The sequence below is a fragment of the Sporosarcina quadrami genome (genome assembly GCF_014836615.1).
Classification (GTDB): domain Bacteria; phylum Bacillota; class Bacilli; order Bacillales_A; family Planococcaceae; genus Sporosarcina; species Sporosarcina quadrami.
Genome location: NZ_JACSQN010000010.1, coordinates 1 through 57,671, shown reverse-complemented (window position 1 = coordinate 57,671; position 57,671 = coordinate 1). Strand labels below are relative to the sequence as shown.

The following is a 57,671-nucleotide window of genomic DNA, read 5'->3' as shown; positions in this document are numbered from 1 at the left end:
ATGTATCGAAGAACGTCACAAGCACTTGATCCAATTCTTCATTGATAATCAATTCAATAAGATCGGGGCCTTGCTTCCCACAGCATTTTTTATACTTTTTTCCACTCCCGCATGTACAAGGATCATTTCTGCCAATCATCTGGATAAAACCCCCTATGGTCTTTGTAATAATCATAACAAACATGTCAGGATTATGTGTCATCCACCGTTTCAAAGTGATTAATAACTCTTGCAACTTGAACGATAAACAATCATTCAAAATAGAAATAAATAAACACCCGGAAGAATAGCTTCCCGGGTGTTACATTTTGAAATAAAATTCATTGCCAATCCACTACTGGATTTTTAGTCACACAATCTATATGAACGTTCGTTTTAATAGTTCCTCCAAATGTATGGTTGGAACCAAATGCTATATGAATCGTTCCATACGCTTTTTCATCTTCGAGAATATTGCCCGTTATTCGAGCTGCATGGTTTGTACCGATACCCAATTCACATAAATACCGACCATCCCCGTCACCTAGTAGTTCCAGCAATTTTTTCCCATCTTGCCCGCTTGCATCTATTAAACGACCTTTTTCAACCGTTAGTATAACAGGCGTCTTCAAGAGACCGATTCCTGAAACAGATCCATTAATCTCGATTATACCTTCTGATTCACCTTCCACCGGTGCAATATACGCTTCACCCGATGGCAGGTTCCCCGAAGCTGCCTGTCCACGAAACACACCTGTACTAGGCACACCATCACGCCCTTTTACCGGTATAATCAATTGATATCCTTCACCTGTTCGAATGCTAACTGTATCTGCATCTGTTAGCTTATCTGTCATTTCAAATGTCTCTTTTTCAACACGGCTATAATCTGCAGACATCGCACCATTCAGAAACATATCTTCTGTAATGCCAGGCATTGTGATCACGCTAATTCCGTGCGCGTTAGCATTCTTTCTTGCCACTGTATGAGTCAATGAATGCTTCGTTAAACAAAATACAAGACCGTAGCCCAACATTTCATTTGCTGTTTCCACAGGTGGTTCCTCACCCGACCTAGTTCGATCTTCCATGCAATGTGTATGTACTTGCCATCCATCCGTCTTCAGTGCACCGGCAAACTTCTTGCCTAATTTCTCAGTACTTCTATCCATCAATACCAACACACTGATGTCTTTATTCACTTCAAAATTATTCACCATTAACGCGGAAACTGTTTCCTGAAAGTCTTTCATTCTTCTACACCCTTTCTTTTCGAAGTAAACTCAAGGCAAATAACGCTTTCACCAAGCACCTTAAACCCCGATTCAAAAAAGCCCGGGTTCACCCGGGCCTATTCTTCAGACACATACTCAGATATGACACGTGCAACCAATGTACGGGGCAAAATGACAGGCAGTCCGCTGCTTTTTACCGCAGCCGACTTATGTTGCTCATTATACCCCATACAATCCAATACAATCATATCCGCTCCTTGTTCTTTAAGCGCAAACGCCGCACCTGCGATATCGCTTTCTTCGTAAGGTGATGCTACTTCTGTATACAAGTTCAACTCATTCAGTCTCCATTTCAACAGTAATTTCTCCCGTTGTTCTTCCAAAGGAATGATGAGTCCCAGTGTTCCTGAGGGCAAAATCGCACTCACCATATGATTTAAGACACGGTCCGGATAGACTATCGGTTTTGTTGTTTGCAATGTAGGAAAGTCCCCAGTGCATAACATAAGTACAATATCCGTCCTCTTTTCTAATTGCGTCAATTCATCTTGCAATAAAGGAAGAAGTTTACTCTTCCCTATATTCATCGACTCACCATTTCGTAGTCTTGAAATATAGACTGTATCAAAGTCTTCCGGTTCAACGGAATGGAGGCTTTCCGCCGTCAGACTATCCAGTCCCCCGCTTTCAATTATCTCCACATTTGAACCGACAATTGATTGAATAGAAGGTGTGACATCGGTTCGTGGAGACTGCCCGATGGTCAAGACACCTAAAACATTTGTTGTCAATTTTGTTCATTTCCTAATGTTTGCAAATGCTTCATGGAGCCATACAGCATTTCTAAACGGTTAAATTCATTTTCATCATAAAATTCGATTTGACCTCTTGTAAATTCTTTTGCAATTTCGATTGTGAAACGGACTGCTTGCGCTACGTCCACTTCATGGCTTGCACCAGTTCCGCTGCCTGGAACAGCCGTTTTAGCCGTGATTGCCACACCTACGACTGGTACATCAGTTGCTACTGCAGGTTGCAGTATACTATTAATGTGATAGACATCATTTCCGTAAGGGGTAATATCCTGCGTTGTAACCGCAAATGTAACAGGCAGTTCTCCTGTTGTCATTTCCATAATGCGAAGTAAGTCATCACAGAATTTCAGAACAAAACCGGATTTCACAGTCGGCGATAGTGCGATGCCGCGATGATTAAATACACGATTCCCTTTTGTCGTATCAATTGAAACGACTGCATCCATCTCGGGCACCACTTCATACTGATTCATCGTAAAAATATCTACAGGTGAACCCATGAAGTCAACTGGTTCGTGTGGCTGTGTAGGGGCAGTCGGACAAATATGGGTAGTGATAATGACATCACCTGGCAGACGATCTCCTTTTACTGACATATTCGCAAGTTTAACCGCAATTGCTACTGCCGCTGCTGCACCATCGCCATCTGAAACAAAGCCGATCCTATGGGGACGGGCACCGAGTCCACCTAAACGCCCTACAATTCCAAGTGTTCGAGCCTTGCCGCCGTTCAATTTGCCTTCTGTACCTTTAATCACTATTTTGACAAAGTCTGTAGATCCACTTTGTCCAGTAACCGTTTCATAAACTGCTTCACAATGTTCAAACCCCTCAAATAGCGCAACAATTTTTTCTCCATTAGCGTTAATATCATCCAAGACTTCCATAACATCCATTGTATATTTTAACGACATTTTTCATCATCCTTTTTAAATAATAGTTTTGTTTACAATCGGTTCAATTACACGCAACAATTTTTCATTGGACATCGTGGAGCTTAATTTCAAATACTCTTTTGGAACAGATATAACCGCAATTCTCATCTCTTCTTTCAACTCCGCACTAACAACTGGCATGCCCGTTTCCGCGTTGAAAGTCATGATTAGATCAGGGAATGTACCTTTTCTTTCTCCATTCATTTCCACAGTCATGTATTCATTCCAGAAGGTCATTTCCAGGTCATCGACTTTAACGAAACCTACATCAAAACCCTTCACGGCTTTCAACTCAAAGACGGTAATCGTCCCTGAATGAATGACACGACCTTTCAGATGAGAGGCGACCGCTTCGATTCGTTCCGGCCCCTCGGGAACTGAGAAAAACACTTCACCAAGTTCGATTGCTTGAGTAATACCCCCGACAGCAGCATGTTCTTTTATATATCCTATGGAAACAGGATTTCTACACACACCTACCATACCGCCTGCTTCAACAGATACAGATCGCACGACATTAGATGAAATATCGAGTGTGCTGGTTATGACTCCTTCTACTTGCCTAGAACCTTCCCCACCAGCAAATGCTTGCACAGACACGTATCCTTCGACTTCCGATAAATTCAGTGCCCCCATAGAACCTGTCGGATGGGCTCTGCCGTTACATGGTGCGTCTAAAAACGGAAGACCTGTTGCAGCCGCTTGAAGCCAACCATTGATTGTCGTGGCTGCCCCGTTTTCATTTGTCATAAGTGCCTTAATCGGCTCTTTAAATTCTTGTTGCACTCTTTCTACAGTTGAGACTAACTGTTTACTGCTGACATATACATCTCTCGCTGATGGTGCTCCAACAAGAGATACACAAGCAACGTAATCTTGATCCTCTAATTCATCCACCGTCATTAGTTGCGGCGAACCAATCATGAAGGCTTGTTCGGTTTTTTCCAAACCATCGGAAATCCAACCACCGCCGCCTCCTCCTAAAATACAGCCTCCATAAACGCCATGTATGGCATCATCTTTCGTCAGTTTACGTATTGTCATAAGTAGTCCTCCAATGCATTATTTAGCTTTCCAAAGTGAAGTGAAAAAGCTGTAGATTGCATCTCCTGCAATAAATCCAGCAGCCATCGTATACATAGCAGATTCAGCTTCCGGACCTTTGACTTTCAATACAATAAATCGAATAAGAATACCTGCTATGACAGCCCATCCTGCGATAGGGTTAATGATTAACAAACCTGTCGCAAATAAAATACCCATCTGTCTTTTTGGACCACCTATTAATTGGATGATCGCTCCAGGTATAGCCCATAGCAAAAGCAACATGCCGATATTTCCACTTAATCCGCTTTCAATCGTCGTTGCATATACACGATCTACAGGTGGAACAAGATCTTGTGCAAAAAAGGAATCATGGAAAAGTATGACCATGACAATTGCAACCCCAAAACCAATTAACGAACTTTTCAATTGTTGTCTTCTACCAAATATTTCAATGGCTTTCTTTTGATCGACACGCAAGATGGCACCCGATTTGAAATCATAACCCAAGTCAGCAAATGCCGGTCCGGTTGCAGCCGTAAATCCAGTTAATAAAGCTAATGCAATTGGTGGGAATCCTAACATCATACCGATTAGCAAAGAGATTAACGTAACGGCAAATGCAGGGAACCAACCTGAGTGCATCGCTGCAATTCCGACAATAATCTCACTGGCTAATGCGGCAAATGCGGCGAACACGACAAACAGTACCGTTTGCATCACTGACATATCACCGATGATTCCACCGACGACAGCCAAAATCATAGCTGCTACTAAGTACAACAAGAATCCAAGCCCGAACCCTTTTTTAATATCTTTATCTGAACGAGTATACTCATGTACTTCCTCACTTTGACGAACTGCGTCTTTCTCTTTCTCTTTCTTTGATTGCCAAAGTGTAATGACGAATTGCAATAGGGCTACAGAACCTGCCCCGATCATCATGCCATGCGGAATATAGAATTCATTTAAATCCACACCGAACATTGGAATGGAATATCCGCGAAGCAATAACCCAATCCCAAACATTGTCAATGCCCATATATTTCCGATGAACGCTACACCAAAAGCTGACATTGCAATACCGAAGTAGGAACCGATAACACCGATTCCAATACCTATACCTAAGAACTTCGCTTTCGATCCACCTTGGTCTCCCGCCTTTAATGCTTCCGCCGTTGCGATACCTGGGGGCCAAGCTTCATTTGCTCCAAATAATTTCGAGTCGAACACTTTGTATAATATAAACACATCGATAAACAAGGCCAATCCTGAACCGATCATCATCGGCATAATCAGTTCCGGCATCCCCATCACAAACGGTAGACCAATAGGAATAAGTAAACTGTTTGCCGCACCAAAAGTGGCTGCAGAAATAGATGTCTGAATTAAATTCTGATTTTCAATCGAACGATATTTATAAAACATCTTCATCGGTATTCTAGCGATTAGCATCGCGATCAACGCACCGATAATGGATGTATTCGGCGTGATACCCAATGATGTGATTAACTGCATTCCAATGATTGCACCAAATACGGAAATGATGATGGAAAAAATAATAAATGGAAAATCAAATGTCTTCGTATTCATCCTTTCCCCTCCTTTTTAAATTGCTTGTACACAGTTGCCTGCGCTTCGACTAAATCAATAATCGGTATATGGATCTCTTTAGATAAAAACTCTTTCAAACGAATTGTCGAAAATCCGGTACAAGCAAATAACAGGACATCTGCTCCAGATTGTATTGCTCGATTCGCTATAGCCAATAATTCGTTTTTGGCACTTCCAGAAAATAACTCCGTCGTTTTCCGCAAATCCTGGGAGTGATAATATGAATGAAAATACTCACCTAATTCTTCTTCAATATTCTGCGGAATATTTTCCGTGATACCCATTACTGCAACTTTCTTTCCTGCTTGGATAGCAGATTTTGCTCCGCAAGCGCCAGCACCCATTACATAGAAGTCTGCCATACGAGATAGTTCTTTCAATGCTGGATCCGCTGCACAGCTAATAGTGACCGCGTCAACACCTTCTTCACGAATAAGTTCTTGAGCAAGAGAAATGATTTTCGGGATAGCTACAGTTTCCGTCTTACTATCGTAAATCCCATTTGGCTGATCTTGAATACATCGTGTAACAGTGTGTATCTGATCGGTTTCCCACATGCGCTTGCCATGTTCCAATAATACTTCTTCATCTTCAGTTGTAAGCACTCGGATAATCCCCAACATTCCCATCACTCCTTTGTATGTATTGTAAATAGTTCATCTATTCAATGTAATGTTATAAGTGTGTAAACATCAACAGGATTCATTTCACATAATTTACACAATAAAAAAAAGACGTACGTAGACGTCTATCGAGCTAATGACTTTATTCGTATACAAAAGTTTAAAATGAATCGGATTTCCGAGTCATCAATATTCATTTGCAGTAGGTCTTGCACTTTTTGCAAACGGTATGTAAGCGTTCGTCTGTGGATGAATAGTTTTTCGGATGCCTTTGTCACATTTCCATTTTCGTTCAAGTATATTTCCAATGTGTCCAGTAATTCTTTATTTTGATCTAAAAACAACGGTTCAAGTATACTTTGGATATAATCCGTGACCAAATCCCGGGAAGTTAAGTCAATTAGGATTTCGTATATACCTAATTGATCGTATGTGTAGAAGCTCTCCTCTTTTCTAATAAGCCGCCCAATTTCCATCGTTTTATCTGCTAATCGAATACTGTCTTCTAGCATACGACTGTTTTTCATAACTGGTACCGCTGCTATAGTTAGCGGATGGATACTTTCTGCTGCAACTTTTTCAAGTGAGTGTATAGCAGCCATATCCGTATTTTTCATACAGGTTACTAGCGCATAGAAGTGACCATGTTTTTCAAAAAGTATGTATGAGCATTCAGGTACAACATTCATAATGGAAAGAATTTCTTTCAGAATAATATTTGAATGATCCATAACATAGTCTGCTGGTGCATAACTTTTCTCAAACCAATCTGCCTGGAAACGAATAACAAAATGATCTTTCTCATCATGCAACTTGTCTTCAGCTTGATTAAACTCTTCTAGAAGCTTGAGATGTTGAATACGTTTTTTCTGCAAGTATAGTTGTTCATTCATAAATAACTCTGCTATTTTATTCACAGCTTCATGTAGATGTTCTGACAGTGAATTGATTGTTCCTAATTTATCTGTATAGGGAATATGAAGTGTACCAAATACATGTTTATTTGAAATTAGCGGCATTATGATAATATCTCTAAAACCATCCACTTTAAGAACTGCGACTCGCTTTTGCATAAGAGATGTTCTCCATTCTACTGCGAGACTTTCATAATCCATATAATTCGGTTTTGAAAATAACGAATTGGATTTCCGCCAACCGTTCGGAAGAAACTTCCTAGTAGAATAGAGTAGCGTACTTTCTGCGTCTTCTAAATAGATGGTGCCGTTGACAATTTCGCTTAACTCTTCCATCGCTTCCGATAGCGAGGAAAACGATTTAGATTCAAAGTTCTTAAATGGATGATCGGCGTTTTCTCTTAATTGTTTCTCTTTATATAACCGTTCGTATAAAGGAGCTAGCACATTAATATAAGAAACATCTTTAGGGATTATGATAATTGGGAACTTCTCTTTATTTGCAATTGAAAGCATCCTATCTGGCAATGCTTCCACAAATCTACCAAGCTTTATGACAATTCCAGCTGCTTTTTTTTCAATCAACGTCTGAACAATTTCGGTTTGCTTTTCTTCGTCATTCATAATTGAATAGAACGTTGTCATCACTAGTATTCCTGACGTTACCCAGCTGACCACTTCAGGCACTTCCATTACTTCAATAGAGGTAATTTTACGGGTCACACCGTCAGACCCAGCAACAATTGTACTTTTTGTCAAATCACCAATCGTCAGTGCATCTTGAATATTCATTTATATCCCTCCCTAAGTTCATAGTATACAATAACTTACGAATTATACGGTTTGGAAATACTTAGCATTTTTGATAGCGGACCTCTCATTATGATAGAGCAAAAAACACCCGGAAGAATTGGCTCCCGAGTGCTCCACTTTTAAACTATAGTATCAAATAAGCAATCGGTGTAACAATGATTAATGTCAAGATTACACGTTGCAACCAGATGATAATCAGTTGCGGAATGCTGATCGGAATTTCTGTCGATACGATACACGGCACGACTGCCGAGAAGAAGATGATCGACGAGACGGAAACGACAGCAATGACGAACTTGACGACTAATGCTGATTCGACAACTAATAATGCCGGCAAGAACATTTCCGCTATACCAAGTGCCGAAGCTTTTGCGACGAGCATTGGTTCCGGTAGTTGCAATGCCCATGTGAATGGGTAGAAGATGTAACCAAGCCAGTCGAACACTGGCGTGAATTCCGCTAAGACGAGGCCGAGTAACCCGATAGATAGAATGGAAGGCAAAATCGCCATTGCCATCATCAATCCATCACGCACGTTTGTTAAGATATTTTGCGCAAATGTCGGTGCTTTTGAGACAGTGTCCATCGCTTCATTCCACGCAGTCACAATGCGTTTCCCATCCGGCTTCACTTCCGGTTGAGGTGTCGATCCTTCGTAATATTCGTCCTTGAATGAACGTAATGGCCAAATGTGGACTGTTATCGCTGTAACGATGAATGTCACGACCAACGTCACCCAGAAATACGTATTCCACATGCTCATCAAGTCCAGCGTTTTAGCTACTACGACCATGAATGTCGCTGAAACCGTTGAAAATCCAGTCGCAATGATGGCAGCTTCTTTCGCTGTGTACTTCCCTTCCTTATACACGCGGTTTGTAATTAATAACCCAAGTGAATAGGAGCCGACAAACGAAGCAACTGCATCGATTGCTGAGCGTCCAGGTGTTTTCCAGACAGGACGCATAATTGGTTGTAGTAATACACCGATAAATTCCAATAATCCATAACTGACGAGCAATGCTAAGAACACCGCACCAATCGGTACTAATAGGCCAACCGGAATGACTAGTTTATTGAGGAGAAACGGTCCCATACTTGGTTCAAACAGCCATGCAGGTCCAACATTGAAAACAAGCATTATGCCTACGACAAGACCAATGACTTTAAAGAAAGAGAACACCATATTGACAGTCGACTTTTTCCACGTTCCTGAAACGAACGGATAAATCGAGCCCGCTAGTATGACAAGCAATGCATAATACGGCAATGCTCCCCCGGCATACGTTTGGATGAACGTGACGATATGGTCAAGCATGATCGAGCTCTTTTCATTAAATGTTACGGGTACGAAAAACATAAATGCACCTATTGCACTGAAAACGAAAAACTTCCACATACCCGGATTTGAACGAGTCTTTACCTTTTCTCCCACTTGTTCCATACATCTTCCCCCTTCTGAATCTTCCATTAATTAACCCTTTAAAAATACCGCGAATGAAATCTGAACTTCATTCACGGCCATTTCTTACCCTACAACGAGTAATCCCTTTTTCCACACCTTGTCGACATGGTTCACGCCGAACAAATACTGCAGTTCCTGGTAGTTACCGATGTCCCACATGACGACATCGCCTTGCTTACCAACTACGAGTGATCCGACTTTCGCTTCCATTCCAATTGCACACGCTGCATTCATCGTCGCAGCGACGAGGGCTTCAGCAGGTGTCAATCGCATGGAAATACAAGCTAAGTTCATGACGAGCGGCATAGACGTTGTCGGTGATGACCCTGGATTACAGTCTGTCGAAATCGCGACCGCAACACCTTCATCTACCATCTTCCGCCCTTGTGCTGCATCCTCACGAAGGAACAAAGCCGTTGCCGGCAATAAACAAGCGATCACGCCCGCTTCCGCCATTAACTTAATCCCTTCATCAGACGCTTTCAATAAATGCTCAGCTGAAATGGCACCGACTTTAGCCGCAAGTTCCGCACCGCCATACGATTCAATTTCATCCGCATGGATTTTCGGAGTCAACCCGAGTTTCTTTCCAGCTTCTAAAATCCGTTCAGACTGTTCAGGTGTGAAGACGCCAACTTCACAAAATACATCGTTGAAAACAGCTAGCTTCTCTTCAGCTACGACCGGCAGCATATCATTGATGATACTATCAATGTATTCATCTTCTTTGCCTTTATATTCTAACGGGACAGCATGCGCTCCCATGAACGTCGAAACGAGGTCAATCGGATGGTTTTCATTCAACCGTTTTGCTGCACGTAATTGTTTTAATTCCGTTTCCCAATTTAAACCGTAGCCACTTTTTCCTTCAACGGTAGTTACACCGTGCTTCAAGAAAGAATCGAGCCTACGTGATGATTGCTCCACCAGTTCATCTTCCGTCGCTTCACGCGTCATCCGGCTCGTCGCATGAATACCGCCACCCGCATTCATAATATCCATATACGTAGCACCTTCAAGCCGCATTTCAAATTCACGTTCGCGGCTGCCTCCGTACACGACATGGGTATGCGGATCGACGAGACCTGGCGTGACTAAACGTCCTGTCGCATCGATAATATCTGCTTCCTCCGCACGGTCGCCGAATTGCTTTTTCAATTCTTCCGTCGTACCGATTGCTTTGACGATACCGTCTTCAATCCACATACTTCCATCTTCAATAATGCCTAAGTCCGACATCTCTTCACGTTTACGCGGCGCATCCTTGCCCGCAATTGTCGCTAATTGTGCTGCATGTTGTATCCAAACCGGTTTCAAGAATGGTCACCTTCCATCATCGGGATGTTAACCCCTTTTTCTTTTGCTGTTTGAATGGCCAAATCATATCCTGCATCTGCGTGTCGAGCAATGCCCATACCTGGGTCAGTCGTCAATACGCGTTCGAGGCGGGCTTCCGCTTCCTTCGTACCATCGGCAACGATGACCATACCAGCATGTTGTGAATACCCCATGCCAACTCCGCCGCCATGATGGACAGACACCCAAGTTGCTCCACCGACTGCGTTAATCATTGCGTTCAAGATCGGCCAATCTGAAACGACATCCGAGCCATCTTTCATCGCTTCTGTTTCGCGGTTTGGCGATGCTACGGAACCTGAATCGAGATGATCCCGTCCAATGACGATCGGCGCACTTAATTCACCACTTGCGACCATATCATTGATGATCTTACCGAAACGTGCGCGCTCCCCGTACCCGAGCCAGCAAATCCGAGCCGGCAATCCTTGGAACTGAATCTTCTCCTGCGCCATCTTGATCCAATTACATAAATGCGTATTGTAGCTGAATTCACGCAAAATCACTTCATCTGTTTTACGAATATCTTCTGGATCTCCTGATAGCGCCACCCAGCGGAAAGGCCCTTTACCTTCACAAAACTGCGGACGAATATACGCCGGAACGAATCCAGGGAAATCGAATGCCCGCTCGACACCTTCGTCTTTTGCGACTTGGCGAATATTGTTCCCATAATCGAATGTGATCGCGCCTTTGTCCATCATGTCAATCATCGCTGCAACATGTGTCGCCATAGAAGCTTTTGAACGCTTCACATATTCTTCCGGATTGGAATCGCGAAGTTCGTCTGCCTGTTCGAGCGACATCCCTGAAGGTATATAGCCGTTTAACGGGTCATGTGCGGATGTCTGATCCGTCAAGACATCCGGATTGAAGCCGCGTGCAATCATTTCAGGCAGAATATCCGCCGCATTCCCAAGTAATCCGATTGATAAAGCCTTTCCTTCTGCTTTCGCTTCTTCAGCCAGGCGGATTGCTTCATCCAAAGAATCCGTTTTAACATCCGTATAACGCGTCTCGATACGGCGATCGATACGTGTTTCATCCACTTCTATGCCGATACAGACACCGCCCGCCATCGTTACCGATAACGGCTGCGCGCCACCCATGCCTCCAAGACCAGCCGTTAATGTAATCGTCCCTTTCAATGAACCACCGAAATGTTGCTTTCCAAGTTCCGCAAATGTCTCATACGTCCCTTGCACAATTCCTTGCGATCCAATATAAATCCAGCTACCTGCAGTCATCTGTCCGTACATCATCAAGCCCTTCTTATCAAGCTCGTGGAATGTATCCCAGTTTGCATAAGCAGGTACAATATTGGAGTTCGCGATCAATACACGCGGTGCATCCGTATGGGATTTAAATATCGCAACCGGCTTCCCTGATTGAACTAATAACGTTTCATCATTCTCAAGCTCTTTTAAAGAACGAACGATAGCATCAAAACTCTCCCAGTTACGAGCTGCCTTACCGATCCCACCGTAAACAACGAGCTTGTCAGGATGCTCCGCAACATCTGGATGTAAATTGTTCATCAACATGCGAAGTGCAGCCTCCTGTTGCCAACCCTTCGTGTGCAATTCCGTACCTGTATAGTGAATAACCTTATCTGCTGTATCCGCTTTCATTTTCAATCAACCTCCCTTTCGTTACTATCATTCTATAGGGAAAGTTCAGTTAATGTTTTATAGAATAATTGCTTTATTATACTTTATCTCATTCTTTAGTTGGTTTTTACACCTTATTAACCGACTATATATAAATCACTAAATACGTAATGAAATTTTGTTGCATTGTGAGAGTACCTCTCATTCCCGCCTTTTAAACAATGCCAACGTCACTGTATATCCACCCACCACATACACCAAGATCCAGAGCGCATCCACCCAATAGCCGTTCGCGATCACATAAGGCGTTTCATCAGTGAAGTGGCGCATAACCTGGTGAATTGGCGGAAACAGCAGCAATATCCACTGAAAGAAATGCGCCATTTCCACAATCCCTTCCTTCGCCAACGAAACAACGATGACAAGCATGGAAGAGAGCCACGCAAATCGTTTGGACTCAAGCTTTGTGATTGAGAAGAAAGAACCGATCAACATGCCAAATACCGCAGCCACCAAATGTCCCAAAACAGCAACAATGAATTGTACAGACTGAATCGGCTCTTTAAACATGGAGAATATCAGCGGATACAAGATGGCGATCGCCCCAAGCACAAGTGCTGCAAGGAAACAGACGGCCCATTTCCCTAACAAATACGCATGTTTGCTCTTTAATTGAACGAACAACAAGTTTTTCTCTGTCGCTGTCTCCAATGAAAACACATTCATCGCCACCCACGTCATGACCAGATACAACGACACGCTCGTAATCACGTAGCTACTCATAATCGGTACGCCGCTATATGTATAGAAAATGACGATCCAGGCGACAAACATGGTAACAGGCGGGATGAATGTCAACGATCGCAAATAGCTTTTCAATTGGTAATGAATAAATCCTGCACGGATCATCATTTATTCCTCACTTCCAATATGGAACAGCCCATGCCGAGCAGTTTTCGGAGCATGTCATCACTGCTGTCTTGTTCCACCGTAATAACCGCCGTTCTGCCATTCATTTCAATCTGGCCAGCGGGAATGAACATCATCTTCTCACCGGCTGGGATCATTATATGAATCTCCTTTTGCCGCTTCCTGCGCACCGATTGACCAACAGTCGACACTTCTCCCGTCTCGATTTGCAGCACGTGGGTCGCAAGCTCAGTAATCGGCCCATCCTCATGCGCCGTAAAAATGATAGCCACCGTTCCACAAAATGACTGTAGCAGTCGGATAATCGCTTCCTGTGATTCCTGATCCAGCCCTGTAAGCGGCTCATCTAACAGAAGGAGGTCCGGCTCCATCAGCAGCGCTTGAATGATTCCCACCTTCTGCTTGGTCCCTTTCGAACACGCAGCGATTGGCTTATTTTCAAATGGACTTAAGCCGAACAGATCCATATATTCCATGATTCGCGCTTCACAATCCTTCACCGTTCCATGGAAGGAAGCCGTCAACAGCAGATACTCTTTCACCTTGAAGCGAATGTCCTCCGGAAAATGCTCCGGAACATATCCGATATACTTCGTTTGCCGACGGACCTCTCCAGCCGTAGGTTCATAAATTCCCGCCAACATCTTTAGCAAGGTGCTTTTCCCTGTGCCATTACCACCTCGTACAAATAAAATCGTATCCCGCGTACACGAAAAAGAAATATGCTCAAAGATCTGGCGACCCCCTATTACCTTCCCTACATCCGTAACTTCCACAACCACTTTCAATTCTATGCCCCCTCGAACTTGCTTTACTGCTACATGCTAGAAACGAACATTAGGCATCCCGTTTCCGGTAAAAAACAATAGCTATCGCCATAAAGATCAGTGTCCATCCCACAGCAATACCTGTCCCTTGCATCGGGGTAAGAACCTTTACTTCATTAGAAAAAGTTTCCATATACATATAAGCTCCTGCCGCATCAGGGAAATAATTATGAACACGAGGCAGAAAATCACTCATTAATGGACTCACAATGAAATAATAGCCTAGCAGCACCACCAAAGCAGGAGTGGTACGTCTTAGTAAAGCTCCTACAGCAGCACTAAGAAGGGTCGTTACGGTCAGATAGCCTGCCGCCCCTACTACTGTCTGTATCATGGTGTTTATTCCAATCCCTGCTACTGTATCTTGCATCATCAGAACAGTATATAGGACACCTGAAGCAGTAATTACCAACGCCGCAGGAAATGTGAAAACAGCCAATGCCAAATGCTTCGAGATTAATTGCAAGCCGCGCCAAGGTATTGTCGTTAACGTAGTTTGAACCTGTCCACCCGTATACTCCGAACAAGTAGCTAAGATACCAAGAATAATGAACCCTGCCTGAAGATATATCATTGAAGCAAGTCCTATGTTCAATACACTTTTCGTATCTGCTGCCCCTTGTAGACTAGCAGAAGTAAAAGCTGCGGTTAAAACTAAATTAATAATGAATGTAGCTACAAAAGTGCGCCATATCAATGGCATTGTAATTAATTTATCCAGTTCAGCGCTAAGAATTCGTGTTGTTTTTCTACTAGAAGAGACACTCATGATGCAACGTCCCTCCTATGAAATACAATTACTGCAATAATGAAAAGAACGGCTACCCAAGCAAACATGATTAAACCGCCTGTGAATGGGGTGTGAAATCCGTCGCTCATAAACATATTCGAGCCAGCTATATCCGGTAAGTAAAACGCTAACTTTGTAACCTTAGAAAGTAGGTAAGAGACTGCAACAACAGATGAATTTATAATGAGAACAGTAAGTGGAATAATGCCATTCTTTGTTAGAATCGTAATTCCAAATGCTAAAAGAGCAGTAAATGTCCAGTAACAAACTACGCCGATAAGTTTAGGCGCTTCAAAGGCAGGAGCGTATTCACCAAGAATAAGATTTGTTGCTGACACAGTCGTTAGAATAGCAACAATGGAAAGTAGTATGCCGATCACTGTTACAGCACTTGCTTTTGCCAGCAAAAAGTGGAAACGGGATGAAACAACGGTTAAACTTGTTGTAATCTGATTCCCTCCACCAGATTCACTGCTCTCTGTCAAATACTCACTGCTGACAGCAAGTACCCCAAGAATAATGATACCTTGCACACCAAGAGCTAATCCTATATAGCCAACTTCCGATAGTCGTGTGCTAACTCCAGCTATAATCTCCTCTTTTTGTGCTGTACTGTCCAAGGCAGCAATGACCGCAGGGACAAATGCTCCAATAAGAAAGGCAAGCCAAATCCCCGGCAGGGAGAACAATTTAGATAGTTCCGCGTTAAATGCTCTCATACACCATCACCGTTGTTTTTAGAAGTCAGGGCAAAAAAGGCTTCCTCCAGCGTGGAATGATTACCTATTACTTCTTCCAATGTTCCATCTGCAACGACTTTTCCATGATTAATAATCACCACATCATCAACAGTCTCTGCAAGCTCTCCCATTAGATGACTGGATAGTAACACCGTTTTTCCAGACTCAGCACGTTCGCGTAAAAATGTCCGAATCCAACGAATTCCTTCTGGGTCGAGCCCGTTTACAGGTTCATCTAACACCAATATTTCCGGATCACCAAGTAGTGCTGCTGCCATTCCAAGTCTTTTCCCCATACCAAGGGAATAAGTTCCGACTCTTTTCCCAGCTACATTCGTAAGCCCTACTATTTCCAGAACTTCCTCGACACGTGAGTGAGACAATCCTGCGGCACGAGCAATCCAACGTAAGTGTGCCCGTCCTGTTCGCATACGATGAGCTCCAAATCCATCAAGTGCAGCGCCTACTGTCGCCAGAGGATTCTGTAATTCTGCGAATGGCACTCCATCAATTAGTGCACTCCCTGATGTGGCACGATCTAATCCAAGTAGGATGCGAAGTGTAGAACTTTTACCTGCCCCATTGGGACCTAAAAAACCAGTTACTCTTCCTGGTCTAGCTTTAAAACTGACACCTGATAAGATTTCTTGATTTCCGCGATGTTTGACTACGTTATTAATTGTGAGCAACCATAACACTTCCTTTCTGCTATGGCTCTCATTATAAAGAAGCAAAGTAACACCGCGGTTATCATGTAGTTTAATTCTAGGTAAACTTTAGGTTAAGCTCTTCCAATAACTACGCTTGTACCATTTTCATTTGATGCATAGTCAGCTTTCAGCCTCATTTTTTTCAACATATAATTTGAAGCCGATAAACCGATTTCCGCTCCACTCTCATAGGAAGAGTGATCCATACCTGGACCTCTGTCCGCAACAATGATCTGTTCTTTTTCTACATCAACCACAATGTTTGCATATTTCCCCTCTGCTGCATGGCGAAGGATATTCTGAAATAAATTGTCCAGAACCCGTGTCAGCCATTTAGGATCTGCTTCCCAATAAAACGTCTGCTCGGTTGGTAAATCAATATCGAACTGAATTTCTTTCTCTTCAAATACAGGATACCACGCAGCAACAGATGCTCTTACTAACCGTCCAATATCTGTTGAAATGGGTTGAAAAGGATCTTTCCCTGATGTAAGTATTGTATAGGAAAGTAAATCATCCATAAGATCTCCGACTCTTGTAATCGTATGGTCCATCTCTGTTAATGAGTTTTGTCCTTCTAGACTCATTGATTCTTTATTTAATCTGGTGGCATGTCCTCTCAAAATGGTAAGCGGCGTTCGTAAGTCGTGAGATAAATTCGCAATGAGTCGATGGCGTAATAATTCCTCTTCATATTCACGCTTGCGACTGTCTTCAAGCTGCTGAATCATCCAATTAAAAGAACTTCCTAACTGGTCTATTTCATCCACACGATCCATTGGAACAGATATTGGTTTAGGAAATGAGTTAGTAGTAGCTGAAAAAGACATGACTTCCTGTAAGCGGGTGAGACGTTTGCGTAATCTCAAGAAGAAAAGCCAAGAGATGACAAAAAATGCGACAATTATAAAACCTAACAAAAGTAGTATGAAATAAAATTGATGTAAAATAAGATTTTCTTCATTAATACCCGAAAATCCAACGGGCATAAGAAGAGAAATAAACACAATTGGAGGAAAAAAGATAAAGAGAAAATGTCCTATTAGAAAATGACGAAATAATGATCTAGTCTTTTTCATAGTTTCACCCGATAGCCTATTCCCTTCAACGTTTCAATAATTTCCAAGGAATCTGGTTTACGTTCCAACTTTTGACGCAGTCGACTGATATGCACCATTAATGTTTTATCACCAGTTATATAAGTTTCTTCCCAAATCGCCTCATAAATTTGTTCTTTCGGCAAGACGCGATTAGGGTGCCGCAAGAAATACATTAAAATTTGATGTTGCTTCCTCGTCAATATAATTTCTTCTCCAGTGTGTTTGTCGTATATCATTTGTGCTTCTAGATCTACTTCAATATGATTTCCTAATGAAATGCGTTCGGAATATGTACCACTACTTCGGCGTATTAACACTTCTAATCTTGCAACTAATTCATCTGTATGGAAGGGTTTAGTTAAATAGTCATCAGCAAATTGTAAACCATCCACTTTATCATTTATCGATGTCCGAGCAGATAAGAGCAAAATAGGTACAGCAGGAGCTGCCTTTTTTAATCTTTTGCCAACAGTAAATCCATCTAAACCGGGTAGCATAATATCCAAGATAACTATTTCATGCTGATTTACAACTTCTTCGGCACCTTCACCAGAAAGCAGCCACTTAACTGAAAATCCTCGCTGTTCTAATTCCTCTTTGACCCAACTCCCTATTTTCTCATTATCTTCTATATACAACACGCTTCTTTTCAATTGACATACCTCACTCTAAATTTCAAAATTATCTTGCATTATACCATAGGACTCTAATTGCAAAGCTACGTTGTAAGAGTTGAATAATAGGATGGCACTTTTATATTTCCATCTTGGTAATTTATTACCTCTTATACAGTCTCATTTGATTCGATATTGATAAGGCGTAATTCCTGTCTCCTCTTTAAATCGCTTACTGAAATAGGTAGCATGACTGAACCCGGTCGATTGGGATACATCGGCAATAGCCAAGTCAGTCTCTTTCAATAGCCGTTTTGCCTCAGCAATGCGGATTTCAAGCAACGCATCGCTGAAGGACTTCCCTGCTTCACTCGCATACTTTCGGCTTAATGTACTTTTATGGATTTTTAATTCGTCTGCACATGCCGCCAAGTTCCAGGAAGTATCCCAGTAATTAGCATTCATGCGCTCTTGCACTTTTTCGACCAAGTTCCCTTCCCTTTGCATTTTACCTTCGGACGTTTGAAGTAATTCTGCAATGAACGCAATGAAAGACTGGATAATATCGTACATGACCGCTTCACGGATGACCGTTTGAAAGAGTGAATGATACGCTTGCTCGATTGCTTGCGATTTCATTGCTTTCGTTGTCATATACCTTCGAACTTGTGCAAGGATGCTCGTCAATCGGACACGTACCATTTCGGGATCAGGAAACGGGGATTCAACTGTCAGAAAGTCCTGTTCCATCCACTGACGAATATTCGCCATTTGCCGTTTTTCAAGCATTTCTATCCATTTTCGTTGCTCGAGCGGCGACAAAAATGGATCCATCTCCCGCCAATGAAGTTCTTCCTGTTCAATCGATAAAATGTCGTACCCATCATAGAAAATCCTTTCATGCAGACGGCGCATCTTTTTATAAAGCACGCGGTAATTTGTACGACTTTCATCTGCATGCAAATAGATTGTCAGCAGCGCATCCGATTGTAATTTCCATTGCGAATAAAAGATTGTATATGCTTCTTGAAGAGTGTCTAGCTCTTTCAATTTATGGACGACGAGGACAAAATCCGAAAATGGGAAGATATCATAAACAGTCGGAAAATCATGCATGTCCAGTTCGCGGACGAGATGGTCGAGTTCGTCGATACGCGATGGCGCGATTAAACTTACTAGCACTGGTGTTTGAACTTCGGTTTCGCCGATGAGCAGGTTTTCATATGTCACCATGTCGGTACGTTGTTGAACGGGTCTAGTAAGTTGCGCCGATTCGTTCCGCCAACGGAAACGAATTTGTTGGACTTGTCGAATGAGTCTATCAGGTTGGAAAGGCCGGAATAGAATGTCTTCCGCTTTTAAGGATAGAGCTTTGTAAACGGTTTGGAATGTCCTTTCGGATGAGATGCCAAGCCAGACGGCGTGTAGTGGCAGTTCGAATTCAGCGTTCAGCAACTGCATGTCGATGATGTAGAGGTATGCGTCGGTGGGTGGATTCGTAGGGTCGGCAATTTCCACTTGTACATCCGTCCATTGTGAGGTGAGGAGCCATTTGAGTCCTTGTGCTTCGAGCGGGTCTTTAATAAGCAATACTATTTTCATAAAATCGCCTTCCTCTAAATCGGTTGTTGGAATAATCATAATCTAGCGATATACTGTTGGCAAGGAGTCTACTTTAGAAAGGATGAGCTGTGTGAGTGAATCAATATGGACAGGCAGGATAGATGATGCAGTGGATCGTACAGCTTTCCGCTACCATCAAGTCGTGGAAATGATGGATGTATGCGAAGCGAAGGATTCGTGCGCAATTGTTGGATTTGAATGTGAGGAAGGGGTTCGGCGTAATAAAGGGCGGTTAGGTGCAGCACAGGCTCCCGATGCATTACGGGGAGAGCTTGCGAAGTTGCCATGGCGTTTTTATGAAAGTGGGCGGCTTGTCGATGTCGGCAATATTGCCTGTGTCGGTGAAGACTTGGAAACTGCGCAACAACAATTAGGCGATGCAGTAAGTACGTTGTTATCGAACGGATCGACGCCGGTCATTTTAGGTGGCGGACATGAGACATTGTACGGGCATTATCTAGGGGTGCGGGAGTTTCTTGGTACAGATGTCTCTCTAGGGATTGTTAATATCGATGCCCATTTCGATTTGCGTCCATATGATGAGCAGACTTCCTCTGGTACGATGTTCAGACAGATTTTAGAACAAGATATGAATGCGGGGTATTTCGTCGCCGGTATCCAGCGGTATGGCAATACACAGGAGCTGTTTGATCGGGCGGATGCACTTGGTGTTGAGTATGTGCATGAAGATGAAATGATCACTGGAAAGCTTGGGGAATTGATGAATTCACTGGATGCATTTATGGACAAGCATGACGCGGTTCTACTTACATTATGTACAGACGTCGTAAACGCAGCGTTTGCGCCAGGTGTGAGTGCCCCCTCTCCATTCGGATTGGAACCGACGACTGTGCGTGAAATTATACGTAAAGTTGCTACACATGAGAAGACGCATTCATTTGATATTTGTGAAGTGAATCCTTCATTGGATGAAAATGGTCGTACTGTGAAGCTCGGCGCTCATTTTGTGAATGAAGCGATTGCTGGGTTTATGAGGAAGTTATGAGGAAATGATAAAGCCCGCAAGTTGGATTAACCGGGGCATTTTCTTGAATTAAGGAGAGAAGTATGAAAGATAAAATTCTTATTCTGGTAAATGCTATTATGATATTTGCTGTTTGGTTGTTTGCATCTATCTTTCTGTCGGGAACAGATGATTGGTGGTCCTTATACACTTTAAATATGGATGAATTATCTCCTTTTAATGTGGAGGTGTCTTGGCTAAAAATATTTATTTTTGGATGCATTTCTCTAATAACTTCTTTTATTCTTGTTAAGCTAAACCCTAATGGAAACAAAAAACATTAATTTCTCTTTTCTACAAAAAAGGGTGATTATTGCATATTTTTTGCTTCAATCGGTCTAATTCAAGAGAAATTATATGAGATTGTGGGGGAGGTATTGCATCTTGGGTTTTGTCCTAATATTTTTAACTATATGGATTTGTAGCTTTGCGATAGGTAGGATTTTTAGTCGTTTTTCCAAAACATACTGGAAAAATGATTTAGTTATTTCTTTTGCACAGTCCTTAATTATCACAACAATTTTAGTTTTTATTATGTAGATATCTTGGTTGAGTCAATTCAACTAATGAGTGTAGTTTTTTTGGTGCTACGCTCTTAGTTGATTGGAGTGGAAGCCGTCGACTCCAGGAGGATTAACGAAAGCCATTACGTTGAATGGCTTTTGCGAGACAAGCGCTATCTTTTCGAGCATCCTAAACTTTAATATAGATGACTTTAGCAAACAAAAACAAGTTATTAGATGCCAGTTAATTACACTAATCAAGTACCCTCTTTGTTTAAAAGAACTGTAAGTACTGCAACAATAGTACAACTGCTAGAATAATGATACCGACAAACTTATACTCTTTCCACATGAAAAAGAGATTAATAATCCCAGTAAATATAAATAAACCAGCTCCAATATATTGTAGAGCACTTAAATCCATTACGTCGTTTAAAAAGAGAAGGAAACAAGCAATAGCAAAAAGTGAAAGTACAATTCTACTTTTTTTCTTTGTATAAAAATTATTTTCTTCACGTTCTAATTTTTTAGATCGGAAGTATTCAATACATTCTCCTACAATTATTACTATAAAAAGTATAATGTAGAGAGTATTTGAGTCGAAATTCATATCTCACGCTCCTATAAACAGTAAAAAACGCATTAAAAGTTGCAATGCGATTTATGTACTTTTTTGTGCAGCTACTCTATAACGGGCTTCTTTTACAGCTGTAATCTATAATTATAGCACTCTCTAATAAATAGTCTAAACTTTCCTCTAACTCACTTTCAAACTCAATATTGTTAGCGATTTGCTCTTCTTTTGATAAATACTTTATCTTTAGCAAATGCTGTGGTGCTAGAAGCTGTAGTAAATACCTTTAGAACCGCTTGAACATTGTATGAAGAGTGCTGATATCTCAGCCGTTCTCCCACTCAGTTTCTCGTACTTTTACAGGGTCATCTAATTCTCAATTTACACGTTTAATTTCGATAGTATGGTATAAGTCCCTTTTTATAAAGGAATGCCACGATATTCAAGAAATGAGCAGGTACTTTCTTGAAAAAGAAACTTTTGCAGTAAAATTGACGATGGGCTTTCTTAAGATTACACCATTGCTTGCAGTCTTTCATTTGTCTATAACGTGCAACATCAATGAGTTTTATCTCGTCATGAGAAGTGATAAAAATATTTCGCAAGTGAATATCAGAAGGATTTAATCCTACATCTGAAGCCAATGATAACGCATAATCAATTTCTTTAAGATGATCTGCTGTAATGATTCTTCCTTGTGACATACATTCAAAAAGTGTATAACCTTCAATGTAATCTATGACAATATAATTCGGCCCTGATTCATAAATAGATGGGAAATAATGAATACCTTGAAGTGATTTATAAATTTCAGCTTCTTCTTTAGCATTGTACGTATAATCAGGATAGAACACTTTAATTACTTTATTTGATGACTTCATTCTGAAAACAAATGCACTTCTACCTGTTCCTACAAGTTTTAAAGATTTGTCGAAACTAATAAGGCGATTCTTCTTGTTAATAATGACTGACTTTGCAAGTTCTAAGTAAATACTCAAAAGCTAACCTCCAATAACTTTTAAAAAATAAAAAAGAGATGTTATAACCGATTTTGGTCATAACGTCTCTAATAAAAAAAGACCTCACCAAATAAATGGTAAGGTCTCGCAAACAACGATTGTTGCCAGTAAAACCGAGGATTCAAATCCTGTATTGACGACTTTAACTGTATTAGCTACTCCCCTTAGCGGAAGTTGAATATATTTTTTTGTAGATTTACTATAAATTTAAATTACTTAAATGTCAATCCTTCTTCATCAGCAAGAATGTATGCTAACCTCGATTCTTAATTTCAACCGTTAGACCAATTTTCGCGTTAATAGATGAAATGTAATTATTGTTTTTTATACAGATTCCTTAAGTGAAAGTTACTATTTAGCACTTAGTTGTAAGTTTGCGCAGCAAGTAATACGCGCTTGCTATCAGTAAAACACCATATTAAAAACGCTCATTTCTGAGCGTTTTTTACGTTAATTGCTCACTAAACTGAGCCAAATCCTCATAGCTAGTAATATCTCTTTGAAATAAAGGCACATAGAGGATTTCCTGTCGATTGAATGACTGCTTGATCATCTCTACATACTTCCGCTCATGCGCTTTTCGTTCATTCCAAAACTCGCCCTCCACGTGTTCAGGGAGTACTTTATTAACGACGATGGACTTCACTTCAAGCGAATGGCGGTTCAATAATTGTATGGCTTTTTCTGTTTCCAAGATGGGCAGCCGTTCCGGGTTTAAGACGAAAATAAAACCTGTCGTTTGTTCGTCCATTAATAGTTCGCGTACACGGGTAAAACGTTGCTGCCTATGCGCCAACACTTCATAAATCGGGTCTTCCACTGGCTCCCCGTCATTAAGCAGACGCGAATAATTAACATTCGTTTTTTTTCGTTTTTCCAATAAACCATGTATCCACACACCCATCAATTCAGGAAGTGACAACAAGCGGATCGTATGGCCAGTTGGTGCTGTATCGAATACGATTTTATCGTAAAAAGCGCGTTCTTCGAGAATGATGGTGATAAGCTTATCAAACAGTGCTGCTTCATCCGCCCCTGGGGACGCTTTTGCCGTATCCAGTTGACGATGCACTTCTTCCATCATACTGGAGTGTACGACTCCTTTAATATTGTCTTTCACGCCTGCAATATACCGTTCCGTCTCAAGCTGCGGATCAATTTCAAGCGCAACTAACTGCTCCGCAACCTCAACTGGTTTGCCGCCAATCGGTCGACCGAATATATCCCCTACATTATGGGCGGGATCTGTCGAGACTAATAGTGTCCGGTATCCCGATGCGGATAGGCGGTGGGCAATGGCTGCAGCCGTTGTAGACTTGCCCACTCCGCCCTTCCCGCCAACAAAAATGATCTGTTTCGTCAATACGTCCATCGTTTCCCCTCATTTCAGCAACAGCGGATGCCATGCATCGGAGATTTCTCCATGCCCATCCGCAAATGCCAGTCGTGGAATTTTTCGATCATATACGGATAGAGTTCTAATGTATAATAGTACGCCGGGTTCGGTATGCCAATCATCTCGGAATAAAGAAGGAGGAAAAAGAGGTCCTCCTCGTCCCGTAACTCAGCAGCAATTTCCCTTCGATGCGGTAAACTTATGACTTCCTCATAGTACGTGATCAGTTTCTTCAGGGAATCGATCATAGAAATCCCTCCAACGATTAATCGTCCAAGTCCGATGATAGCTTCGGATCATTTTTGCCCGACAAGGCGGAGAATGCCGTCAAGATGATCCAGATTGCAAACACGAAGATGATCGCTCCAAATATGAAGAGTAGCCAATTGGAATTGGACCCAAACCACGACCACTCAAATACGACTTGCTTGAACATGGCAAGTAATGTCATGAAGAGCAGGAAAATCATTGGAATAATCGCCACTAAGTAATTCCGACCTAACCGTTTCAGCCACACTGCAATGAGCAATAAGCTGATACCTGCCAATAACTGATTTGCCGTTCCGAATAACGGCCATAGTAAATAGCCGCCTGACCCGAATCCATTTGGACCTTGTGGAAGAAGTACAAGCGCGGAACTGGATAGAACCGCAACCGATGTCGCCACATGCTTTTTCGCAAGCTTCGGCATGTTGTATTCCATTCCGAGTTCAGCAATGATATAACGCATAAGCCGTACAGATGTATCCAATGTCGTTGCTGCAAAACTGATGACGATAATGGAAACGATTGTCGTTGCAACATCAGCGGGAATGGCCAGGCCCGTAGCCAATTGGCTGGCCCCTTGCACAAACACAGTAAGTCCCGACCCATTCGCCGCACCAAAACTGCTGTAAGTCGCGAGGAACGCGTCTTTATTCGGGAAAAAGGTGATGACTGCAATGATGGAGACAAGCGCTAAAATCCCTTCACCGACTGCTCCAAGATAGCCGACGAAGCGTGCGTCTGTTTCTTTATTCAACTGCTTGGATGAAGTCCCCGACGAAACGAGTCCGTGGAAACCTGATATGGCACCACAAGCGATGGTTATGAATAAAAGCGGAAACCACGAGACATCCGAAGTGGCATTTGTCATTGGCGCCGTAATTGTAGGGTTTGTGAATAACAAGCCCAAATACAGAATACCAAGTCCAACGACTAACTGATGGGAGTTAATGAAGTCACGCGGCTGCAGCAAACGCCAAACCGGCAACGTAGAAGCGAAATAGACATACACCATTAAAATCATGATCCAGATGAAGAATGCAGTCGAAACGGATCCTAGACCGAACAGTCCCGCCCCTTCCGCCCCGCCCATGTATTTAACAAGATCAATTTGCAGAAATCCTACTTTACTCGATACGACCGCTGTAAAATACATGACAGCCAAAGCAATGAGCGAAGGAACAAGCATCTTCTTTTGGCGTTTATAAACGGCAGTCCCAATCCAAATTGCGAGTGGAATTTGGATGAAGACCGGTATAACGCTCGCCGGGAATTTAATGAACAAATTGGAAATGACCCATGCAAATACAGCGTTTACCATTAAAACAAGTATGAGGATGATGAACAAGAACAAGATCTTTGCCCGCTGACCGATTAATTTATTCGCGAGCGTCCCCACTGACTGTCCTTTATTACGTACGGATAGCACTAACGTACCGAAGTCATGGACACCTGCAGCGAAAACGGTACCTAGCACGACCCATAACAATGCAGGCAGCCAGCCCCAATAGACCGCGATTGCCGGACCGAGTATCGGCGCAGCCCCCGCAACCGATGTAAAATGATGCCCCCACAGTACAAACTTGTTCGTCGGGACAAAGTCGACGCCATCTTTGTATCGATGTGCAGGCGTCACGTAATTCGGGTCGAGTTTAAAAATCTTCTCAGCAACAAACTTTGAATAATACCGATAACCAAGCGCAAAAACAACCATCCCCGCCAATGCAACGATAATTGCACTCACTTTCCCTTTCCTCCATTCCGTTTCTATTTACACTCCGTACGGATTTGTCCTCCAGGCTAATCCGATTGAAGGTATTCCCGTTTTTCGTGCTACTACAATCTATTAAAAGGGACAACTACATATGACTTCCTATTAAAGATTGCGCGGAATTCTGTGATTTGCCCGTATATCGATCGGATAATTGTGTATATCAATCGAATAGCGAGTTATATCGATTGAATAATTGTGTATATCGATCGAATAGCAAAATATATCACCACTTCATGACCTTCGTACTACCCACAACGTAAATTTCCACACCAAAAAAGTGCTCCGCCGGCCGCGAAGCACTTCATTCATCCACCTATATAACTCATATTGATCTTCTTCCGGTTTTTCACCGTCTGTTCAGTCCGCTCATCTGAATAGCGATCCGCACGGCGTTCCCACACACCGGTAATTGCCGCAAGCAACTCTTCATCCGTCAAGCCACTGCGAATCAGTTCACGCAAGTCGAATCCTTCTGATGCGAACAGGCATGTATACAGCTTGCCGTCTGAGGAAAGACGCGCTCTCGTGCACGACGAACAGAAAGATTCAGAGACGGAGGTGATGAAACCAACTTCAGCATCCGTTCCTACATACCGGTAACGCTTCGCCACTTCACCGAAATACTCCTCTTCAGAAGTTTGCATCTCGTATTCAGCCGCAAGCCGTTCATAGATTTCCTTCTTCGTCACGACACTTTCAAAACTCCAACCGTTGTCATTGCCCACATCCATGAATTCGATGTACCGCAATGTAATATCACGCTCTTTGAAATACGCCGCCATCGGAAGGATCTCGCTTTCATTGACACCTTTTTTCACGACCATATTCACTTTAATCGTAAAGCCAATCTCTTTGGCACGGTCTATATTCTTCAAAATCAAATCCGGTTTAATGCCGCGACCGTTCATCTCACCAAATATGTCCGGATCGAGCGCATCCAAACTCATATTCAGACGACGCAAACCTGCATCGTATAACGCTTGAGCATATTGTCCAAGCAGCACGCCATTCGTCGTTAATCCTATATCTTCTATTCCATCGATTTTTGTCAGCTTATCAATTAAATCTGGAAGGCCTCTACGCATAAGTGGCTCTCCACCCGTCAGGCGCAGCTTCTTCACGCCGAGTGATGCGAATAGGCGCGCAAACCGTTCCATCTCTTCGAATGAGAGCAACTCACTTTTCGGCAAGAATACATAATCATCCCCGAAAATTTCCTTCGGCATACAATACGTACATCTGAAATTACAACGATCCGTCACGGAAATCCGCAAATCACGTATCGGACGGCCTAATTTATCTAAAATCGGATCCATCTTCCTCAACTCCTTTTAAGATGTCCGGAGTATTCACATTCATCAAGACGTGTTGTGGATTTTCACTTAACGTGATGCCTTCAACCCATTTCACACCAAGCTTTTCTTGCACGTTCATCACTCTCCGCTGTCCGCTTTCAAGTGCCGATCGCAATTCCACTTTCGCCATACCCGACCAAACGGAAACGAGCGGATGCAGTTTCTCTTCCAGTACGACAGCCGTTACGGCCGATTCATGGCGTTCGACCAATCGCCCAATCACTTCACTCGTCATGAACGGCATATCACATGGTAAAACGATATACCGATCAGCTTCCATCGCGTTCATTCCGGATAAAATTCCCGCAAGAGGTCCTTCTCCGGCGACTTCTGCAAGATCTGTCACGACTTGCAATGAATCATTAAACCGTTCGACCAATTCCGATCGAGTTACAATGACCGTTTCATCACAATGCGGTGCCAATGCTTGCATGGCCAACTCGTAAAAATGAACACCTTCCCACTTCGCAAACGCCTTCGGTGAACCATAACGGCTCGATAATCCACCGGCAAGCACGATGCCGATCGTCTTCATCAGCCACCACTCACAGGCGGGATGAAAGCACACACATCACCTGAATAGATCGTATCGTCTATCAACGCATACTCCTCGTTCACCGCAACTTGAATCGTATCAGCTCCGAATCCGGGATACGTCGATTCCGCCCAGTCCAGCAGTTCAGAAACTGTCATGGAATCGCGATCGAGCGTCTCCTGTCCTTTACCCGTCAACTCCCGCAACCGCGCGAAATAATTCACTTGGATCATTATTGTCCAACCCCCTTTTCAGGATACTTCTTCTGTGCACCGATCCATTCTTCCCCGTCTTCCCAAATCTCTTTCTTCCAGATCGGGACGACTTCCTTAATGCGGTCGATCGCATATTCATTCGCTTCGTAAGCCGCTTTTCGATGAGGGGATGAAACCGCGATGACGACAGCGATATCCTTCACTTGCAACTCGCCGATCCGATGCGCAATCGCCACGCGTATGCCAGGCCATTTCGCTTCCATTTCAGCACCAATTTCCGCAAGTTTTTTTTCAGCCATTGGAATATACGCTTCGTACGCTAAATATAACGTCTTCACACCATGCGTCCACTCCCGAACGTTGCCGGTGAAAATCGTAACCGCACCTGCTGCAGGATGCAGGACATAATCCGAATATTGCTGGATATCTATTGGTGTTTCAACAATTTCATACTGTTTCATCGCCATTCCCCTCCTCAACCCATTCATTGAACCATTTATCGATTTCATCATGATCTTCCCGATGGTTTATCCGGTGACACTCAACCTCATAACCTGTACTTCCGATGACCAGCTGCCGACCTTGCAGAAGACTAAGCGTCTGCCAATCTTCTTTGTCTCGGACAAGTATCACTTTATGTCCCTGTTCCTCTTTATACCCTTCAATGAGCAGAATATCCGGATTCCCCGTTGCTGCCATCTCTTTCAGTTGCATGAAATCAGGTTCTTCATTCCAGATGAACTGAACCGCTCCACCACCTGCAACAACTGTCGCATCAGCACCATTATCCAAAAACTGCATCGTATCCGTTCCACTATCGCTCATATCCGGTTTACCGCCATGGCCATGGTGCTTCAGGACAGCGACCTTCAACCCTTTTTCTTTCAATAAACGAATCCATCTCGTAATCAGCGTCGTCTTGCCGCTATTTTTATAGCCAACGACATGGAGCGTCTTCACAATGTCCACTCACTGACGCCAAGTTCGCTGCCGAGCAACAGGATATCGACTTCGTCACTTGTTGCGAAGCCTCTTGTACCACTTGGCAATACGATAATACAATTGCCGCGCGCAATGGATGATACGGCACTGGATTTATTAAAACCTGCAGGCACTGCAACGACTCCTTGTTCCGTGAACCCCCATGAAGCCCGCACGAAACGTGTAAACGGATTCGGCTTCTTGAAATCTTCTCCGAGCGTCGCTTTCATCCTCGGCATATAAGGATTTGTTCCTCCCATCATCCCAACAATCGCTGGTCTTGTAAACAATTCGAACCCCGTGAAGCAGGCGGACGGATTGCCGGATAGTCCGAACAACAGCTTCCCATCAAGCGCCGCAACCGTCGTCACACTGCCCGGGCGCATCGCCACTTTGTTGAACAAAACCTTTGCACCGAGCCGCTCATAGATGGCCGGCAAGTAATCGTAATCACCGACCGAGACCCCGCCTGTCGTAATGAGGAAATCCGTTTCAGCAAGCGCCTGTTCCACGACGAATGCGCACGTATCAAGCTCATCCGCTGCCATCCCGTACGATTTATAGGATATACCCATTCTATCAAGTTGCGCGCGAATCATCGGTCCATTTGAATTACGGATTTTACCAGGTTCAAGTTCGTCGGCTACGTCCAGCAATTCCGTTCCTGTCGACAGAATGCCGACGACGGGTTTAATGGCGACTTCCACGTACGCATAGCCAAATGTTGCAAGCAATGCGATTGTTCCGGGGTGGATGAGTGTTCCTGCTTCAATAAGCTGTTCGCCTTTTTTACAGTCCTCACCTTTGAATGAAATGTTTTCTCCCACTTCAAACGGTTTGCGCAACGTAAATCCATTGCCACTTTCCACTGTCTGTTCAAACATGACGACGGCATCCGCATTTTCTGGGATTTGCGCGCCGGTCATAATGCGATATGCTTCCTTTTCACCGATCGGTCGATCTCCGATGTGACCAGCTCCGATTTCTCCGATAACATGGAACGGCAGGCGGTTGTTGCCTGATGCACCCTCGGAATCGAGCGCACGGATGGCGAATCCGTCGTATGGCGATCGGTCAAAAGGAGGTACATCGTGTTTGGCGATAATTGGTTCAGCCAACACTCTTCCATACGCGTTTTCAAGCGGTACAATCTCCGTACCAAGTTTTGTCACGTGCTCCATGACGAGACGCACAGCTTCAGCAACTTGAATCGGCTTTCTTATTTCAACCATGGGAACCCTCTCCTATCTTCTGATATACTGAGATTAGTAGTAATTTTTACTGAAAGGAATGATAGCAATGTCTGAACTGACGCATTTTAATGAACAAGGACGCGCCAAGATGGTCGATGTCTCCGATAAATCTGTTACAACGAGGACAGCCATCGCCATTTCTTCCATCGTTGTAAATGAACAGATCCATTCGCAAATTACCGAAGGGACGAATAAAAAAGGTGATGTCTTCGCCGTAGCGCAAGTGGCTGCAATTATGGCGGCTAAAAACACATCTTCCCTCATCCCGATGTGTCACCCGATTGCCCTCACAGGAGTAGATGTACATTTCAAATGGCAAATCGATGAAACAATGAACCACTATGAAGTGCATATTGAAGCGGAAGTGAAAACAAAAGGCGTCACAGGTGTCGAAATGGAAGCGTTGACTGCCGCCTCTGCTGCCGCATTGACGATTTACGATATGTGCAAAGCCGCCGGGAAAGAAATGGTCATCGGACCGACAATGCTACTAAAGAAGACAGGCGGCAAAAATGGTGATTTCAAGCGTTCCCTGTAAAAACAGGGTCGCTTTTTTATTTCGTTATTTCGTGAATGATATGATGCAATTCAGGGATGATCAGCTTATCCATCGCCAGTTCGACCGCCTTCGATGACCCAGGCAATGCGAATACGGCCTTCTCGCCAATAATGCCCGCAGTTGCACGGCTTAACAGTGCTTTCGAGCCGACGTCCTCCGTATAACTGAGGAACCTGAACAGTTCTCCGAATCCGTCCAACTTTTTATTGAACAATGGTGCCACCGTCTCGATGGTCTGATCACGTTTGCTAATGCCTGATCCACCTGTGATGATGATGGCCTGGATATCGTCATGCCTCATATAATCCGCCAAGAATGTCATGATTTCTGCAGGATCATCCGTACAAACCTGGTATTCACCGATTCTGTGTCCGGCACTTTCCGCCATCCGGATAATGGTTGCACCACTTTTATCGGATGCCTTATTTCTCGTATCACTTACTGTCAACACACCGATGATAACCGGTGTTGTAGTATCCATTTCTGTTAAATGCGTCATGTCATACATCCCCCTTTATCCAAAAAAGTGATGATATAGCTTCCGTCCTTCATTCCTATCTCGTAATCCGTGAATAAGTAGACGTCCGTTTTGGAAGAGCACACAGCGATAACCGCTGGCATGGAATTCCACAAAGAAAGGGGTCATTTTATAATCCGATCCTAGCCGTTCCGCGAGATGCTTACCATCTGCAAGTGTAAGCGGACGAGTGCTATCAGGAATGATTTGGACAGTGTCCCTTCCGCATAATACGGCATAGTCCGTCCCTTCTGATCGGTCGATGGAAGGATATGTAGGTGTTTCTCCGCACGTTGCACATGCATCTTTTTGCAGACGCGAAATCCCCGCTTCCACTTGTAAATTATTCCATACATCGAAATGGAGCAATTTAGTCATCATCGCTTCATGGTTACCGGTCAACCATTTCAACGCTTCTGCTGTCTGTCTCGCCGCTACAATCTGTACGGCTGGCGCTATAATGCCCGTAGTATCGCATGTTTCATTCACCGCTGGAAGAACTGGCAGCAGGCAACGAAAGCAAGCCGTTTGTCCGGGGATGAAAGGAAATACCGTCCCGGAACTGCCAACACACGCTCCGTAAATCCATGGAATATCCTTATTCCAGGCAACGTCATTGATGAGGAGTCTCGTCTCAAAGTTATCCGTCGCATCCATGATCAAATCTGCAGTTTCCGCCATTTCTAACAATAATGGTCCGTCAATATGGTCGAGTACTGTATGAATCTCACAGTCAGAACGAATTTCCTTCAACCGTCGCTCCGCCGCCACAACTTTCGGCGTACCTTCTAGCGCGTCCTGCTCCGTAAACAATTGCTGCCGCTGTAAATTGGACATCTCGACATAATCCCGGTCGGCAATCGTCAGTTTCCCGACGCCTGCCCGGACGAGCGTTTCGGAAATGGGAGAGCCTAATGCACCGCAGCCGACGACAACAATATGGGCATCTTTCAATCTCGCCTGTCCTTCGTCACCGATTGGCTTGAACAGCGTCTGGCGGGAGTATCTATTGTCCATTTCTGCTACAACTCCTTATTGTCAATGAAGCGAGGGCTTCCGATCATTACGATCGGCTGCCCTCTTTGGTTGGTGGTGTAATATCACTGAAAGTCCCGACGTAACGTTCGACATCTCCAGCTTGATTTTGCACGGCATTGATGGTCAGCAGTTCTAAATACTCTGTACCGTCTTTGCGCTTGTTCCATACTTCACCTTGCCAAGAGCCCTTATCACCAATGATGCTCCACATTGTCGTATAAAATTGTTTTGTCTGTCTGCCCGAACTGAGGACGTTCGGATTGCTGCCAATCACTTCTTCTTCAGTATACCCTGTCAGTTGTGTAAATGCAGGGTTGACAGACAGAATCGTGCCCTCTGGATTAGTAACAAGAATACCTTGACCCGTAGAATCGAACACTTCTTTTGCAAGTGACAGACGATCCATATAATACAGCCAGATGACGAGTACGAGACTGACAAGAGCAACTTGTGAAAACGCCATGAAACCGATTGAATACGATCCAGTCATAGAATGGATTGTCGCTAATAATAGCGGCGGGAAGAATCCTCCGAGACCACCCATCATGGATACGATTCCGTTTGCAATACCCGCTTGTTTATTGAAATAGAATGGTACAAGTTTGAAGATGACCCCGTTCCCGATTCCCGCCATGGATGCGATGAGGATACTGCCGACTGTATACAGCCCGATCCCTGGAGAAAACGCCAGGATGATTGCCGCTGCAGTCAGCCCTGCAAAACAACCCATGAGTAAGAATAATGGTTGGAATTTATCCGCAAGCCATCCACCGACTGGGCGCAACAATGTAGCGACAACGATGAATCCAGCCGTACGCATTCCTGCATCAACTTTCTCTAACTCGAAATAGGTTACGAGGAAGTTTGGTAGAAATACGGTGAACGCCACGAACGAACCGAATGTGATGAAATAGAACAATGAGAAGAACCATAGTTTTTCATTTTTGTAGACGCCTTTAATCTGTTCAACGATCGGTGTTTTGCTTTTCACTTCCTGCTTATCACCGAAGATGAAGTTCAACGCTGCAAAAACAAGCAATAGGACCAAGTAGAGTTTTACAGTCATGGACCAGCCAATTTGAGTGGCAATAACAGGTGCAGCAAATGTCGATATTGCAGTTCCGATATTACCCATCCCGTAAATACCATTGACTAGGCCATGCTTTTCTTTCGGATAATACTTCGGAAGCGATGTAACACCGACCGAGAAGACCGCTCCACCAATACCGAGGAACGTTCCTCCGATGATCAATCCGGTGAACGTAGACGTTTCACTTATGTAGAACACCGGAATCAGTAGCAAGATGAAGCTGATCATGAAGATAATACGTGCTCCAAATACGTTTGCATAATAGCCGAGTGGAATCCGTAAAATCGAGCCCAATACGACAGGGACAGCAGTGACGATTGCCAGTTTCTCCGGCGGGATTGCGATATCTTCCGAGATGAATGGCAACAAGGATGATATGAGAACCCATACCATGAAACCGACGACAAGGTTTGCCGTCTGTAACGGCAATTGTACTTTTTTAATCATTTAAATCAGCCCATTTCTGAAAGTAGTAAGTGCATTTCAAGCTGCTTTCAACTTATCAAATGATGGATGTATGGAGTTCTTCAGCCAATTGGTCTTGCTCGGTGATGCGTAATGTATTAATCACCATCGGGAATACAATCGATTGTTCTTTTACGAAATGAATTGTGATCACTTCGAATGCTTCACCCGCATCCTTCACTACATCTGTCATTTGCTGTAATGATAAATCACGCATATCGCCCAGCGTATGATGCAGGAAATGGCCGATGTATGCGTCAATTTCTTCATGCTCTTCCTCGAGTGCCACTATTGGCCCTTGCTCATCACCGATGTATTTGGACAACATCGGAAACAGAATTTCCTCTTCTTTCTCAGTGTGATTCTTAAACGGTTCGATGAAATCCACGATCATTTTACGTAATGTCTTGATCGCTTCTCTCGCCTCTTCCTCCGTATAAATCTCTCGTTCAAATCCAAGTACAATCGTGTGCCATCCGTCCATCAGATAAGACAAATAGTTATGTTCATTTTCTAAAATCCGTAACGCAGGTAAATCGTTTTTGAAAGTATTTGCAGTCGTCAAATTGACACCTCCTGTCAAAAGTTCAAAAATTTCTTGCGTAAAGCATATTCGACAAGCTCAGGCCTGTTTTTCAAATTCAGCTTTTCCATTATTTTAGACTTATGCGCTTCGACAGTCTTTACCGAAATATAAAGCATTTCAGCAATTTCCTTATTGCCATATCCTTTAGCGACAAGCGGTAAAATTTCAATCTCGCGTCGAGATAATATCTTATAAGGATCCGTCTCCATCTCATCAAAGTCTTTTTTGACGAACTGGCGTACAAGTGATGTTGCCATGGAAGGATGGATATATGTACCGCCATCATAAATCGTTCGAATGGCCGTCAGTAATTCTTCATCAGGAGAGTTTTTCAGTACGTAACCTGATGCCCCATTTTTCAACACATGGAACAAATATTCTTCGTCATCATACATCGTCAAAATGACAACTTTCGTCTCAGGGAAATCTTCTTTTATCTTCCCTGTTGCAATCAATCCGCTTTCGCCTGGCGGCATGCTCAAATCCATCAGCAGTATGTCTGGACGGTGTTTTGCAACCATTTCATACGCTTCTAGACCGTCCGCGGCAGTGGCTACGACGTCCATGTCTGCTTGGTAGTTCAAGATGTGCATGAAACCACTTCGAACGACCGCATGATCATCTGCAATTATGATTTTCACAACAACTCTCCTCCTTCACTGACAGGCACATCCAGCAGCACAACAGTCCCTTTTCCAATGTCGGAACGGATTGTTAACTGGCCTTCAACTAGCTCCGTACGCTCTCTCATGCCGTAAACGCCGAGCCCTGTGCCTTGAGGAGTAGTATCCAATTCAAAACCTTTTCCTTCATCCGCAACGATCAAACGAAGAGTGCCCTCTTCTTCGAATAGACGAACGATTACTTCATCAACTCCTGCATATTTCAGTGAATTGAATATAGCTTCCTGACAAATCCGATAAACCACTGTTTCAATCTCTCCACCATACCGTTTCGATTGAAGTTCAGGATGGAAGATGACGACAAAGCCGTAGTTTTTTTCCAACCATTTGAAATGCGTACGGAACGCCGCCTCCAGACCAAGATCGTCCAAAGTTGCAGGCCGCAATTCCACGGATAGATGGCGGATGTCATCGAGCAGACGCATCAATGTGCCTTCCGTTTGTTCCACCTTTTTCAGTACATCTTTTTCCACATTCATATATTTAAGTACACGCAAATCCACTAAAGAACTTAGCATCTCTTGAGCGACACCGTCATGAAGTTCACGTGAAATCCGTTTCCGTTCATTTTCCTGTGCCTTGATGACTTGTTTCATCATCTGTTTCTCGTTCAGCTCTTCCTGTGTCTTGTATTGCACAGTCAAATCGCGAAGCATGAACGCTCTTATGCCCACTTCTGCGTCGATTGTTTGTATGCTTCCTGAATAAGGGATGATGCCCCGACCTGCAGTTTCAAAATACACTTGAAATGAACCAACATTCTTTTCAGGGTCCGACATATAACACGAAACGCATGTCTGCATTTCTTCTGAACTAGTAAACCCTTTACACGTCAGACAAATCGCATCGGTTCTTCCTTGCATCATTTGCTCGTAGACATCTTTACTGACAATCTCTTCAGCCGCCTTGTTCATAGATAGGACTTTTCCGTCTCGGTCGAAGAAGAAGATTGCTTCACCCGAATTGCTATATAATTTCATAAGCAATTCGGTAAGCTGCATATCATTCATCCGATTCATCGGTTACCATCTCCTTATTGTAGAATGGCCCGAAACGGGGTCCTATCTGTTGTTTGAACTCTTCGAACTGCAACGGCGTCAATCCTGACTTTTTACGGTAACCCACTAACAATACACCTTTCACACGGTTATATTTATACAGTGGGATGGCTCCGAAACTTTTCAATCCTTCTGCTATGACGATCGGATAATTGAAATGGTCTGGTCCCATTAGTTCCGATTCCGCATCGCCCACGTACATCGGTTTTCCTGTTTTAAATACAAGACCGGCGACACCTTTGCCGGACTGGAGTTTAATCCGACGATACCTTTCACTGCGATTCCCCGTGACAAATGTCCACTTCAATTCAAATCGTCTTTCGGGTGATTGCACAAGCGCAATCGCAACGTAATCGAAACCAAAGAATTCTTTCAACTGTTCAATCTCGTTCTGAAAATCAAACGTAATCCGCTCTATCATATCTATTTCTCCCTACATGTTCTGTTATTGTTTATGCTTTTTCACAGGTGACCTTCTATACAGAATATAGCTCCTGCCGGCATAATTCAATGGAACGCTCCATACATGCACAAGGCGAGTGAATGGCCACATTGCGAAAATGAGGAAACCAGCCAAAATATGCAGCTTGAATGTCATTGGTACTGCTGCCATATAACCTGCTTCAGGCCTGAAAATGAGAAGAGATCTGAACCACACTGAAATGGAATCCCGATAGTCAAACCCTGGTGTCACATTATTCGTTACAAGAGAAGCATAAACGCCGATAAAAACGATGAACAATAACAACGTGTTAACAATCAAGTCGGATGTAGAGGACAATTTTCTAACATTTCTTTTCGTGAAACGGCGAGAAGTCAAAATGAGCATGCCTGCAAATGTGACAACTCCGAAAAATCCTCCACCCCAAACTGCACCCATATGATACATATGATCACTTACACCCAATGCGCGGGTCCATTCCTTTGGTATTCCAAGACCTGAAATATGGCCAAGAATAACCGGGATGATCCCTACATGGAATAACAGACTACCGATCATTAATTGCTTCTTTTCAATAAATTCACTGGATTTTGCAGTCCAGCCAAATTGGTCATGTCGGTAACGGAAAATATGGCCAACAACGAATACAGCCATGCAGACGTATGGAAAAATGACCCATAGGAATTGGTTAGTCATTTGCAGGAACCTCCCGTTGAATACAAGACTTGAATACTTCCCTCATCCCTTTGATGAGATGGAAATAAGGGCTATCATACTTCTCAAGTGCCTTCATAAGATGGTAGGATCCATCTTCCAGCACCGCAAGCAACATCGACAAACTCTGTTGAGCCCTAGGATCCCCTTTCCATTCCGCAACATAGATGAATTCACACATTAAAGGAAGATAATCAGACAACTCATTATCGGGCATAATAAGCCCGAACATTTCATAAAGCACTTTCAGTTTCGCGAGCATTTGACCGCGTTCACGCGACTCTTCATATTTTACGTATGTCATGAAAAGTGTTGAATCTTTCTGGAAATCGAACGTATTCGTATACAGCTCCTGTATTTCATCGAGGCTGTATGTATGCATCAGATCCCAATAGCGTTTGACATCCTTATAAGCTGGATCGGAAGAGTCGATTGACTCTTCCAATACCAAAGGGTGAAACGTTTCCTTCTCAGGATAGGACAGCTGGTTCGCGAAAAATCCGAAGACACTTTTTTCAGCGTACAGTTGATCCAAGTTAATCACGCCAGATCCCCCCATAGAAGTTTTCTTCATAGATTTGCTTGCCAGTCTTTTCCGGAGTGGCTGTCACGCCACATCCATCACAATCCCCGTTTGAATCATACATAGAGAAGTTGTATGGATCTTTTGCAGGTGCATCACCGTAGTTTCCTCCCATCTGCTCATTGTATCCAGCAGAACCTTGGGAACGGTAAACGTTCATCGTTCCTTCTTTATGAGAAGTTGGAATGACAAAACGATCTTCATATTTTGCAATTGCAAGCAGTCGGTACATCTGTTTCGTCTGATGCGCCGTCAATCCGACGCGCTCTAGCTTACTTTCATCGAATTCCTTTCCGGAAGAAATTGCACGCATATAAGAACGCATCATCGCCATTCGCTGTAGCCCACCTTTCACGGTTTCCGTATCACCCGCTGTAAGCATGTTGGCCAAATATTGAATTGGAATACGCATCTCTTCAATTGCCGGGAAAATCATATCCGGGTTCTTGATAGAGTCTCTGCCTTCAAAATAGTTCATGATCGGGCTTAGTGGTGGCACATACCAGACCATCGGCAATGTGCGATATTCAGGGTGTAACGGGAAAGCTAATTTGTACTCGATTGCCAATTTATAAACAGGCGAGTTTTTCGCCGCTTCCAACCATTCTTCTGAAATACCATCTTTCAAAGCCTGTTCTATAACTTCAGGATCATACGGATCCAAGAACAAATCACATTGTGCTTTGTAGAGATCTTTCGGGTCTGGCGTCGATGCCGCTTCAAGAACACGATCAGCATCATATAATAAAACACCTAAATAACGGATTCTTCCTGTACATGTTTCTGAACAGACTGTTGGCAATCCAGCTTCAACACGCGGGAAACAGAATGTACATTTTTCCGCTTTATTCGTTTTCCAGTTGAAATACACTTTCTTGTAAGGACAACCAGTCATGCAATAACGCCAACCGCGACAAGCTTCTTGGTCAACGAGCACGATACCGTCTTCTTCACGTTTATAAATTGCGCCTGCCGGACACGATGCGACACAGCTCGGGTTCAAACAATGTTCGCAAAGTCTCGGCAAGTACATCATGAATGCTTGTTCGAAATTAAATTTGATTTCATCCTCAATTTTCTCGATGTTCGGGTCTTTCGGTCCTGTAATATGAGCTCCCGCTAACTGATCCTCCCAGTTCGGGCCCCACTCCAAGTCCATATAATCTCCTGAAATGACTGACTTGGCACGGGCTACAGGTGTATGCTCTCTTTCTGGTGCATTCGTCAATTTTTCATAGTCATATGTCCAAGGCTCGTAGAAGTCTTTCATTTCAGGCATATCTGGGTTATAGAAAATTTTCCCTAATGCAATCTTAGATAGTTTTGAACCTGATTTCAGTTCAAGTTTACCGTTACGTAAATGCCAACCGCCTTTATACAGTTCCTGATCTTCCCAACGTTTCGGATACCCGATACCAGGTTTTGTTTCCACGTTGTTAAACCACATATATTCCGCACCTTCACGGTTTGTCCATGTCGTCTTACATGTCACACTACATGTGTGACAACCGATACATTTATCCAAATTCATGACCATTGCAACTTGCGCTTTAATTTTCAAGCCAGTTGACCTCCTTCATCTTGCGGACCGCTACATATTCGTCCCGCTGGTTTCCGATCGGTCCATAATAGTTGAATCCATAACTTAACTGAGCATATCCTCCAACCATTTGTGTCGGTTTCATATGAATACGTGTCGGTGCGTTATGACTTCCTCCACGCTGTTCCGTTATTTCAGAACCCGGTACTTGTATATGCTTATCCTGAGCGTGATACATGAACATTGTCCCTTGCGGCATTCTGTGACTGACAACTGCACGCGCTGTCACGACACCATTACGGTTGTACACTTCAAGCCATGCATTGTCATCGATATCATGTTCTGCTGCATCAAGATCTGAAATCCATACCGTCGGACCACCGCGGAACAATGTCAACATATGTTGATTGTCCTGGTACGTTGAGTGAATGTTCCATTTGCCATGCGGCGTCAAATAGCGCAGTACAAGTGCATCCTCTCCACCAACAACCGGTTTGTCTTTAGGTCCAAGTACCATAGGCGGCAATGTCGGCTTATAAACTGGCAATGATTCACCGAAATCTAGGAAAAGCTCGTGATCGATGTAGAAGTGCTGCCTTCCAGTCAATGTTCGGAACGGAACTAGCCGTTCGATATTCGTTGTAAATGGTGAATATCTGCGGCCCATCTTATTTGAACCACTGAACACAGGTGTCGGAATAACTTCCCTTGGTTGTGCTGTAATACTTGCGAATGTGAACCGCTCTGCTGCACGATCCGCGGAGATGTCCTTCAGTTCAACGCCCGTATCCTTTTCAGCAGCTTCAAACGCGCGTTGTGATACACGACCGTTTGTTGCAGAAGATAATGTCAGCATTGCTTCAGCCGCATTTTTTGCGGTATAAAGCTTTGGTAATCCATCTTTGATCGTCTGATCGAAATAAACCCCGTTAATGCCTTTCATCATTTCATACTCCTCAGCTACGGAGAATGAAACGCCGTGCGCACCCACTTTTCCAGTTGCAAGCAAAGGTCCAAGTGTAATATATTTATCATAGACTTTCGTGAAATCCCGTTCGACAATCGTCATACCTGGCATCGTCTTCCCAGGAATCGCTTCGATTTCACCCTTCTTCCAATCAACAACTTCGCCATACGGCTGGGCAATTTCCTGTATAGAATCATGACCAAGAGGCGTTGTCACCAAGTCCTTATAGACACCTGGCAAATGCTTTTCAGCCATCTCAGAGAATGTCTCCGCTAATGTCCGGAAGATGTTCCAGTCCGATTTGGACTCCCATAATGGGTCTACTGCAGGGTTGAAAGGGTGAACGAATGGATGCATATCTGTAGAAGAAAGATCCACTTTTTCGTACCAAGTTGCTGCTGGCAATACGATATCCGCATACAACGGTGTTGCAGTCATACGGAAGTCAAGCGCAACGAGTAAATCCAACTTCCCTTCCACTTCATCCCGCCAAACAATCTCTTCAGGTTTCATATCCTCGTTCGGTTGCGCTAATAGACCCGATGATGCGCCGAACAGATGCTTCATGAAATACTCTTGCCCTTTCGCAGAACTCGACACGAGATTTGAACGCCAGACGAACAGTGATCTCGGGAAGTTTTCCGGTGCATCCGGGTCTTCGATAGCAAAATTCAACTTACCTGTTTTCAACTGATCGACTGTGTAATCGACAATTTCCTGTGTCGTCGTATGGCCTGCTTGCGCCGCTTGTTCCGTCAATTTCAAACTGTTCATGTTGAATTGCGGATACGATGGCAACCATCCAAGTCTCGCAGCTAAGACGTTATAGTCAGCTGGGTGTTCATAACGCGTTTTATTCCCAAGTGGAGAAGTTAGTGAGCCTGTGCCTGCTTCTTCGTATTTCCATTGATCTGTTGCGAAATAGAAGAACGATGTGCCGTTTTGCAAGCGTGGAGGTGCTTGCCAATCTCTTGCGAAGGCAATTGTGCTCCATCCTTCGATTGGTCGGCATTTTTCTTGTCCGACGTAATGCGCCCAGCCACCACCGTTTTTCCCTTGAGAAGCGGTCAACGTGACGAGATTCAAAATCGCTCGGTAAATCGTATCACTGTTAAACCAGTGGTTAATGCCTGCACCCATGATAATCATGGAGCGGCCACCCGTATCGATGGAGTTCTGCGCAAATTCGCGTGCAATCTGTGTCACCAGTTCCGGTTTGACGGTCGTGATTTTCTCTTGCCAAGCAGGTGTATAAAGTGACTCAGCATCGTCATAGCCTTTTGCATCCCATTTACTGTTTGAACGATTGACACCGTATTGGCTCATCATGACGTCATAAACCGTTGTGACAAGTTTTTCCGTACCATCTGCCAATGTAATTTTTTTCGCAGGAATCGCACGTGTAAATGTTCCATTCGCTTTGTTGTCAAAGAACGGGAACTGGATTTCCATCCATTCTGCACCGTGGTCGACGACTGTCATAGCCGGCTTAACTTTAGTGCCATCTTCGTTTTCAAGGATCAGATTCCAATCCGCTTCAGTTTCCCAGCGCTGCCCCATCGTTCCATTTGGCACGATAATTTCATTTGTCGCTTCGTCGATGATAACCGGCTTCCATTCAGCATGTTCGCTTGCTTGACCTAAGTCACTTGCACGCAAGAACCTGCCCGCTTTGAGGGAATCACCATGTTGCTCGAGTGCCAGTAAGAATGGCATATCTGTAAATTGCTTCGCATAGTCGATAAACATCGGTTCTTTGCGCTGTTCGTAGAACTCTTCCAAAATGACATGTGTCATCGCCTGTGCTAGTGCAGCATCTGAACCAGGATGTGGGGCTATCCAGTCATCCGCATGCACGACACTTTCCGCATAATCGGGCGCGACGGATACTGTTTTCGTACCTTTATAACGAACTTCTGTCATGAAGTGAGCATCCGGCGTTCGTGTCAATGGCACATTCGAGCCCCACATGATAATATAGCCGGCGTTGAACCAGTCGCTCGATTCAGGAACGTCTGTCTGTTCACCCCAAATTTGCGGTGAGGATGGCGGAAGATCCGCATACCAGTCATAGAAACTGAGCATTTCTCCACCAAGCAATGAAAGGAAACGCGCTCCTGATGCATAGCTGACCATAGACATAGCCGGGATCGGGGTAAACCCTGCAATGCGGTCCGGTCCAAACTTCTGAATCGTATAAATCAATTGTGCAGCGATCAAAATCTTAGCGTCTCTCCAATGAATTCGGACATGACCACCTTTACCGCGCGCTTTCTTATAGTCGTTCGATTTTACAGGATCCTCCACAATACTAGTCCAAGCTTTAATAGGATCTTTGTGTTCTAACAGGGCTTGACTCCACATGCGCCACAATTTCCCTCGTATGTATGGATATTTAACCCGTAACGGGCTATATTCATACCATGAAAATGATGCTCCACGAGGGCATCCCCTTGGTTCGAACTCAGGCATCTCAGGTCCGCAAGATGGATAGTCAATCTGCTGATTCTCCCATGTGATGATGCCGTTTTTAACAAATACTTTCCAGCTACATGAACCCGTACAGTTGACACCATGCGTCGTACGGACGACCTTATCATGTGACCAACGTTGACGGTACATGTTTTCCCAGTCTCTGCTCTTTTCTTCAAGAACCGACCAATTTCCAGAATAACGTTCGACAGGCTTGAAATACTTCATGCTAAATTTGTTCATAGACATTGAATTTATTCACTCCTTTATGAGAGTTACGTACAAATTAAGGCGGTAGCCATAAATATACTAACCTTGTACCCTATATACTAGAGATTAATCAGAATAATTCCATAAGGGATTTCCCTATATCGGATTATGTAGTCCCTTATATAGAAAAAAGTCACCACTGTGGCGACTTTTTTCTAATTCTAGTTAGATCGCTTGTCGAATCCGATCGAATAGAATATTATTTTCTAGATGAACATGTTCAAATGTCTCTTTTTCAAGTTGCTCCAGTCTTGCATAAACAAGACGATACGTACCACAAGCTCCTTCCGGTGGTGTAAAGTTATTAGTGATTTCCCTAAGTTCATGTAACAGCCGTCCTGCATTGTCATGTTCCGTCTCAAGTTCAAATACATGAGGCTTCAACGTCTCTTTCAATCCCGGTGTCGGGTCCGCCAGGAATTGAAGGATCATAGGAAACACATTTGTATCTTCATCATTCGTATGATCAAGCAATTCCGCACGCAATGTTTTGAAAATCTCTTGTACGCGCAATAAATGAGGATGATTCTCGCCATGAACTCGCGCCACTTTTGTAATATAAGGTGCAAGCAATGGCAACTCCTCGCGCAAACCGGCATGGTATTTCTCTTGGATGTAAGCTATCAACGTCTTTTCGCCGAATTCCGAAGGCTCCAGACTTTCCCTCGATTCACGCTTCTCCTCTATTGAATGGATATCTTTCAACACTTCTTTTACATCCAGACTGCGCTGTTCCGCAGCTTCCTTCAATGAAACCTTCCCTCCACAACAATAATCGATACGAAGATTCCTGAACAAATCCGCACTTTGCGGTAATGCCGTGACGATATCAGAGACTTGTGTGTTAATAGTAAACTGAGTCATCCTGAATTCCTCCTTGGTTTTCTTCTCATTTTAACCGTATGGAGCATGTATAAGGGTTTCACCTATATACATGCTTTCCATTACATCATAATGGAAAGAGTTCATGCGTATTGTGATATATATCACAGATAAGCCGGATGTCATCAATTGTTCATAAGTCTGAAGCGTCACGGAGGGATGCGGCGAGCGGGTATCACCGACTCTCGGGCGCTTATCACCGACTTGACGCCACTTATCACCGACTCGCGGGGAGTTATCACCGACTCGCGGGGCCTTATCACCGACTCTCAGGGAGTTATCACCGACTCTCGTAAATATCCCTCTTTTCCGCCAAGTATCGCCAAGCCCCTGCAAGTCGGGAACCTATTTCCAAATCCCGTAGTTTTTCATTCTTCTGTATACTAGAATGGGAGTATACACTTCACAGAAAAGAGGACGCTATATGTCACTTCAATTTATCAATGCAGAAAAACGGATTCATGATACAGTCATTTTCTCTTCCTTTGATTTATCAATAACCGGTGGAAAAATCGTCGCAATCTATTCAAGTGTGAATGTAAGGGAACAACTCATAAATCTATTACTCGGAAAAACAATCCTCTCCCATGGTGAGCTTCGTATGAAGGAAAATGGTAAACAGCAAATCGGCTACTTCTTTTTGCACGACGGCTTATACGAACGTCTATCAATAGAAGATATGCTGAAATTCACGAAGCGGTTATACGATTCTACGATGTCTGTCAATGATGCACTCGTAACCGTCCAATTGGATGCAAAACGGAGTGTCAAAACAAAGAATCTTTCCTATTCAGAGAAGAAGAGGGTTCAACTCGCCTGCCTTCTAATGCAAGAGACGTCCATTTACATATTTGAAGAACCTGATCAGAATATTGACTTAGAATCAAAAAGGATTCTATTGGGCATTTTCCAGCAACTTAAACAGCAGAATAATAGTGTTTTCATATTGACGGGTAATCTCGAAAGTGCCATTACAGCAGCAGACGAGGTATTTCGATTAGATGAAAATGGATTGCATCCAATTCATACATCTTCAGATGCTGAAGTGGATGCCTCATCTGAAAGTGAGGAATCAATAAATACAGCAGAATCAGTTCTTCCAGTTCGCTTTGAAAAGATTCCAACGAAGGTGAATGAGAAGATTGTGCTGTTTGACCCTCCAGAAATTGACTACGTTGAAAGCAATGAAGGACAATCCTTTTTACATATTCAAGGAGAATCTTTCCCATCCACGTCTACATTAAATGATCTTGAAGCACGCTTGTTGCCTTTCGGTTTCTTCCGATGCCATCGTTCTTACATCGTTAATTTGCAAAAGGTGCGGGAAGTCATCACTTGGACTCGAAATAGCTATAGTCTTGTTTTAGATAACAAAGACAAGTCGACAATTCCTCTATCGAAGTCGAAAATGGTGGAACTGAAGGACATGCTAGGGCTATAAGTTTGTGGAATAATGTATTATTTCCTCGGAAATAAAATGAACGTGCACAGCAGGTCAATACTGTATGTTCTCTCTGCGGAAGAAAAGAACTCTCTATAGCAGAGGAAACGCGATTTCCTGTACATTTAATAACTTCTCTGCCATTCATTCAACCTAAGTTCTGCTCCATTCATCCAATCCAATCCTCTTTTCATCGGGATTATAATGCACTATTGTCCTTTCTTCTTTAATCTATGGTTAGAAAACAAATTACAAATCCAGGAGGATGGAAATGAACAATATTATTGAAGTGAGTGGATTAGCAAAAGTTTTCGGCAATGAGAAGGCGCTTGAAAGCGTAGACTTTCATGTTAAAAGAGGCGAAATATTCGGTTTTCTCGGTCCGAGTGGATCAGGAAAAACGTCTACTATTAAAATACTGACTGGCCAGTTGACACCAACGAGCGGAAAGGCAACCGTTTTCGACGAATCTGTCTCCCAAATGAAGAAATCTGAATTCAGAAGACGTTTTGGTGTACTGACAGACAACAGCGGATTATATGGAAGATTGTCGATTCAGGACAATCTCAAACTCTATTGCGAATTATATGATGTACCCGTGTCCAAAATTGACGAAGTGCTCGACGTCGTGAATTTACGTGAAGACAAATCGAAAAGGGTTTCTACTTTATCAAAAGGGATGATGCAACGGGTCACACTTGCGAGAGCACTTCTCCATGAACCAGAACTACTTTTCCTGGATGAACCGACATCTGCACTCGATCCGATGAATTCCCTTCACATCCATGAAGGATTGCGTGCACTCAATGCCAAAGGAACAACGATTTTCCTGACAACACATGACATGCAAGAAGCAGATGCGTTATGTGACCGAATCGCCTTTTTAAATCAAGGTAGCATCCAACTGCTGGATAAGCCCGATAAACTGAAGAAAAGGTACTCCGATTCAACAATTACTGTCGAGTTACTAAATGAAGAGAAAGTTGTCCTGCCCGCCGGAGCTGAAGGTGCACAGCAACTCTTCGACTATATGAATAATAATCAAGTTGTAACGATCCATTCAAACGAACCAACGCTCGGACAAATATTTGTAAAAGTGACAGGGAGGAAATTGGCATGAATGTATCATTAAAACGTATGAATGCAATATTCCAGAAGGATTTGAAGGATTTTTCACGGAATTGGGCTGTGTCATCAGTCATTTTAATGCCGATTATATTAGGTGCCCTTTTTGGACGTACAGGCGTTCAAGATCTCAGTAGCCATTATTTACTCATTAATTTGGCCATGGCGATGGTCGCAATGTTTGTCCAGTGCTGTTTGATTGCAGAAGAAAAAGAAAAGAACACGTTACGTGGCCTCATGTTATCACCAGCCAGTTCGACTGAAATTATTGGCGGAAAGAGTTTGCTGTCTCTCATCTTTACAATCATCGTCATTTATGTGACGGCTATGTTGGCAGATTATCGGCCTGCCAATTTCGGTGTTGTCGCAGCGGCCATTATTCTATCAACACTTTTCTACATCTCGCTCGGAACTATTCTTGGTCTGTTCTCTAAATCTGTCATGGAAGCTTCCCTTGTTGTCATGCCTGTTATCATGGTCTTTTCAGTCGGATCCTTCATTACAAATTTCGTGGACAGTTATCCAATTCTGAAGGTCGCTTTGTATTTACCGAATATCCAGCTGATCGAATTGGCTACTAAAGTGGAAGCCGGTGGCGGTTTTGGTGACGTACTTGTTGAACTCGCAATTATAACCGGATGGGTCGTTGCATCATTTATCGTGACGGTTTATCTATACCGTAGAAAGATGGTGGATTAACGTGAAAGAAATTGTAAAAATCTTAGTCGCTTTCGTTCTAGCAGTTATCGTCGTTTTCATTTTCAAATCCTTTTTCAACTAAATTGAGGTGTTCATTTTGAAGAATCTTTTATCATTCATACTTGGAGGATCTATCGGGTTCTCAGCTGTCCTATATTTCGTCTTTTTTCCGGAACCATGGTCTATAAGGTCAGCGCTCATCATTGTAGCAAGTATTATTGCGAGCCTGTTGCTCTGCATTTTATTGCACGAATGTGGACACTTTCTCATCGGCCTCACGCAAGGGATGCAATTACTCAATCTGAGTGTCGGACCTTTCGTCATCGAACGGCATGAAGGCAAGTTCCATTTTCACAATGTCTCGTCCGCACTAGGTTACTTAGGTAGAGCAATGATGGTATTTCCAGATCGACTAGATGAAAAACGGATGCGGCGCAAACTGATTCGTTATATTTACGGGGGCCCTATGACAAACATTGTCCTAGGTGCCCTATCCCTTGTTCTTGCATTCACTGTAGTACATAACCCCTTCTTTCTCATTTTTGGTCTGTTAAATTTCCTACTAGGCTTCATGAACTTGAAACCTGCGATGGCAGGAAGTGTGATGACTGATGGACTAGTCATCCAAAAGTTAAAATCCGAAAAGCCTGCAGATTACGCTGTCCTGCTGACCGGTTATGTCATGCTGACGGAAGGGCTGAAAACGGAAGACGTGAAAAAGTGGTCCCTTGCATTGATTGAGAATTTAGAGGAATTAGTGTCGTCAGAGGATCCGATGAGCAAAGTCTACTTGCAAACAATCAGTTATCGCTATTTGCCGAATAAACATAAGGACTTATTGACTCTTGCAGCACCTATTGCCTTCAATAAACACATTGAGAAACCCGATTACTACACGGATATCGCCGATATTACGTATGCTACTACTCTCTATTTCGGAAATGAAATATCGGATTATCCTGAAATAGAAATGCACCTTCAAAGAATCAGCAAGTTGGATGGAATTATTGATTTGAAACGAAAAGCACTTCTTTCTTATGTAAAGGGAGATACGACCAAAACAATTCAGTTTTTACAAGAAGCAAAGAATGCACTTGGCGTTTGGCATCCCCTGTACTTGCGCGGAGAAATGGAAAAACGACTCATCGATACTATGATTGAAGCAGTGGAAAACCCAATCTCCTGATGAATGCTATGATAGATTATAAGACATCGGATGGAAATTCATCCAACCAAATGAAGACCATCGAGGTGAGTAAATGATTGAGATCTTATCATTAAATGTCGGGAAACCGAAAACCATGCAATTTGGCAAAAAGGAAGTAGAGACCGGATTCCATAAATCCCCTACTTCCGACACACTTTTCCTTTCCTCTATTAACTTCGAAGGTGACGGTCAAGGTGATCTCGTTCATCATGGCGGTGTGGAGAAAGCAGTCTGCGTCTATCCGTCTGAGCATTATTCGTTTTGGGAGAATGAATTGAAGAGACCCTTATCTTACGGGTCATTCGGAGAAAATTTGTCGTTGCGTGGATTGACAGAAGAAGCAGTCTGTATCGGGGATACATTCAAAATCGGCGAAGCAGTTGTTCAAGTGAGCCAGCCATGACAGCCCTGTTTCAAACTCTCCCTCGTCCATGAACTGAAACAGCTGCCGGTTATCATGCAGGATACCGGCTATACAGGGTTTTACTTCAGAGTGTTGCAAGAAGGAATGGTTTCGGCTAAAGATTCATTAGTTCGGATTTCGCGGCCAGAACTCGCCATTTCAGCTACTGAAGCGAATCGACTTATGCATCATGACAAAGATGACTTTGCAGGTATTCAACGCATTCTATCTGTAAAAGAACTGTCTACTAGCTGGCGGAAATCATTCCAGAAACGGCTGGACGGACAGGATATCGACACGACTGAAAGATTGACAGGCAATAAATGAATAGGAAAAAGCGGAGGAGCCATTATCGCCCTCCGCTTTTTCGTGTTCATTCACAAATCATCAAAGCCATTCAAATCACTTGTCTTCACATATTGTCTAGACGTCTGTTCAAAGAAGTCTGTCTTCGTATCGTCGAAACTGTCAACATATGCGCGAATCCATTTCATCGGATTGTCCGTGAATTCCGGATAGATTTCACTTAATCCAAGCATCCGCAGCATTTTATTGGCTCGATATTTGACGTAACCCGCCATTTCTTCAAGATCGATACCTTCAATACCATCAAGAACATAGTTACTCCAGATGATTTCCTGCTCCACCGAATGGCGGAACTGGTCGTAAATCCATTCTGTGAATTCCTCTGTGTTTTGCTCAGGGTTTTCAGCAAGTGTCGCACGGAAAATGTCGCTAATTGCTTTACCGTGTTGCAGTTCGTCACGGTTGATATATGAAATCATCGTCGAAGTTCCGACCATTTTCTGATGGCGTGCAAGGTTATAGAAGAATGCAAATCCACTATAGAAAAACAGGCCTTCGAGCAACGTCGTGTAAACCATTGACTTCAAAACTGTCTCGATTGTCGGGTTTTCTGCAAACTCGTTGTAAATATCGACAATGCGCTCATTACGCTTCATCAATATTTCATCGCTGCGCCCCATTTCAAATGATGACATTTGCTTATCGAGCGTTGTAACGGATGAAAGAACGTATGCGTAACTGTGATTATGCTCGCTTTCCTGATCCGCGATTGTAGCCATAATGGACTTCACGGAAGGATCTGATGCGAAATCTGCAATTTTCATCGCAATAACGGTTTGAGGACCGTCCAGAGTGGCAAGCAGACCGATAATTTTAAGGAATGCCTCCTGCTCAACTTTCGACAAACTGCCAAATTGCTTGACGTCTTGTGTCATATCGACTTCATTTGCCGTCCAAAATAGCGAACGGATTCGCTGTCTTAATGTATAGAAATGTGGATGCGCAAGATCGTTCCAATTCAGGATTCCACTTGCTTTCCCACCGAATATCGCCGTAGATTTGTTTGGATGTACCGGGTTCAGTACTTTAACGCGTGTAAGTGTTTCCAATGTTGTAAAACTCCTTTCGACCAGTCGATCACGGTCTTTTCTTGTGTGCCACGCGGGCTTTGCTCAATTTTTAGTGGTTCAATGCGCGATTCGTAAAACTTCGCAAGCTTCACTGCGGCATTGCAAAAGAGCTCATCTCCGCCAAACTGCGTGTCACCTGTACCGAAAACATAGACATTGTCCGGTTTGTATCCGACATCTGCTACGAAATCTTTCACTTCATGAGGTGTTGCTCCTTTATCCCACGTGAAGGAGCCGATGATCATCGCATCGAACTGACGGGGATCCGGCATAGGATCCAATCCGATTCGATGCGCTGTCACATCCATCCCTTCCCTCAATATCGTCTCTTCAACAAGTTCTGCCACTTCTTGCGTATTGCCGCTCCACGTTGCATACGCAATTAGGAATGACACCATTCGCACTCCTCAATTTCAGAAGCCGTCGAACGTGTATAATACGTTGTCTTCATCCCTGACTTCCATGCTTGCACATGCAGATCAAGCAAGACAGATGCACGAATATTGTTCGGCACATACACGTTGAACGAAATCGATTGGTCAATATGACGTTGTCTAGCGGCATTCTGCTTGATGGACCAACGTTGGTCGACAATATATGCGGAGCGGCGGTATACATCATACGTGTTGTGATCTAGATCAGGTGCAATGACCGGCAACTTATAGTCTTTCTTTTCTTCATGGTAAAACGGTTTGAAAATCGGGTCGATTGAAGCTGTCGAACCTGCAATAACTGATGTCGAGCTATTTGGCGCAACAGCCATCAAGTAACCGTTTCGGATTCCGTTTGCTGCTACTTCAGCGCGTAGTTCCTGCCACTCTGCTGATTGATAATCGCGACGTTCGAAATACGAACCAGTATGCCAATCAGAACCTTCGAACAACGGATACGCACCTTTTTCAGTCGCTAGTTCCATTGAAGCTTTAATTGTTAAGAAAGCAATTTTTTCATAGAGCTCGTCCGCAAACTGAACCGCTTCATCGGACTCCCACTGAATATTTTTCAACGCAAGTAAATGGTGCCAACCGAATGTCCCAAGTCCAATTCCGCGATAACGGGAATTTGTCCGTTGCGCCTGGACGACCGGAATTTTATTCAAATCGATAACATTATCAAGCATGCGTACTTGGATTGTGATCAATCTTTCAAGTACATCAGCTGTTACAGCACGTCCAAGGTTCACGGATGATAAGTTACAAACGACGAAATCACCTGGTTTTGAACGTGTTACAACGATATCGTCTTCAAGCGTGACCGATTCAAATTGTGTCGGACTCATGTTTTGCATAATTTCCGAACAAAGGTTACTTGAATAGACCATACCCTCGTGCTTATTCGGGTTCGCACGGTTCACTTCATCACGGTAGAACATGAACGGTGTACCCGTTTCAAGCTGACTCCGCAATACACGTTTCATAATTTCAATCGCTGGAACCGTGTCTTTCGTCAATTCAGGATGATTGACACATTCTTCGTATTTCTCTCTGAAGCTGCCTTGACCTTTTGTTTCATCATAGAAGTCTTCAAGCGAATACCCCATCACTGTACGCACTTCATGCGGGTCGAATAAATGCCAGTCGCCTCGCGCTTCCACTTGTTCCATGAAAATGTCCGGCATGCAAAGGCCTGTGAAAATATCGTGTGCGCGCAGACGATCATCACCGTTATTCAGTTTGAGATCTAGGAACGTAAAAATATCTTTATGCCATACGTCAAGATAGACCGCAATTGCACCTTGGCGTTGGCCAAGCTGGTCTACACTTACCGCTGTATTGTTAAGTTGCTTAATCCAAGGTAGAACACCACTGGACGCACCTTTGAATCCTCTAATTGAAGAGCCACGTGAACGTACTTTACCCATGTAAACGCCGATGCCGCCGCCATATTTCGACAAGTTCGCAACGTCCGTGTTGCTGTCATAAATGCCTTGAAGGGAATCATCGACTGTATCAATGAAACAGCTTGAAAGCTGGCCATGTGGCTTACCTGCATTCGATAACGTCGGTGTTGCAACAGTCATATACAGGTTACTCATCGCCCAATAAGCTTCTGCAACTTTCCCAAGACGGTTGTCTGTTTCGTTTTGCATAAGTGTCATCGCAATGATCATCCAGCGTTCTTGCGGCAATTCGACAGACGTCTTGTCATAATCGACAGCTACGTATCTGTCCACGAGCGTTTTAAGTCCGATATATGTAAATAACTTGTCCCGCTCAGGTTCCAAATAGCCTCCGAGAGCTACTAACTCCTCCTGGGAATACTTTTCTGTCAAAACAGGTGTATATAAGCCTTTTTGAACGAGTTTCTCCACATTTTCCGCAAAATCCGTATACGGTTTTACGCCTCTGATCTGTTCCTGTCTTGCATACACATCAGCTAAGTAAATACGCGCTGCCACAAACGTCCAATAAGAAGAGGCTTCATCGATATTGCTAAGGGATTCCAGAACCATCGCCTTTGACCATTCAGTTATGCTTGCTTGCGGATGACGCTCTTTCCAGCGGTCACTCGCCGCGACCAATGCTGCGATTTTCTCCGTTCCATATTCCGCCTGTAGCTTGTTCAGAAGATCTGCTCCGTCTGTTCTTTCACGCATGATTGTCAATATAATCTCGCTCCTTCTACTATGAATATCCGGTTGGGCCGGGTAATTAATACAGTTGAATTGTTGTTTGTATAGCTCCGCTCATCAGATTTCGCATCAAACCGATAACAGCAGCACTTTATCGTCAAACACTATATATAGTGTTGATTTATCTTCTAATACCCTAACATGTTGTGTTGTAAGCGTAAATAGGTAAAAAGTTTTCCATGATTTTTATACCTTCATAGAGGTGATAGGTCTTTACATGTAGATGATTAATATAAAAATTAAAGAGGAGATTGCAAGAGATGCGACAGCATCCGAGGATGTAGCGGAAATGATGATTTTATGTCAGCATTTTTATTGATCTATAGAAAATATCGAATATGCATGAAATCAGTAAGATACGTGTCGAAGAATTTATTTCATCTCCAGCGGCAAACTTGATCAATGCAATTTTTAAAGTCGACCTGAACTATTTTATCACTTTCTCATAGAAATGAGTAACGGTTTGATTGGTAAACTAGAATGTGAAAAAAATGTCGAAGTAGACGAGATAATGCGCAAAGTACTACAGCGTACGTAAATTTAAATTGATTACTACCGACTTTCGAAGGTTTACCACCCCCTTGATCCGTTTTACCACTGACTCACAGTTTTTCACGGTCGCACTTTGTCCTATCACCGCTCGACGGAGGTCTATCACCGCTTGTTCACCCTCTATCACCGCTTAAACAAGTTTTATCACCGCTCAACCGTATTCTATCACCGCTTAACGCATATCTATCACCGCTTGCCCATTTATTAGGTTAAATAATTGCTAGTAAAACAAAAAGCAGCCACCCCTTCAACAGGAGCGGCTGCCTCTAGCGATCTTCAACTTCAAAACTCACGTCTTCCCGATCTTGCAGCACATTAAAAATCCATACATTCTTCTTCGTATCATAGGAAATTCTTTGGATCAGCATGATATCCAGCGGGGATTTCTCGTACGCATCGAGCGCTTTCACGACGGCTTCCGATTCGGACAGCATGGCACCTGCCGGTTTGTAATCGGGCAGCACTTCAACAAATTTCGCGCTCCCTTGCCCAGGGTACGATTCGAGAATCATCCCCGTCGATTCGACTCTTACCCGCATGCCGACTTTCAGCTCTCTCGCTTCAGGGAAGCTATAATAAATGGCGTCTTCCGTTCCGCCCGCGACAAATATCTGCCCTTCTTTAATCGAGAGGAGGAATCCGCCTTCTTCAACGGGTGTTTCTGTATACGTTTCATCCGCCCAAATGATGCTCGGCTCCCCCGGTTCCGCGACCATGTTCCCTTCCTGTGTAAAGACGAATCTATGATCAAGAAACTTTGCCTCGAGCTCTTTCTGCTGCTCGGACTTCAGGAAGTCATGGCCGATTTCGATATCGCCCGTAATCGTATTGACGGATAAAGAGAACGATCCCCTGCCCTGGTCCATCTCTTTCAACACTTCCGCTACATCCTCCTGCAAAGCATACAATTCCTTTTGCGTATGAAGGCTACGGTAAATATAGATCGGCTCTGCCAAGATTTCCCCTGCATCCACTTTCGGCTGCAATACATCCAACAACTGCTGCAAGCGCTCGTCCGGCTCCTTCACTCCGATCCACACGCCGGACTGCTCGGCACCGTCAAATTGGTTTTCCAAAAAGAGGACACCTTCCCCGTCAAAATTGCCGTATACGTTTTCAACCGCCTCAAGGGCGACGGGGCCTTCAATCGCTTGTATAGCCAAGTTTTCCGCCAGTTCAGGCGTCGGCTCTCCCCACACGCCATCCTTGTATTCAGGCATCTCCTTCTGCTCCTCCGCTTTTTTCTCCCGGGCAGACGATTCCTTGACGGTCTGCTTCAGCTCCGCAATGATTTCCCGCCCGCTCACTTCTTTTATCGTCTTCCAGCCATGATCGTCAACGATCGCACTGCCGCGCAATGCATCGGGACTCCCTGCCCCGCATCCGCCCAATAGAAATGCTACACCAAGCATTGTCAAAGCAACTCTATTTTTCATGTCACGACCTCCTCTGTGGACTTAGACGGACGAGTTATCGGAAAGTTACATTATCGCCCATTGACACCAGCTCTCCGGTTCGGTATAGTCAACTACAATATCGATGATGAAGAGAGTAATGATCTGTTAATTCCAAAGCGAGCCGGGGGTGGTGGGAGCCTGGTGAATGGAGATTGTGAAACGCACTTCGAAGATGCTTGTCCGAATCCAGTAGGAGAAGCCGGTGTCTCACCGTTAGGAGAAAGGGGCCTGTTAAACGGGCAATTTGAGTGGTACCGCGGAATAAGCTTTCGTCTCATTATATAGAGATGAAGGCTTTTTATTATGCCGAAAAAGGGGTTTGGGAAATGAAAAAAGAGATTCTGCAAGTTTTACAAAATGTTAGTCCGATCCAGCTGGAGGAGCATGCACTCGAGCGTCCAGCGTATGCGCATCTCGGTGATTTTGCTTTGCCGTGTTTCCAGTTTGCAAAAGTGCTGCGGAAGTCGCCTGCGATCATTGCGGAAGAAATCGCTGCTTCCATTAAACATCCTTCCATCCGTAAAGCCGAAGCTGTCAATGGGTATGTGAACATCTTCCTCGATCGCACACGTATTACAAGTGAGATTCTACATGCGGTTGTCGAACAAGGCGCGACGTACGGTTCTTCAAATGAAGGCAAAGATGGTGTTGTGACAATCGATCTGTCTTCGCCGAATATCGCAAAGCCGTTTTCCATGGGGCATTTACGATCCACGGTCATCGGGAACTCCATTGCTTTATTAATGGAGAAAAGCGGTTTTAAAGCTGTGAAAATTAACTATATCGGTGACTGGGGCACGCAATTTGGGAAGTTGCTTACAGCGTACCGGAAATGGGGCACTGAGGAAGACGTCCGCAAAGCGCCGATAGAGACACTATTGACGTTATACATCCGTTTCCATGAAGAAGCGGAACAGGATCCTTCACTTAATGACGAAGGTCGAGCTGCATTTAAAGCACTGGAAGATGGCGATGCAGATGCGCTTGCGTTGTGGAAATGGTTCAAAGAGGAATCACTGAGTGAGTTTCAGCGGATTTACGACTTGCTCGGAGTAGAGTTCGACTCGTATAACGGTGAAGCGTATTACAACGATAAAATGGAGCCGGTCGTACAAGAGCTTGAGGAGAAAAGGCTACTCGTTGAATCAGATGGCGCCCAAGTCGTCGATCTCGGTGAAGCAATCCCACCTTGCCTCATTAGAAAATCCGACGGCGCTACGTTATATGCGACGCGCGATCTTACCGCCGCGATGGACCGCAAGAACACTTATGACTTCGTGAAATCGATCTACGTTGTCGGGAATGAACAAAGCCTCCATTTCACACAAGTGAAGCAAGTGCTCAATAAAATGGGCTACGCCTGGTCTGATGATATGCATCACGTTCCGTTCGGACTCATTTTGCAAGACGGCAAGAAGATGTCGACGCGCAAAGGGAAAATCGTGTTGCTTGAGCAAGTGTTGACAGAAGCGATTGACCTTGCACATCGGAATATTGCAGAGAAAAATCCGACACTTGCCAATCAAAAAGAAGTTGCTGAAGCCGTCGGTGTTGGAGCCATTTTATTCAGCGACCTCAAACAGCATCGCAAGCATGATATCGAATTCAACTTGGAAACGATGCTGCAAGTGGAAGGTGAAACGGGTCCTTACATTCAATATACGAACGCGCGGGCGCACTCTGTGTTGCGAAAAGCCGGTGAGGTAAGTGCTTTTGTTGTTAATGAAGTGAATGACTTCGAATGGGAAACAATCAAGTTGCTTGAGCAATTCCCACAAGCGGTGAAGCGCGCCACAGAGGAACTCGATCCATCTGTCATCGCCAAATACGCAGTCGACCTTGCACAAGCGTTCAATTCATTTTACGGGAACGTGAAAGTGCTGACGGATGCTGCACATTTATCCTATCGTGCAGCGCTTATCCAAAGCGTTTCCATTGTTTTGACGGAATCGATGCGATTGCTCGGCATGAAAGCACCTGAGGAAATGTAAAAAGATCGTCCCACCATTATCGGCGGGACGATCTTTTTTTGGGATATCCAATGTAATACTACGTTTCGATACGAACCGTCTACTTTTCGTTGCGACCGGGCTACGTTTCGATACGACCCGTCTACTTTTCGTTGCGACCGGGCTACGTTTCGATACGAACCGACTACTTTTCGTTGCGACCGGGTTACGTTTCGATACGACCGCTACTTTTCGTTGCGGCCGAGTTACGTTT

General features: G+C 43.7%; 53 protein-coding genes, 1 pseudogene and 1 other annotated feature (1 of these 55 running past the window's edge). Of the genes and pseudogenes, 9 read left to right on the top strand and 45 right to left on the bottom strand.

Translation table 11 applies throughout. The features are described from left to right. From H9649_RS11830 to H9649_RS11740, 19 genes are all read right to left on the bottom strand, one after another. Window positions 1-139, bottom strand: partial view of a tetratricopeptide repeat protein gene (locus H9649_RS11830; protein ID WP_191695104.1) — the 5' portion only. The gene continues 1,685 nt to the left of window position 1, outside the view; the window shows 139 of its 1,824 coding nt (coding positions 1-139); it begins with the start codon at window positions 137-139; its stop codon lies off the left edge, out of view. Window positions 140-320: 181 nt separating this feature from the next. Continuing rightward, window positions 321-1,232: an aminopeptidase gene (locus H9649_RS11825; RefSeq protein WP_191695103.1), complete on the bottom strand. Its 912-nt coding sequence runs from the start codon at window positions 1,230-1,232 to the stop codon at window positions 321-323. A gap of 98 nt (window positions 1,233-1,330) precedes the next feature. Further along, the gene (locus H9649_RS11820) at window positions 1,331-2,005 is read right to left on the bottom strand and encodes an AroM family protein (RefSeq protein WP_191695102.1); all 675 of its coding nucleotides are present in this window, start codon (window positions 2,003-2,005) and stop codon (window positions 1,331-1,333) included. Further along, complete coding sequence (locus H9649_RS11815) at window positions 2,002-2,943, bottom strand: DUF1177 domain-containing protein (RefSeq protein ID WP_191695101.1); 942 nt, start codon at window positions 2,941-2,943, stop codon at window positions 2,002-2,004. Before H9649_RS11815 ends, H9649_RS11820 begins: the two co-directional genes overlap by 4 nt. Before the next feature lie 15 nt (window positions 2,944-2,958). Next, window positions 2,959-4,008, bottom strand: coding sequence for an S-methyl thiohydantoin desulfurase domain-containing protein (locus H9649_RS11810; RefSeq protein WP_191695100.1), 1,050 nt, complete (start codon window positions 4,006-4,008; stop codon window positions 2,959-2,961). 18 nt (window positions 4,009-4,026) lie between these two features. Continuing rightward, window positions 4,027-5,601 carry an OPT/YSL family transporter gene (locus tag H9649_RS11805; protein WP_191695099.1) on the bottom strand — a complete coding sequence of 525 codons (1,575 nt, stop codon included), beginning with the start codon at window positions 5,599-5,601 and terminating at the stop codon, window positions 4,027-4,029. Further along, entirely contained in the window at window positions 5,598-6,245 is a 648-nt protein-coding gene (locus tag H9649_RS11800; RefSeq protein WP_191695098.1) for an aspartate/glutamate racemase family protein, read from the bottom strand. The genes H9649_RS11805 and H9649_RS11800 overlap by 4 nt, the downstream gene beginning before the upstream one ends. Window positions 6,246-6,370: 125 nt before the next feature. Continuing rightward, window positions 6,371-7,951, bottom strand: coding sequence for a PucR family transcriptional regulator (locus tag H9649_RS11795; protein ID WP_191695097.1), 1,581 nt, complete (start codon window positions 7,949-7,951; stop codon window positions 6,371-6,373). A gap of 145 nt (window positions 7,952-8,096) precedes the next feature. Beyond that, entirely contained in the window at window positions 8,097-9,416 is a 1,320-nt protein-coding gene (locus tag H9649_RS11790) for a YjiH family protein (protein ID WP_191695096.1), read from the bottom strand. Between the two features lie 84 nt (window positions 9,417-9,500). Then, the gene (hutI, locus tag H9649_RS11785) at window positions 9,501-10,754 is read right to left on the bottom strand and encodes an imidazolonepropionase (protein ID WP_191695095.1); all 1,254 of its coding nucleotides are present in this window, start codon (window positions 10,752-10,754) and stop codon (window positions 9,501-9,503) included. Then, window positions 10,751-12,424 carry a urocanate hydratase gene (hutU, locus tag H9649_RS11780; protein WP_191695094.1) on the bottom strand — a complete coding sequence of 558 codons (1,674 nt, stop codon included), beginning with the start codon at window positions 12,422-12,424 and terminating at the stop codon, window positions 10,751-10,753. Before hutU ends, hutI begins: the two co-directional genes overlap by 4 nt. Before the next feature lie 180 nt (window positions 12,425-12,604). Beyond that, window positions 12,605-13,315: an ABC transporter permease gene (locus H9649_RS11775; RefSeq protein WP_191695093.1), complete on the bottom strand. Its 711-nt coding sequence runs from the start codon at window positions 13,313-13,315 to the stop codon at window positions 12,605-12,607. Further along, complete coding sequence (locus H9649_RS11770) at window positions 13,312-14,115, bottom strand: ABC transporter ATP-binding protein (protein ID WP_318241685.1); 804 nt, start codon at window positions 14,113-14,115, stop codon at window positions 13,312-13,314. Before H9649_RS11770 ends, H9649_RS11775 begins: the two co-directional genes overlap by 4 nt. 55 nt (window positions 14,116-14,170) lie before the next feature. Then, the gene (locus tag H9649_RS11765; RefSeq protein WP_191695091.1) at window positions 14,171-14,929 is read right to left on the bottom strand and encodes an ABC transporter permease; all 759 of its coding nucleotides are present in this window, start codon (window positions 14,927-14,929) and stop codon (window positions 14,171-14,173) included. Beyond that, window positions 14,926-15,669 (bottom strand): ABC transporter permease, encoded by a 744-nt coding sequence (locus H9649_RS11760; RefSeq protein WP_191695090.1) that lies wholly within the window; start codon window positions 15,667-15,669, stop codon window positions 14,926-14,928. The genes H9649_RS11765 and H9649_RS11760 overlap by 4 nt, the downstream gene beginning before the upstream one ends. After that, a complete protein-coding gene (locus H9649_RS11755) occupies window positions 15,666-16,379 on the bottom strand; it encodes an ABC transporter ATP-binding protein (RefSeq protein WP_191695089.1) in 714 nt (237 codons plus the stop codon). The genes H9649_RS11760 and H9649_RS11755 overlap by 4 nt, the downstream gene beginning before the upstream one ends. Window positions 16,380-16,471: 92 nt before the next feature. Continuing rightward, entirely contained in the window at window positions 16,472-17,479 is a 1,008-nt protein-coding gene (locus H9649_RS11750) for a HAMP domain-containing sensor histidine kinase (RefSeq protein WP_191695088.1), read from the bottom strand. Then, a complete protein-coding gene (locus tag H9649_RS11745) occupies window positions 17,476-18,153 on the bottom strand; it encodes a response regulator transcription factor (protein ID WP_191695087.1) in 678 nt (225 codons plus the stop codon). The genes H9649_RS11750 and H9649_RS11745 overlap by 4 nt, the downstream gene beginning before the upstream one ends. A 141-nt stretch (window positions 18,154-18,294) precedes the next feature. Further along, entirely contained in the window at window positions 18,295-19,716 is a 1,422-nt protein-coding gene (locus H9649_RS11740; RefSeq protein WP_191695086.1) for a helix-turn-helix transcriptional regulator, read from the bottom strand. An 82-nt stretch (window positions 19,717-19,798) separates the two neighbouring features. Between H9649_RS11740 and hutG the strand changes: the two genes are divergently transcribed. Both hutG and H9649_RS11730 read left to right on the top strand, forming a co-directional pair. Further along, a complete protein-coding gene (gene hutG / locus H9649_RS11735; RefSeq protein ID WP_191695085.1) occupies window positions 19,799-20,743 on the top strand; it encodes a formimidoylglutamase in 945 nt (314 codons plus the stop codon). Between the two features lie 62 nt (window positions 20,744-20,805). Then, window positions 20,806-21,045 carry a hypothetical protein gene (locus H9649_RS11730; RefSeq protein ID WP_191695084.1) on the top strand — a complete coding sequence of 80 codons (240 nt, stop codon included), beginning with the start codon at window positions 20,806-20,808 and terminating at the stop codon, window positions 21,043-21,045. A gap of 1,182 nt (window positions 21,046-22,227) precedes the next feature. On the opposite strand, the gene H9649_RS11725 is transcribed toward H9649_RS11730, so the two are convergent. The 10 genes from H9649_RS11725 to H9649_RS11680 form a co-directional block, all read right to left on the bottom strand. Continuing rightward, window positions 22,228-22,836 carry a protein kinase family protein gene (locus tag H9649_RS11725; protein ID WP_191695083.1) on the bottom strand — a complete coding sequence of 203 codons (609 nt, stop codon included), beginning with the start codon at window positions 22,834-22,836 and terminating at the stop codon, window positions 22,228-22,230. A gap of 466 nt (window positions 22,837-23,302) precedes the next feature. Continuing rightward, the gene (locus tag H9649_RS11720) at window positions 23,303-24,229 is read right to left on the bottom strand and encodes an ArsA family ATPase (protein ID WP_191695082.1); all 927 of its coding nucleotides are present in this window, start codon (window positions 24,227-24,229) and stop codon (window positions 23,303-23,305) included. A 14-nt stretch (window positions 24,230-24,243) separates the two neighbouring features. Then, window positions 24,244-24,501 (bottom strand): cory-CC-star protein, encoded by a 258-nt coding sequence (locus tag H9649_RS11715; RefSeq protein ID WP_191695081.1) that lies wholly within the window; start codon window positions 24,499-24,501, stop codon window positions 24,244-24,246. Between the two features lie 17 nt (window positions 24,502-24,518). After that, window positions 24,519-26,261 (bottom strand): carbon starvation CstA family protein, encoded by a 1,743-nt coding sequence (locus H9649_RS11710; protein WP_191695080.1) that lies wholly within the window; start codon window positions 26,259-26,261, stop codon window positions 24,519-24,521. 335 nt (window positions 26,262-26,596) lie between these two features. Next, complete coding sequence (gene moaA, locus H9649_RS11705; protein WP_191695079.1) at window positions 26,597-27,607, bottom strand: GTP 3',8-cyclase MoaA; 1,011 nt, start codon at window positions 27,605-27,607, stop codon at window positions 26,597-26,599. Beyond that, window positions 27,588-28,181, bottom strand: coding sequence for a molybdenum cofactor guanylyltransferase (locus tag H9649_RS11700; protein WP_191695078.1), 594 nt, complete (start codon window positions 28,179-28,181; stop codon window positions 27,588-27,590). The genes moaA and H9649_RS11700 overlap by 20 nt, the downstream gene beginning before the upstream one ends. Further along, window positions 28,181-28,414, bottom strand: a complete 234-nt coding sequence (moaD, locus tag H9649_RS11695; RefSeq protein WP_191695077.1) for a molybdopterin converting factor subunit 1 — start codon at window positions 28,412-28,414, stop codon at window positions 28,181-28,183. The genes H9649_RS11700 and moaD overlap by 1 nt, the downstream gene beginning before the upstream one ends. Further along, window positions 28,414-28,857, bottom strand: a complete 444-nt coding sequence (locus tag H9649_RS11690) for a molybdenum cofactor biosynthesis protein MoaE (RefSeq protein WP_191695076.1) — start codon at window positions 28,855-28,857, stop codon at window positions 28,414-28,416. Before H9649_RS11690 ends, moaD begins: the two co-directional genes overlap by 1 nt. Then, the gene (mobB, locus tag H9649_RS11685; RefSeq protein WP_191695075.1) at window positions 28,844-29,356 is read right to left on the bottom strand and encodes a molybdopterin-guanine dinucleotide biosynthesis protein B; all 513 of its coding nucleotides are present in this window, start codon (window positions 29,354-29,356) and stop codon (window positions 28,844-28,846) included. The genes H9649_RS11690 and mobB overlap by 14 nt, the downstream gene beginning before the upstream one ends. Beyond that, on the bottom strand, window positions 29,353-30,609 hold the full coding sequence (locus tag H9649_RS11680) for a molybdopterin molybdotransferase MoeA (RefSeq protein WP_191695074.1): 1,257 nt from the start codon (window positions 30,607-30,609) through the stop codon (window positions 29,353-29,355). Before H9649_RS11680 ends, mobB begins: the two co-directional genes overlap by 4 nt. Before the next feature lie 67 nt (window positions 30,610-30,676). Here H9649_RS11680 and moaC point away from each other — a divergent pair, with 67 nt between their 5' ends. Beyond that, complete coding sequence (gene moaC, locus H9649_RS11675) at window positions 30,677-31,168, top strand: cyclic pyranopterin monophosphate synthase MoaC (protein WP_191695073.1); 492 nt, start codon at window positions 30,677-30,679, stop codon at window positions 31,166-31,168. Between the two features lie 16 nt (window positions 31,169-31,184). Here moaC and H9649_RS11670 read toward each other — a convergent pair whose 3' ends face one another. The 12 genes from H9649_RS11670 to ric form a co-directional block, all read right to left on the bottom strand. Next, on the bottom strand, window positions 31,185-31,688 hold the full coding sequence (locus tag H9649_RS11670) for a MogA/MoaB family molybdenum cofactor biosynthesis protein (RefSeq protein ID WP_191695072.1): 504 nt from the start codon (window positions 31,686-31,688) through the stop codon (window positions 31,185-31,187). Between the two features lie 15 nt (window positions 31,689-31,703). Then, complete coding sequence (locus H9649_RS11665; RefSeq protein ID WP_191695071.1) at window positions 31,704-32,723, bottom strand: ThiF family adenylyltransferase; 1,020 nt, start codon at window positions 32,721-32,723, stop codon at window positions 31,704-31,706. Between the two features lie 46 nt (window positions 32,724-32,769). After that, window positions 32,770-34,281: a nitrate/nitrite transporter gene (locus H9649_RS11660; protein WP_191695070.1), complete on the bottom strand. Its 1,512-nt coding sequence runs from the start codon at window positions 34,279-34,281 to the stop codon at window positions 32,770-32,772. Window positions 34,282-34,336: 55 nt separating this feature from the next. Then, the gene (locus H9649_RS11655) at window positions 34,337-34,864 is read right to left on the bottom strand and encodes a hemerythrin domain-containing protein (protein WP_225229840.1); all 528 of its coding nucleotides are present in this window, start codon (window positions 34,862-34,864) and stop codon (window positions 34,337-34,339) included. A 14-nt stretch (window positions 34,865-34,878) separates the two neighbouring features. Further along, window positions 34,879-35,526 carry a response regulator gene (locus H9649_RS11650; RefSeq protein WP_191695069.1) on the bottom strand — a complete coding sequence of 216 codons (648 nt, stop codon included), beginning with the start codon at window positions 35,524-35,526 and terminating at the stop codon, window positions 34,879-34,881. Then, the gene (locus H9649_RS11645) at window positions 35,523-36,587 is read right to left on the bottom strand and encodes a sensor histidine kinase (protein WP_191695068.1); all 1,065 of its coding nucleotides are present in this window, start codon (window positions 36,585-36,587) and stop codon (window positions 35,523-35,525) included. The genes H9649_RS11650 and H9649_RS11645 overlap by 4 nt, the downstream gene beginning before the upstream one ends. Next, window positions 36,571-37,047 carry a GAF domain-containing protein gene (locus tag H9649_RS11640; RefSeq protein ID WP_191695067.1) on the bottom strand — a complete coding sequence of 159 codons (477 nt, stop codon included), beginning with the start codon at window positions 37,045-37,047 and terminating at the stop codon, window positions 36,571-36,573. Before H9649_RS11640 ends, H9649_RS11645 begins: the two co-directional genes overlap by 17 nt. Before the next feature lie 24 nt (window positions 37,048-37,071). Continuing rightward, window positions 37,072-37,764, bottom strand: coding sequence for a respiratory nitrate reductase subunit gamma (narI, locus tag H9649_RS11635; protein ID WP_191695066.1), 693 nt, complete (start codon window positions 37,762-37,764; stop codon window positions 37,072-37,074). Continuing rightward, entirely contained in the window at window positions 37,757-38,326 is a 570-nt protein-coding gene (narJ, locus tag H9649_RS11630; protein WP_191695065.1) for a nitrate reductase molybdenum cofactor assembly chaperone, read from the bottom strand. Before narJ ends, narI begins: the two co-directional genes overlap by 8 nt. Beyond that, window positions 38,319-39,926 carry a nitrate reductase subunit beta gene (gene narH, locus H9649_RS11625; RefSeq protein ID WP_191695064.1) on the bottom strand — a complete coding sequence of 536 codons (1,608 nt, stop codon included), beginning with the start codon at window positions 39,924-39,926 and terminating at the stop codon, window positions 38,319-38,321. The genes narJ and narH overlap by 8 nt, the downstream gene beginning before the upstream one ends. Continuing rightward, window positions 39,916-43,587: a nitrate reductase subunit alpha gene (locus H9649_RS11620; protein ID WP_191695192.1), complete on the bottom strand. Its 3,672-nt coding sequence runs from the start codon at window positions 43,585-43,587 to the stop codon at window positions 39,916-39,918. Before H9649_RS11620 ends, narH begins: the two co-directional genes overlap by 11 nt. 192 nt (window positions 43,588-43,779) lie before the next feature. After that, the gene (ric, locus tag H9649_RS11615; protein ID WP_191695063.1) at window positions 43,780-44,478 is read right to left on the bottom strand and encodes an iron-sulfur cluster repair di-iron protein; all 699 of its coding nucleotides are present in this window, start codon (window positions 44,476-44,478) and stop codon (window positions 43,780-43,782) included. 442 nt (window positions 44,479-44,920) lie between these two features. Between ric and H9649_RS11610 the strand changes: the two genes are divergently transcribed. The 5 genes and pseudogenes from H9649_RS11610 to H9649_RS11590 all read left to right on the top strand — a co-directional run bounded on the left by H9649_RS11610 (window position 44,921) and on the right by H9649_RS11590 (window position 49,698). After that, window positions 44,921-45,937, top strand: coding sequence for a LytTR family transcriptional regulator DNA-binding domain-containing protein (locus H9649_RS11610; protein ID WP_191695062.1), 1,017 nt, complete (start codon window positions 44,921-44,923; stop codon window positions 45,935-45,937). Window positions 45,938-46,208: 271 nt separating this feature from the next. Beyond that, window positions 46,209-47,057, top strand: a complete 849-nt coding sequence (locus tag H9649_RS11605; protein ID WP_191695061.1) for an ABC transporter ATP-binding protein — start codon at window positions 46,209-46,211, stop codon at window positions 47,055-47,057. Beyond that, on the top strand, window positions 47,054-47,761 hold the full coding sequence (locus H9649_RS11600) for an ABC transporter permease (protein ID WP_191695060.1): 708 nt from the start codon (window positions 47,054-47,056) through the stop codon (window positions 47,759-47,761). Before H9649_RS11605 ends, H9649_RS11600 begins: the two co-directional genes overlap by 4 nt. A gap of 97 nt (window positions 47,762-47,858) precedes the next feature. Beyond that, complete coding sequence (locus tag H9649_RS11595) at window positions 47,859-48,947, top strand: M50 family metallopeptidase (RefSeq protein WP_191695059.1); 1,089 nt, start codon at window positions 47,859-47,861, stop codon at window positions 48,945-48,947. Window positions 48,948-49,020: 73 nt separating this feature from the next. Further along, window positions 49,021-49,698 (top strand): annotated as a pseudogene (locus tag H9649_RS11590) (MOSC domain-containing protein). Between the two features lie 50 nt (window positions 49,699-49,748). Here the strand turns inward: H9649_RS11590 and H9649_RS11585 are convergent. From H9649_RS11585 to H9649_RS11570, 4 genes are all read right to left on the bottom strand, one after another. Continuing rightward, window positions 49,749-50,786, bottom strand: coding sequence for a ribonucleotide-diphosphate reductase subunit beta (locus tag H9649_RS11585; protein ID WP_191695058.1), 1,038 nt, complete (start codon window positions 50,784-50,786; stop codon window positions 49,749-49,751). Then, entirely contained in the window at window positions 50,756-51,205 is a 450-nt protein-coding gene (locus tag H9649_RS11580) for a flavodoxin (RefSeq protein WP_191695057.1), read from the bottom strand. The genes H9649_RS11585 and H9649_RS11580 overlap by 31 nt, the downstream gene beginning before the upstream one ends. Continuing rightward, entirely contained in the window at window positions 51,190-53,403 is a 2,214-nt protein-coding gene (locus H9649_RS11575; RefSeq protein ID WP_191695191.1) for a ribonucleoside-diphosphate reductase subunit alpha, read from the bottom strand. Before H9649_RS11575 ends, H9649_RS11580 begins: the two co-directional genes overlap by 16 nt. An 854-nt stretch (window positions 53,404-54,257) precedes the next feature. Continuing rightward, window positions 54,258-55,427, bottom strand: coding sequence for a DUF3221 domain-containing protein (locus H9649_RS11570; protein WP_191695056.1), 1,170 nt, complete (start codon window positions 55,425-55,427; stop codon window positions 54,258-54,260). A gap of 94 nt (window positions 55,428-55,521) precedes the next feature. Continuing rightward, window positions 55,522-55,728: a binding site (T-box leader), on the top strand. A 46-nt stretch (window positions 55,729-55,774) separates the two neighbouring features. Between H9649_RS11570 and argS the strand changes: the two genes are divergently transcribed. Further along, window positions 55,775-57,439 carry an arginine--tRNA ligase gene (argS, locus tag H9649_RS11565; protein WP_191695055.1) on the top strand — a complete coding sequence of 555 codons (1,665 nt, stop codon included), beginning with the start codon at window positions 55,775-55,777 and terminating at the stop codon, window positions 57,437-57,439. The last annotated feature ends 232 nt before the right edge of the window (window positions 57,440-57,671 follow it).

Coding starts and splice junctions, on each gene's coding strand:
- H9649_RS11825 (WP_191695103.1), bottom strand. CDS start 1,232: ATGAAAGACTTTCAGGAAACAGTTTCCGCGTTAATGGTGAATAATTTT.
- H9649_RS11670 (WP_191695072.1), bottom strand. CDS start 31,688: ATGACGCATTTAACAGAAATGGATACTACAACACCGGTTATCATCGGT.
- H9649_RS11805 (WP_191695099.1), bottom strand. CDS start 5,601: ATGAATACGAAGACATTTGATTTTCCATTTATTATTTTTTCCATCATC.
- H9649_RS11730 (WP_191695084.1), top strand. CDS start 20,806: ATGAAAGATAAAATTCTTATTCTGGTAAATGCTATTATGATATTTGCT.
- H9649_RS11810 (WP_191695100.1), bottom strand. CDS start 4,008: ATGACAATACGTAAACTGACGAAAGATGATGCCATACATGGCGTTTAT.
- narI (WP_191695066.1), bottom strand. CDS start 37,764: ATGACTAACCAATTCCTATGGGTCATTTTTCCATACGTCTGCATGGCT.
- H9649_RS11620 (WP_191695192.1), bottom strand. CDS start 43,587: ATGAACAAATTTAGCATGAAGTATTTCAAGCCTGTCGAACGTTATTCT.
- moaD (WP_191695077.1), bottom strand. CDS start 28,414: ATGATCCAAGTGAATTATTTCGCGCGGTTGCGGGAGTTGACGGGTAAA.
- H9649_RS11790 (WP_191695096.1), bottom strand. CDS start 9,416: ATGGAACAAGTGGGAGAAAAGGTAAAGACTCGTTCAAATCCGGGTATG.
- argS (WP_191695055.1), top strand. CDS start 55,775: ATGAAAAAAGAGATTCTGCAAGTTTTACAAAATGTTAGTCCGATCCAG.
- H9649_RS11720 (WP_191695082.1), bottom strand. CDS start 24,229: ATGGACGTATTGACGAAACAGATCATTTTTGTTGGCGGGAAGGGCGGA.
- moaA (WP_191695079.1), bottom strand. CDS start 27,607: ATGGATCCGATTTTAGATAAATTAGGCCGTCCGATACGTGATTTGCGG.
- H9649_RS11740 (WP_191695086.1), bottom strand. CDS start 19,716: ATGAAAATAGTATTGCTTATTAAAGACCCGCTCGAAGCACAAGGACTC.
- H9649_RS11690 (WP_191695076.1), bottom strand. CDS start 28,857: ATGAAACAGTATGAAATTGTTGAAACACCAATAGATATCCAGCAATAT.
- H9649_RS11660 (WP_191695070.1), bottom strand. CDS start 34,281: ATGATTAAAAAAGTACAATTGCCGTTACAGACGGCAAACCTTGTCGTC.
- H9649_RS11580 (WP_191695057.1), bottom strand. CDS start 51,205: ATGGTGTCATTCCTAATTGCGTATGCAACGTGGAGCGGCAATACGCAA.
- H9649_RS11665 (WP_191695071.1), bottom strand. CDS start 32,723: ATGGACAATAGATACTCCCGCCAGACGCTGTTCAAGCCAATCGGTGAC.
- moaC (WP_191695073.1), top strand. CDS start 30,677: ATGTCTGAACTGACGCATTTTAATGAACAAGGACGCGCCAAGATGGTC.
- H9649_RS11605 (WP_191695061.1), top strand. CDS start 46,209: ATGAACAATATTATTGAAGTGAGTGGATTAGCAAAAGTTTTCGGCAAT.
- H9649_RS11600 (WP_191695060.1), top strand. CDS start 47,054: ATGAATGTATCATTAAAACGTATGAATGCAATATTCCAGAAGGATTTG.
- H9649_RS11815 (WP_191695101.1), bottom strand. CDS start 2,943: ATGTCGTTAAAATATACAATGGATGTTATGGAAGTCTTGGATGATATT.
- H9649_RS11575 (WP_191695191.1), bottom strand. CDS start 53,403: ATGCGTGAAAGAACAGACGGAGCAGATCTTCTGAACAAGCTACAGGCG.
- H9649_RS11570 (WP_191695056.1), bottom strand. CDS start 55,427: ATGAAAAATAGAGTTGCTTTGACAATGCTTGGTGTAGCATTTCTATTG.
- H9649_RS11795 (WP_191695097.1), bottom strand. CDS start 7,951: ATGAATATTCAAGATGCACTGACGATTGGTGATTTGACAAAAAGTACA.
- H9649_RS11765 (WP_191695091.1), bottom strand. CDS start 14,929: ATGAGTGTCTCTTCTAGTAGAAAAACAACACGAATTCTTAGCGCTGAA.
- H9649_RS11800 (WP_191695098.1), bottom strand. CDS start 6,245: ATGTTGGGGATTATCCGAGTGCTTACAACTGAAGATGAAGAAGTATTA.
- H9649_RS11680 (WP_191695074.1), bottom strand. CDS start 30,609: ATGGTTGAAATAAGAAAGCCGATTCAAGTTGCTGAAGCTGTGCGTCTC.
- H9649_RS11760 (WP_191695090.1), bottom strand. CDS start 15,669: ATGAGAGCATTTAACGCGGAACTATCTAAATTGTTCTCCCTGCCGGGG.
- H9649_RS11645 (WP_191695068.1), bottom strand. CDS start 36,587: ATGAATCGGATGAATGATATGCAGCTTACCGAATTGCTTATGAAATTA.
- H9649_RS11715 (WP_191695081.1), bottom strand. CDS start 24,501: ATGATCGATTCCCTGAAGAAACTGATCACGTACTATGAGGAAGTCATA.
- ric (WP_191695063.1), bottom strand. CDS start 44,478: ATGACTCAGTTTACTATTAACACACAAGTCTCTGATATCGTCACGGCA.
- H9649_RS11640 (WP_191695067.1), bottom strand. CDS start 37,047: ATGATAGAGCGGATTACGTTTGATTTTCAGAACGAGATTGAACAGTTG.
- hutU (WP_191695094.1), bottom strand. CDS start 12,424: ATGAAAGCGGATACAGCAGATAAGGTTATTCACTATACAGGTACGGAA.
- H9649_RS11775 (WP_191695093.1), bottom strand. CDS start 13,315: ATGATGATCCGTGCAGGATTTATTCATTACCAATTGAAAAGCTATTTG.
- hutG (WP_191695085.1), top strand. CDS start 19,799: ATGAGCTGTGTGAGTGAATCAATATGGACAGGCAGGATAGATGATGCA.
- H9649_RS11750 (WP_191695088.1), bottom strand. CDS start 17,479: ATGAAAAAGACTAGATCATTATTTCGTCATTTTCTAATAGGACATTTT.
- H9649_RS11700 (WP_191695078.1), bottom strand. CDS start 28,181: ATGAAGACGATCGGCATCGTGCTTGCCGGTGGATTATCGAGCCGTTAT.
- H9649_RS11610 (WP_191695062.1), top strand. CDS start 44,921: ATGTCACTTCAATTTATCAATGCAGAAAAACGGATTCATGATACAGTC.